The organism is Pseudomonas sp. TE3895, from assembly GCF_056278855.1.
The window spans coordinates 4,107,180-4,164,850 of the sequence record NZ_JBWBQE010000001.1; the positions used below are offsets into that span (position 1 = coordinate 4,107,180).

49 protein-coding genes and 8 pseudogenes (2 of these 57 cut by a window edge) are annotated in these 57,671 nt (G+C 58.5%); 6 read left to right on the forward strand and 51 right to left on the reverse strand.

Annotation, left to right across the window (positions count from 1 at the left end):
* Both ACZ889_RS18435 and galE read left to right on the forward strand, forming a co-directional pair.
* Positions 1–824: the 3' portion of a glycoside hydrolase 5 family protein gene (locus ACZ889_RS18435; protein ID WP_180690022.1), read on the forward strand. It extends 1,777 nt beyond the left edge of the window; the window shows 824 of its 2,601 coding nt (coding positions 1,778–2,601); the start codon falls outside the window, past its left edge; it ends in the stop codon at positions 822–824.
* Positions 825–929: 105 nt separating this feature from the next.
* On the forward strand, positions 930–1,895 hold the full coding sequence (galE, locus tag ACZ889_RS18440; RefSeq protein ID WP_180690021.1) for a UDP-glucose 4-epimerase GalE: 966 nt from the start codon (positions 930–932) through the stop codon (positions 1,893–1,895).
* Between the two features lie 62 nt (positions 1,896–1,957).
* Here galE and ACZ889_RS18445 read toward each other — a convergent pair whose 3' ends face one another.
* The 9 genes and pseudogenes from ACZ889_RS18445 to ACZ889_RS18485 form a co-directional block, all read right to left on the reverse strand.
* Entirely contained in the window at positions 1,958–2,764 is an 807-nt protein-coding gene (locus ACZ889_RS18445) for a CpsD/CapB family tyrosine-protein kinase (protein ID WP_004576287.1), read from the reverse strand.
* A gap of 11 nt (positions 2,765–2,775) precedes the next feature.
* Positions 2,776–4,338, reverse strand: coding sequence for a GumC family protein (locus tag ACZ889_RS18450; RefSeq protein WP_476257663.1), 1,563 nt, complete (start codon positions 4,336–4,338; stop codon positions 2,776–2,778).
* A gap of 19 nt (positions 4,339–4,357) precedes the next feature.
* Entirely contained in the window at positions 4,358–5,473 is a 1,116-nt protein-coding gene (locus ACZ889_RS18455) for a hypothetical protein (RefSeq protein WP_064492806.1), read from the reverse strand.
* A gap of 24 nt (positions 5,474–5,497) precedes the next feature.
* The gene (locus ACZ889_RS18460) at positions 5,498–6,055 is read right to left on the reverse strand and encodes a polysaccharide biosynthesis/export family protein (protein WP_004374240.1); all 558 of its coding nucleotides are present in this window, start codon (positions 6,053–6,055) and stop codon (positions 5,498–5,500) included.
* A gap of 261 nt (positions 6,056–6,316) precedes the next feature.
* Positions 6,317–6,493, reverse strand: coding sequence for an EPS-associated small membrane protein EppA (gene eppA / locus ACZ889_RS18465; RefSeq protein ID WP_004374238.1), 177 nt, complete (start codon positions 6,491–6,493; stop codon positions 6,317–6,319).
* A 248-nt stretch (positions 6,494–6,741) separates the two neighbouring features.
* A complete protein-coding gene (locus ACZ889_RS18470) occupies positions 6,742–7,284 on the reverse strand; it encodes a helix-turn-helix domain-containing protein (RefSeq protein ID WP_012052388.1) in 543 nt (180 codons plus the stop codon).
* Positions 7,285–7,360: 76 nt separating this feature from the next.
* A pseudogene (locus ACZ889_RS18475) lies at positions 7,361–8,780 on the reverse strand (short-chain fatty acid transporter).
* A 154-nt stretch (positions 8,781–8,934) separates the two neighbouring features.
* The gene (locus tag ACZ889_RS18480; protein ID WP_004576290.1) at positions 8,935–9,591 is read right to left on the reverse strand and encodes a CoA transferase subunit B; all 657 of its coding nucleotides are present in this window, start codon (positions 9,589–9,591) and stop codon (positions 8,935–8,937) included.
* Positions 9,592–9,626: 35 nt separating this feature from the next.
* On the reverse strand, positions 9,627–10,325 hold the full coding sequence (locus ACZ889_RS18485) for a CoA transferase subunit A (protein ID WP_004374230.1): 699 nt from the start codon (positions 10,323–10,325) through the stop codon (positions 9,627–9,629).
* A gap of 140 nt (positions 10,326–10,465) precedes the next feature.
* Between ACZ889_RS18485 and ACZ889_RS18490 the strand changes: the two genes are divergently transcribed.
* On the forward strand, positions 10,466–11,371 hold the full coding sequence (locus ACZ889_RS18490) for a LysR family transcriptional regulator (RefSeq protein ID WP_004374224.1): 906 nt from the start codon (positions 10,466–10,468) through the stop codon (positions 11,369–11,371).
* A complete protein-coding gene (locus tag ACZ889_RS18495; protein ID WP_476257664.1) occupies positions 11,359–12,180 on the forward strand; it encodes an aldo/keto reductase in 822 nt (273 codons plus the stop codon). The genes ACZ889_RS18490 and ACZ889_RS18495 overlap by 13 nt, the downstream gene beginning before the upstream one ends.
* Positions 12,181–12,582: 402 nt before the next feature.
* On the opposite strand, the gene ACZ889_RS18500 is transcribed toward ACZ889_RS18495, so the two are convergent.
* Genes ACZ889_RS18500 through lexA form a run of 4 tightly spaced genes read right to left on the reverse strand, consistent with a single transcriptional unit; the run spans position 12,583 to position 18,322 of the window.
* A complete protein-coding gene (locus ACZ889_RS18500) occupies positions 12,583–15,663 on the reverse strand; it encodes an error-prone DNA polymerase (protein ID WP_180690019.1) in 3,081 nt (1,026 codons plus the stop codon).
* Positions 15,660–17,078: a Y-family DNA polymerase gene (locus ACZ889_RS18505; RefSeq protein WP_476257665.1), complete on the reverse strand. Its 1,419-nt coding sequence runs from the start codon at positions 17,076–17,078 to the stop codon at positions 15,660–15,662. The genes ACZ889_RS18500 and ACZ889_RS18505 overlap by 4 nt, the downstream gene beginning before the upstream one ends.
* Positions 17,079–17,084: 6 nt before the next feature.
* Positions 17,085–17,705, reverse strand: a complete 621-nt coding sequence (gene imuA / locus ACZ889_RS18510) for a translesion DNA synthesis-associated protein ImuA (protein ID WP_004374214.1) — start codon at positions 17,703–17,705, stop codon at positions 17,085–17,087.
* Positions 17,705–18,322 carry a transcriptional repressor LexA gene (gene lexA, locus ACZ889_RS18515; RefSeq protein ID WP_012052394.1) on the reverse strand — a complete coding sequence of 206 codons (618 nt, stop codon included), beginning with the start codon at positions 18,320–18,322 and terminating at the stop codon, positions 17,705–17,707. The genes imuA and lexA overlap by 1 nt, the downstream gene beginning before the upstream one ends.
* A gap of 91 nt (positions 18,323–18,413) precedes the next feature.
* On the opposite strand from lexA, the gene ACZ889_RS18520 reads away from it, so the two are divergent.
* Positions 18,414–19,097 (forward strand): HAD family hydrolase, encoded by a 684-nt coding sequence (locus ACZ889_RS18520; protein WP_476257666.1) that lies wholly within the window; start codon positions 18,414–18,416, stop codon positions 19,095–19,097.
* Here the strand turns inward: ACZ889_RS18520 and ACZ889_RS18525 are convergent.
* Genes ACZ889_RS18525 through ACZ889_RS18540 form a run of 4 tightly spaced genes read right to left on the reverse strand, consistent with a single transcriptional unit; the run spans position 19,094 to position 23,389 of the window.
* Positions 19,094–20,479, reverse strand: a complete 1,386-nt coding sequence (locus tag ACZ889_RS18525) for an MFS transporter (protein ID WP_004374205.1) — start codon at positions 20,477–20,479, stop codon at positions 19,094–19,096. The genes ACZ889_RS18520 and ACZ889_RS18525 overlap by 4 nt on opposite strands.
* A 44-nt stretch (positions 20,480–20,523) precedes the next feature.
* Positions 20,524–20,850: an NIPSNAP family protein gene (locus tag ACZ889_RS18530; protein WP_180690017.1), complete on the reverse strand. Its 327-nt coding sequence runs from the start codon at positions 20,848–20,850 to the stop codon at positions 20,524–20,526.
* Positions 20,850–22,565 carry an FAD-dependent oxidoreductase gene (locus tag ACZ889_RS18535; protein WP_019751676.1) on the reverse strand — a complete coding sequence of 572 codons (1,716 nt, stop codon included), beginning with the start codon at positions 22,563–22,565 and terminating at the stop codon, positions 20,850–20,852. Before ACZ889_RS18535 ends, ACZ889_RS18530 begins: the two co-directional genes overlap by 1 nt.
* Positions 22,562–23,389 (reverse strand): SDR family NAD(P)-dependent oxidoreductase, encoded by an 828-nt coding sequence (locus ACZ889_RS18540; protein ID WP_180690016.1) that lies wholly within the window; start codon positions 23,387–23,389, stop codon positions 22,562–22,564. The genes ACZ889_RS18535 and ACZ889_RS18540 overlap by 4 nt, the downstream gene beginning before the upstream one ends.
* Positions 23,390–23,565: 176 nt before the next feature.
* Here ACZ889_RS18540 and ACZ889_RS18545 point away from each other — a divergent pair, with 176 nt between their 5' ends.
* Positions 23,566–24,438 (forward strand): helix-turn-helix domain-containing protein, encoded by an 873-nt coding sequence (locus ACZ889_RS18545; RefSeq protein ID WP_026031933.1) that lies wholly within the window; start codon positions 23,566–23,568, stop codon positions 24,436–24,438.
* 77 nt (positions 24,439–24,515) lie between these two features.
* On the opposite strand, the gene ACZ889_RS18550 is transcribed toward ACZ889_RS18545, so the two are convergent.
* The 34 genes and pseudogenes from ACZ889_RS18550 to ACZ889_RS18715 form a co-directional block, all read right to left on the reverse strand.
* Positions 24,516–25,289, reverse strand: a complete 774-nt coding sequence (locus ACZ889_RS18550) for an IclR family transcriptional regulator (protein ID WP_004374195.1) — start codon at positions 25,287–25,289, stop codon at positions 24,516–24,518.
* A gap of 64 nt (positions 25,290–25,353) precedes the next feature.
* The gene (locus tag ACZ889_RS18555; protein WP_476257667.1) at positions 25,354–26,811 is read right to left on the reverse strand and encodes an amidase; all 1,458 of its coding nucleotides are present in this window, start codon (positions 26,809–26,811) and stop codon (positions 25,354–25,356) included.
* The gene (locus tag ACZ889_RS18560) at positions 26,808–28,118 is read right to left on the reverse strand and encodes a citrate-proton symporter (RefSeq protein ID WP_180690014.1); all 1,311 of its coding nucleotides are present in this window, start codon (positions 28,116–28,118) and stop codon (positions 26,808–26,810) included. The genes ACZ889_RS18555 and ACZ889_RS18560 overlap by 4 nt, the downstream gene beginning before the upstream one ends.
* Positions 28,119–28,201: 83 nt before the next feature.
* Positions 28,202–29,377 (reverse strand): M20 aminoacylase family protein, encoded by a 1,176-nt coding sequence (locus tag ACZ889_RS18565; protein ID WP_004374190.1) that lies wholly within the window; start codon positions 29,375–29,377, stop codon positions 28,202–28,204.
* A 172-nt stretch (positions 29,378–29,549) separates the two neighbouring features.
* Positions 29,550–29,657, reverse strand: a pseudogene (locus tag ACZ889_RS18570) (sugar-binding protein); the annotation flags it as partial.
* 55 nt (positions 29,658–29,712) lie between these two features.
* Positions 29,713–30,090, reverse strand: a complete 378-nt coding sequence (locus tag ACZ889_RS18575; protein ID WP_014756635.1) for a hypothetical protein — start codon at positions 30,088–30,090, stop codon at positions 29,713–29,715.
* A 348-nt stretch (positions 30,091–30,438) separates the two neighbouring features.
* Positions 30,439–30,849, reverse strand: a complete 411-nt coding sequence (locus ACZ889_RS18580; protein WP_180690013.1) for an immunity 22 family protein — start codon at positions 30,847–30,849, stop codon at positions 30,439–30,441.
* A 69-nt stretch (positions 30,850–30,918) separates the two neighbouring features.
* A complete protein-coding gene (locus tag ACZ889_RS18585; protein ID WP_014756631.1) occupies positions 30,919–31,704 on the reverse strand; it encodes a hypothetical protein in 786 nt (261 codons plus the stop codon).
* A 98-nt stretch (positions 31,705–31,802) separates the two neighbouring features.
* Positions 31,803–32,618, reverse strand: a pseudogene (locus ACZ889_RS18590) (HNH/ENDO VII family nuclease); the annotation flags it as partial.
* Positions 32,619–32,916: 298 nt separating this feature from the next.
* Positions 32,917–33,327: an NTF2 fold immunity protein gene (locus ACZ889_RS18595; protein WP_231138371.1), complete on the reverse strand. Its 411-nt coding sequence runs from the start codon at positions 33,325–33,327 to the stop codon at positions 32,917–32,919.
* A 162-nt stretch (positions 33,328–33,489) separates the two neighbouring features.
* The gene (locus tag ACZ889_RS18600; RefSeq protein ID WP_014756626.1) at positions 33,490–33,615 is read right to left on the reverse strand and encodes a hypothetical protein; all 126 of its coding nucleotides are present in this window, start codon (positions 33,613–33,615) and stop codon (positions 33,490–33,492) included.
* A gap of 115 nt (positions 33,616–33,730) precedes the next feature.
* On the reverse strand, positions 33,731–34,261 hold the full coding sequence (locus tag ACZ889_RS18605) for a DUF4303 domain-containing protein (RefSeq protein WP_231138372.1): 531 nt from the start codon (positions 34,259–34,261) through the stop codon (positions 33,731–33,733).
* A gap of 13 nt (positions 34,262–34,274) precedes the next feature.
* The gene (locus tag ACZ889_RS18610; RefSeq protein ID WP_476258025.1) at positions 34,275–36,326 is read right to left on the reverse strand and encodes an RHS repeat-associated core domain-containing protein; all 2,052 of its coding nucleotides are present in this window, start codon (positions 36,324–36,326) and stop codon (positions 34,275–34,277) included.
* Positions 36,327–36,849: 523 nt separating this feature from the next.
* The gene (locus ACZ889_RS18615; RefSeq protein ID WP_088512116.1) at positions 36,850–37,545 is read right to left on the reverse strand and encodes a hypothetical protein; all 696 of its coding nucleotides are present in this window, start codon (positions 37,543–37,545) and stop codon (positions 36,850–36,852) included.
* Positions 37,546–37,555: 10 nt separating this feature from the next.
* Positions 37,556–38,782: a PAAR domain-containing protein gene (locus ACZ889_RS18620; RefSeq protein ID WP_088512117.1), complete on the reverse strand. Its 1,227-nt coding sequence runs from the start codon at positions 38,780–38,782 to the stop codon at positions 37,556–37,558.
* Entirely contained in the window at positions 38,779–39,372 is a 594-nt protein-coding gene (locus ACZ889_RS18625) for a DcrB-related protein (protein WP_476257668.1), read from the reverse strand. Before ACZ889_RS18625 ends, ACZ889_RS18620 begins: the two co-directional genes overlap by 4 nt.
* A 21-nt stretch (positions 39,373–39,393) precedes the next feature.
* A pseudogene (tssI, locus tag ACZ889_RS18630) lies at positions 39,394–41,112 on the reverse strand (type VI secretion system tip protein TssI/VgrG); the annotation flags it as partial.
* Between the two features lie 268 nt (positions 41,113–41,380).
* Complete coding sequence (locus ACZ889_RS18635; protein WP_476257669.1) at positions 41,381–41,599, reverse strand: hypothetical protein; 219 nt, start codon at positions 41,597–41,599, stop codon at positions 41,381–41,383.
* A gap of 190 nt (positions 41,600–41,789) precedes the next feature.
* Positions 41,790–42,104 (reverse strand): annotated as a pseudogene (locus tag ACZ889_RS18640) (hypothetical protein); the annotation flags it as partial.
* A gap of 134 nt (positions 42,105–42,238) precedes the next feature.
* Positions 42,239–42,649, reverse strand: coding sequence for an NTF2 fold immunity protein (locus tag ACZ889_RS18645; protein WP_476257670.1), 411 nt, complete (start codon positions 42,647–42,649; stop codon positions 42,239–42,241).
* A 122-nt stretch (positions 42,650–42,771) separates the two neighbouring features.
* A complete protein-coding gene (locus ACZ889_RS18650) occupies positions 42,772–43,197 on the reverse strand; it encodes a tetratricopeptide repeat protein (protein WP_476257671.1) in 426 nt (141 codons plus the stop codon).
* A 3-nt stretch (positions 43,198–43,200) separates the two neighbouring features.
* Positions 43,201–43,629 carry a hypothetical protein gene (locus ACZ889_RS18655; RefSeq protein WP_476257672.1) on the reverse strand — a complete coding sequence of 143 codons (429 nt, stop codon included), beginning with the start codon at positions 43,627–43,629 and terminating at the stop codon, positions 43,201–43,203.
* 7 nt (positions 43,630–43,636) lie between these two features.
* Complete coding sequence (locus ACZ889_RS18660) at positions 43,637–43,900, reverse strand: hypothetical protein (protein ID WP_476258042.1); 264 nt, start codon at positions 43,898–43,900, stop codon at positions 43,637–43,639.
* A 96-nt stretch (positions 43,901–43,996) separates the two neighbouring features.
* Positions 43,997–45,561, reverse strand: a pseudogene (locus tag ACZ889_RS18665) (RHS repeat-associated core domain-containing protein); the annotation flags it as partial.
* Positions 45,562–45,777: 216 nt separating this feature from the next.
* Complete coding sequence (locus ACZ889_RS18670) at positions 45,778–46,248, reverse strand: SMI1/KNR4 family protein (protein WP_121783545.1); 471 nt, start codon at positions 46,246–46,248, stop codon at positions 45,778–45,780.
* A gap of 9 nt (positions 46,249–46,257) precedes the next feature.
* On the reverse strand, positions 46,258–46,533 hold the full coding sequence (locus ACZ889_RS18675) for an HNH/ENDO VII family nuclease (protein WP_240459597.1): 276 nt from the start codon (positions 46,531–46,533) through the stop codon (positions 46,258–46,260).
* A 99-nt stretch (positions 46,534–46,632) separates the two neighbouring features.
* Positions 46,633–47,789, reverse strand: a pseudogene (locus tag ACZ889_RS18680) (RHS repeat-associated core domain-containing protein); the annotation flags it as partial.
* 304 nt (positions 47,790–48,093) lie between these two features.
* On the reverse strand, positions 48,094–48,555 hold the full coding sequence (locus ACZ889_RS18685; RefSeq protein WP_476257673.1) for an Imm26 family immunity protein: 462 nt from the start codon (positions 48,553–48,555) through the stop codon (positions 48,094–48,096).
* 379 nt (positions 48,556–48,934) lie between these two features.
* A pseudogene (locus tag ACZ889_RS18690) lies at positions 48,935–50,591 on the reverse strand (RHS repeat-associated core domain-containing protein); the annotation flags it as partial.
* A 46-nt stretch (positions 50,592–50,637) separates the two neighbouring features.
* A complete protein-coding gene (locus tag ACZ889_RS18695) occupies positions 50,638–51,243 on the reverse strand; it encodes a hypothetical protein (protein WP_476257674.1) in 606 nt (201 codons plus the stop codon).
* A gap of 13 nt (positions 51,244–51,256) precedes the next feature.
* Positions 51,257–55,447 (reverse strand): RHS repeat-associated core domain-containing protein, encoded by a 4,191-nt coding sequence (locus ACZ889_RS18700; protein ID WP_476257675.1) that lies wholly within the window; start codon positions 55,445–55,447, stop codon positions 51,257–51,259.
* 6 nt (positions 55,448–55,453) lie between these two features.
* On the reverse strand, positions 55,454–55,921 hold the full coding sequence (locus ACZ889_RS18705; protein ID WP_476257676.1) for a DcrB-related protein: 468 nt from the start codon (positions 55,919–55,921) through the stop codon (positions 55,454–55,456).
* Positions 55,922–55,955: 34 nt separating this feature from the next.
* Positions 55,956–56,540, reverse strand: coding sequence for a hypothetical protein (locus tag ACZ889_RS18710; protein WP_108191089.1), 585 nt, complete (start codon positions 56,538–56,540; stop codon positions 55,956–55,958).
* A gap of 10 nt (positions 56,541–56,550) precedes the next feature.
* Positions 56,551–57,671: the 3' portion of a type VI secretion system Vgr family protein gene (locus ACZ889_RS18715; protein ID WP_476257677.1), read on the reverse strand. It continues 736 nt past the right edge of the window; only the last 1,121 of its 1,857 coding nucleotides appear in the window; its start codon lies off the right edge, out of view; it ends in the stop codon at positions 56,551–56,553.

The window sequence follows — 57,671 nt, forward strand, 5'->3', positions numbered from 1 at the left end:
GCACCGCCAGCCACCAAGGCTGGGACGCCATGCTGCAATACGCCTACAGCCAACAGGCGTTCAACCCGGGTTGGCGCACGGCGGACAACTGGCACGCGTACAACGACCCGGCGATGATCGCCACCCTGCCCGCCGCTGCCCTGCTCTATCGCCGTGCGGACGTGAAACCCGCCACCACTCGCTACGTGTTCGCACCGACACCTGCCACCCTGTACAACCAGGAAATCACCCCGCGTAACTCACCGCTGCTGCGCACAGCCATGGAAAAGGGCCAGTTGCAGATCGCCCTGCCACACACGCCGGAATTGCCTTGGCTGAAACCCGCGCCCATCCCGGCAGACGCGCAGGTGCTGCACGACCCGGGGCAATCGCTGCTGGCCGCCGATGCCACCGAGTCGGTGACCGACACAGGCGAACTCAGGCGCAACTGGCAACAAGGCATCTACACCATCGACACGCCACTGACCCAGGCCGCCAGCGGTTGGCTGGGCGGCCGCCCGATCAACCTGGGTGCCATTCAGATACAAACGAAAACGCCTTACGCCAGCGTCGTGGTCCAGAGCCTGGACGGCAAGCCACTGGGCCAGTCGCGCGAGCTTCTGCTGTCTCTTGGCACCCGTGCCATGCCCAAGGCCGATGACAAGACGCCGTTCAATGTCGAGCCCCTTGAAGGCAGCCTGGACATCAAGGCACCCGCCGGCCTGAAACTGTTCGCCCGCGATGCACGGGCGCAGCTGAAGCCGCTGCCGGTGGCTTACAAGGATGGGCAATACAGCATTACCTTCGACGGTACCTACATGTCCAATTGGCTATTCTTGAAATAGAGCATATGGCCATCTACGCTCAGGTCACCTGTAGCTGATCATCCCACCTGCACGTGTCAGGGAGTGTTCACTGCGTCTGTAAACAGCAGATTCCAGGAGGTAGGGATGAAATATCTGGTTGTGGGTGGTGCGGGCTACATTGGCTCGCACATGGTCAAGCACCTGCTCGCCGCCGGCCATGAAGTGCTGGTGGCGGACCTGGTCTCACCTGGCCCCGGTATCCAGTGGGCCAAGCTCGACATCGCCGACGAAGCCGCACTGGATGTGCTGTTTGGCGTGTGCCGCTTCGATGCGGTGTTCCACTTCGCCTCGTTCATTCAAGTGGGCGAGTCGGTCAGCGCGCCTGGCAAGTACTACCAGAACAACGTCGCAGCCACCCTTTCCCTGCTGCAGGCCATGGTCAATGCCGGCATCAGGCACTTGGTGTTTTCTTCGAGTGCCGCCGTTTACGGCAACCCGCAGTACGTGCCGATCGATGAAGCGCACACCAAGGGGCCGATCAACCCGTACGGGTTGAGCAAATGGATGGTCGAGCAGATTCTTGAGGACTTCGACCGGGCCTATGGTTTGAAGTCGGTAAGCCTGCGCTATTTCAATGCAGCGGGCGCTGACCCGGAAGGCCAGCTAGGCGAGCGTCACGAGCCGGAAACCCATCTGATCCCGTTGATCCTGCAGGCTGCATCTGGCCGGCGCGAGGAGGTGACAGTGTTTGGTCGCGACTACGACACGCCGGATGGCACCTGCATACGCGACTACGTGCATGTGGCAGACCTGGCGGCGGCCCATGCACTGGCTGTGGATTATCTACTGGACGGTGGCGAGCGTGCCGCGTTCAACCTGGGCAATGGCCTGGGCTTTTCGGTGCAACAGGTGATCGATACGGCCCGGGCCGTGACCGGGCGACAGATCACCGCCCTTGACGCACCGCGTCGTGCCGGCGACCCGCCACGGCTGGTGGCGGATGCGAGCAAGGCCATGCAGGTGCTGGGCTGGCGTCCGGCATTCGCCTCGCTGGAGCAGATTGTTCGGCATGCGTGGCAGTGGGAGTTGCAGTATCCCTGGAGGCGCTGAGTTGATCTCATAGCTTTCAGGCGCAGCACAAGGCTGCGCCTGAAAGCGTATTGCCAGAAGGCTCAGTAATAGGTGCGTGGCTGTTCGTCAGCCTTGTTCAACACTGTCCCGATCAGGTTCACCGTGCCCAGGTGATGCAGGCAATCCTCGATTTCCTTCTTGTTGTTCATTCCGTTGGCCACCACCAGCAACACGCAGTCGAACTTGGGTAACACGGTGATCGCATCGTCCGAGCTGAGCAGCGGTGGCAAATCGAAAATGCAGATGCGCGATTCGTAGCGGTTGCGCAAATCGCCAATCAGGTTGTTCACCTTGGGCGAGGACAGCATCTCGGTCGACAGGGGCACGGGTACCCGCGTTGGCAGCACCACGAAGCGCGGCAAGGTGGGGTTGACCAGGCAGTCCTGCAACTCGGCCTTGTCCGTCAGAAACTCGTTCAGTGCCTGCTCCATGGGCAGGCCCAGGTAACTGCCGACCTTGGGCCGGCGCAGGTCGAAGTCCACCAGTAACGCAGTCTTGGTGGTGTGGTGGGCAATACTCATGGCCAGGTTGATCGCCAGCATGGTCTTGCCCGCTTCCGGCGTTGGCGAGGTGATGGCCAAGGTACGCCAGCCGTTCTCGTCCATGGCCCTGAGCACCTGCGTACGCAACAGGTCGATCGGCCCGTTCATGTTGGAGTTCTTGTTGTACGCCACGATGCGGTTACGCTCCAGGTGGTCTGCACGCAGCGGTACCACCTTGGTGTTCACGTAATCGAACTGACCCGGCACTTCGGCCAGCGCCGTACCGGGGGCGGGAGACAGTGCCTGGGGAGTACCCGGGGTAACCTGATGAATATTGTTGCCAACAGCCGGCTTGATCCTGTCCATCACTGCTTTCCCTATACAAACCGAGACATGACTTTGTACAACAGCACATCCAGTGGCATGTAGAACACGTGCACCAGCCCTATCATGATAGCTGCCAGCGCCAGTGCCGCCAGGATCAGGCGATTGCGCCAGCGCTTGCGTCGGGCCACGTCGGCCCGGGTATCGATATAAGGCAGTGCCACCAGCACCCGTTTGCCCAGCAGGCTTTCCAGGGCGCCAACGCCACGCACGCGTTGATTGAGCATTTCCAGCAGCATCACCAGCGCACCGCCACCGGCCGGTGCCAGCACCAGGCCCAGCGCAGCGATTTTCTTGCGGTTAGGCTTGATCGGCTTCTCAGGCAACAGAGGAGGCTCCAGCAGCACAAAGCGTTCAGCCTTGTTTTCCTGCTCGAGGCTTTCGGTAATCTTTGCGCCCATTTCCTTGGCACGAATCTCTTCGTATTTCTTGCGCGCGTTGTCGTGGTCACGCATCAAGGTCACCAGGCCACGCTCGACTTGCGGTGCCTCGAGGATCTCGGCTTCATAGCCTTCCATTTTCCGGGTCAGCTCACGCTTTTGCTCTGCCAGCGAGGCAATACGCACCTGCGCGGCACTCATCTTGGCGCGGACACGGGCCGCGTCGAGGCTGACCGTGGACGCTGCCGCAGTGCGACCACCACTGGCTTCGAGCGCCTGGATCTTGCGCTTGACCGCCACGACATCCGGGTGGGCGTCCTTGTAGCGGGTCAGCAGCTGCGCGTATTCGGCTTTCAGGCTTGGCAGGTCTTCGGGCAGGTCGGCACGGGTTGGCCGGGTGCCCTCGGCAACCTTGGTGGCAAGGCCGGCATTGGCCGCAGACAACTCCAGTTCCAGGTAGCGCAGCTCTTCCTGGGCAGCCTTGTAGTCACGGTCGACCTCACGGAATTCCAGCTCCGCCCGCGACAGCATGTTCATGCGCAGGGTCTGGTGCTCGGGCAAGGCATTGGCGTGGGCCTGCTTGAAATCGGCCAGCTGGTTTTCCAGGCTGGCCAGCTCGGCACCCAGCTTGTTGGCTTCCTGGGTGAGGAATTCGGTGGTTTCGTTGGCCCGCTCGGTGCGCTGCTTGAGGTTTTCGTTGAGGAACAGCGTCACCAGTTCATCGGCAACTTCCTTGGCCACTTGCGCCTGCTTGTGCTCGAACGACACATTGAACGCCACGGTCGCTTCACCACGGCCGCGCACGTAGGTGGTCAGGGTTTCAACCACGATCGCGTTGCGCATCTGGTCGATCTTGTCGCTTTCGCTGAAGCGCTTGTCGGCGAAGAGGTCGTACTTGCCGATGATGCGCAGCAGGTTGTCGCGGGTCATCACCCGTTGGCGGATCACCTCGATGCGCTCATCGGCAAAGCTGGTGTTGTTGGTCGACACCAGTTCAGGCGAAATCTGCTGCGACTCCACCAGAATGGTGCCGGTCGACTGGTAGATCGGCGGCACCATCAACGCGACGGCCACGGTCGCGGCGAGAATGACTGCGGCACTCACCCCTAACACCAGGGCCCTGTCCTTGATAATGGCGATGTAATCTCTGAGGGAGAGCTCGTAGTCAGACTTCATAGGGCCACCTGCCTGCAGTTCAGATGTCGGGGTACCTGTACGTCAACGTCAAACCAACGATCGTAGCGGTCGCATCCGGTACATGGTCCTGCTGCCGTTCCTTGTACATCAGCGACAGGCGCAGGTCCCAGTAAGGCGAAAACTGGCGGCTGGCCCATACGCTGTAAGTCTGCAACGTGTTGGGCGACTGCCCTTTGCTGTCCTGCCACGCGGCGTCGGCGCCCACACGGGACAACTCGGTCAGCGCATAGCTCCACACACCACGCACCTGGTCCAGTTCGGCGAAGCCGCCTTCGGCGCTCGCCACCGTGCTGCGCTCGGCGGTGAGGCTGGCATCGGCACGCGTGCCGGTGTACAGCAACGCAACCCCACCCTCCCCGCGCCGGCCGCCGTCGTCGCCTGACACTTGGTTGACGCCAACATGGGCATCGGCGCTCAAGCCTTCGGCAAGCTGGTATTTGATGCCGACTGCCGGGCTGTAGCTGTTGGAAGCAGTCGCGGTAAGGTCCTCTTCGGGCTCATAGCGCCGGGCACCAAAACGGGTATACAGGTCAGCCCGCTCACTCCAGGCGTAAGTCCAGGTAAAGACGTTCGCCAGTTCGTCGTAGCCCGTCAGCGTGCTGATGTCGTAACGGGCACGGCTGTAGGTGGTTTCGTTGCTCAAGGTACTGCGCTCGGTCACCGCCTGGCTCCAGTTGCCAGTCAAGGTGTAAAGCTTCTGCGTACCGTCGGTGGTAATCACGCCGGTATCCAGTACTGTGCCCGACAGCGTCGAGCTTTCGTTGTAGCGCCCCACCAGGCCGAACCGCCCCCGCTCGGTGGTGCGCTGCCAACCCAGGCTGATATCAGGGTCTTCACGGTCATCGACGATATCCGTATCGGACGAGCGCAGCACATGCATGCCAAGCCCCAACCTCAATTCGTCACGGTCAAAAGTACCGATCAGGGTGTAATCCGGCGCGATGATCGTGCGCGTTATGCCCTTTTCCCCCGAGGTCAGCAGCAATGGGTTGCTGTCGTATTCGACGGATGTCGGTACCACCACCGTAGACTGCCAATTTGCCGCCAGTACCGCGTCCGTGAACGGCAAGACCAAGATTGCCGTTGCAATGCGAGTTGTTCTAAGAAGAGGCATTAAATGTTCTTATTAAAGGCAAGATCAAGGAACGACCAGCGTATCGCCAGCCTGAAGTTGGATGTTGGTGGACATGTCCCGCCCAGACACCAGGTCCTTATATCGCACGGGCAGGATCTTTTGGGAAGCACCGGTGCCGCGGACCACCTTGATTTCGCTTTCATCTGCAAACTTGTCCAGGCCGCCCGACATGCTCAGCGCCTGCAATACCGCCGTGGGGCCTGCCATTTGCACAGGCCCAGGCTTGATCACTTTGCCCTGCACATAGACCATATTGCCGGCAATGCTCTTGACGACAACGCTGACGTTAGGGTCGGGGAGGAATTTTTCGAGTTTGGCAGCGACCTGCTTTTCGACTGCCGTCACGTCCAGCCCGGCAACATTGATGCGCCCGGCCAAGGGGAAGGTGATACTGCCATCGGGAAGTACGGTGGCTTCTTGACGCAGGCTGTCTTCCTGCCACACCGATACCATCACCACATCGCCGGGGCTGAGCAGGTAAGCAGCACTGCTCTGGTCGGCGTTACCGGCACCAGACCACACCGTCAGCATGCAGAAAGCGGCAAACATTGAACGCACCATGAGGGTCCCTCCGGCCAAATGGCCCGACAAAGAGCACTGAATGAGAACAACACACCAACTCTCGCTCCGCTTCACGGCGCACTGCTGCCGCGATGGCCTCGACCTTCCTGGAGGCCCTTGCCTTGACGCTGCAGACGTGGCTGCAACGCCTTGTAAACGTTGGTCCTACGGGCTACTGGGAATATAGCAACGGTTGGAGAATTCACAAGCCATGCCTGTGGCTTCGCAGCAATGGGTCACTTTAGGTACCCGGTATACGGCTCAGATCTTTCTGCGGTTGGCAACGGCAACAAAACCGACCACAGCAAAGGCAAAGAACCAGCCTGCAGTTGAAACAGGAATGATACTGTTCTGATTTATATACGAATCCGCTGCGCGGGCAGCACCACTTAGCATCACCAGCAAGAACATCGATTTGATTATCAGAGTCGTGCGCATACTCCCCTCCTAAAAACAGGAAAATCAATTAGTTATTGGCGCTGTGCTGCGGGAGTTGTTTCGTTGTTGACTTGAGCTTATGGGCACAATGACACTACGTCAATGATCCGACACCATAATAAAATTCAATGAGCGATGGGCGCATTCGTCAAAAAAACGGCATGCAGATTATGCAAGGGAGTGATGATGCGATGAACATGGCGTTTCACAGCTGAGAACACGTGGGGGCATGATTGCCCCCTGCGGTTTCATTCGTCTGCGTGGTGAACCACAACCAGTAACTGCGCCGGTGTCGCACCTACCGAGCGCAGGCGGTGCGGCGTCTGGGCATTGAAATGCAGGGCGTCGCCCTGCTCCAGCAACACCCGCTCACTCATGAAATCCACTTCCACCTGGCCTGCGTGAACAAACAGGAACTCTTCGCCCTGGTGTTCCTTGAACGTGGGGTCGCTGAACTCGGACGGCGGCTGAATCAGAAACGGCAGCAGGCTGCGCTGGCCAACCTGACTGGTGAGGGCCGCGTACCCCGGCCCTTGCCCATCGCCTACCAAGGCCTGGCGCTCGGTACGGCGCACCAGGCTGTAGCGGCTCTGCCCGGTCTGTTCTTCGGCGAACAGCTCTTCGACATTGACATTCAGTGCCCTCGCCAGTTTCAGCGCCGCAGCGATCGAGGGCGTGTTGAGGCCGCGCTCGACCTTGGACAGGTAGCTTTTGGTCATGCCAGTCTTTTCGGCCAGCATTTCCAGGGTCATCCCCAGTTTCTTACGCAGCAGTTTCAATCGGATAGACATGTGACGCGGGTTTCCCAGGCTGAGGCAGCCATGATACGCGTCTGAAAGCTGGCGCCAAGTCTCCAGGGGCCTTGAATCAAGGCATCACGGGCGGCACGTACTGCAGCGTTGTACCCAGCGCCCACAGCAACACCAGCACCAACGGCACATGCACCAGCAATTGCACGAACGAGAAACCGATCAGGTCGCGCGCCTTGAGCCCCAGCACGCCCAGCAGCGGCAGCATGTAGAACGGGTTGATCAGGTTCGGCAAGGCTTCGGCCGCGTTGTAGATCTGCACGGCCCACCCCAGGTGGTACTGCAGGTCGTTGGCCACCAGCATCACGTAAGGGGCCTCGATGATCCACTTGCCGCCACCTGAAGGGATGAAGAAGCCCAGCACCGCCGAATACACGCCCATCAGCACGGCATACGTGTCATGGGTGGCAATCTGGGTGAAGAACAGTGAAATATGGTGGGCCAGCGTCTGTTCATCGACGCCCTTCACCTGGGTGAGAATAGCGGCGATCGAACCATACAGCGGGAACTGGATGAGCACACCGGTGGTGGTCGGTACCGCGCGTGCCACCGCGTCAAGGAAGCTGCGTGGGCGCCAGTGCAGCAAAGCACCGAGCATGATGAACAACAGGTTGTAGGTGTTGAGCCCCGAGATGGCGGTAATCGCAGGTTTTGTCGCAAACTCCTGATACAGCCAGCCAGCAGCCAAGGCCACCAACAGCAGGATCAGGATCGGGCTGTGTTCCAGCCACTCCCCCGGGCGCGTGCGTTGCGGCGCGGGTGGCGCTGTGAAGCTGGGGTCGACACCGCAGTCTTCTGCGCTACGTGCGCTGTTCGGGCCCGGAGCGGTGGCATAGGCGATCACCAGCGAGACCACCACCAGTGCCGCCAACATCACGCCGGACTGCCAGAGAAAGATGGTTTCGGTAAACGGGATCACCCCGGTTATCGACAGGATTGAAGGTGGCAGGCTGGCCGGGTTGGCCTGCAGCTGCGCCGCCGAGGATGACAGGCCCAACGCCCACCACCGCACCCAGGCCCAGGTAAGCGGCCGCACCCGCAGCGCGGTAGTCCATCTTCAGGTCGGTGCGCCTTGCCAGGGCGCGCACCAACAAACCTCCAAACACCAGCGACAGCCCCCAGTTGAGCAAGGAGGCCAGCATCGAGATCAGTGCTACCCAGCACACTGCCGAGCGCCCATTGCCGGGGATGCGCGCCAGGCGATCGATCAGCCTCGCGGCGGGCGGCGAGCTGGCCACCACATAACCGCCGATGACCACGAAGGCCATCTGCATGGTGAACGGTATCAGGCTCCAGAAGCCGTCGCCAAACGCCTTGGCGGTGTCGGTCGGTTTGGCGCCCATGGCCAGTGCGCCGATACACACCAGCAGCACCGCCAGCGCGGCGAACACCCAGGAGTCGGGGAACCAGCGTTCAGCCCAGTTGGAGCAGCGCAAGGCAAAGCGCGCGGAGCGGCTGTCTTGAATTTCAGCGGCCACGGTTGAATTCCTTTTATTGGTTTTATGGGATGAAGCGGTATTGCCAGGCAACGCAAAAAACCTGTAGGAACAGGCTTACCCGCGAATGCGGCGGTCAATGTACCGACGCATTCGCGGGTAAACCCGCGCCTACAGGGTGAGATCACGTCATGCCTTAGAAGGTCATTTCCTTCACATCATCCGGCACGATCAGTTTGCCGGCGGTTTTCTCGATGATTTCCTCGACGCTTACCCCAGGCGCGGTCTCGCGCAGAATGAAGGCGCCGTCTTCGATTTCCAGGTAGGCCAGGTCGGTCAGCACCTTGCGGATGCAGCCCGCACCGGTCAACGGCAGGCTGCACTGTGGCAGCAACTTGGACTCGCCGTCCTTGGAGGCGTGGGTCATGGTGACGATGATGTTGTCGGCGCCGGCCACCAGGTCCATGGCCCCGCCCATGCCCTTGACCAGCTTGCCCGGAATCATCCACGAGGCGATGTTGCCCTGCACGTCCACCTCGAAAGCCCCCAGTACGGTCAGGTCGACGTGGCCGCCACGGATCATGGCGAACGATTGTGCCGAATCGAAAATCGAGGCGCCGCGGCGGGCGGTGACAGTTTGCTTGCCGGCGTTGATCATGTCGGCATCGAGGGTGCTTTCGGTGGGGAATTCGCCCATGCCGAGCAGGCCGTTTTCCGATTGCAGCATCACATCCATGTCGGCGGGTACATAGTTGGCCACCAAGGTGGGGATGCCGATGCCCAGATTGACGTAGTAACCGTCCTTCAGTTCACGGGCAACGCGTTGCGCCATCTGTTCGCGGGTCAGTGCCATGGTCAGGATCTCTTTATTGTTCGGGTGGATGGCGCTCAGGCCTTGACGGTGCGCTTTTCGATACGTTTTTCGAAGGTGCCGACGATGACACGGTCCACGTAGATGCCCGGGGTGTGGATTTCGCTTGGCAGCAGCACGCCGGGTTCGACGATTTCTTCCACTTCGACCACGGTGATCTTGCCGGCGGTGGCCGCCAGCGGGTTGAAGTTTTGCGCAGTGTTGCGGTACACCACGTTGCCGTAGTGGTCGGCCTTCCAGCCCTTGACGATGGCGAAGTCACCGGTGATGGACTCTTCCAGGATGTACTTGCGGCCCTTGAACTCGCGGACTTCCTTGCCGTCGGCAACCGGGGTGCCATAGCCGGTGGCGGTGTAGAACGCCGGAATGCCGGCACCACCTGCGCGCATTTTTTCGGCGAGGGTGCCCTGTGGGGTCAGTTCCACTTCCAGCTCGCCACTGAGCAACTGGCGTTCGAACTCGGCGTTTTCGCCCACGTAGGAGGCGATCATCTTGCGAATCTGCCGGTCTTCCAGCAGCACGCCCAGACCAAAACCGTCAACGCCGCAGTTGTTGGAAACCACGGTCAGGCCCTTGACGCCACGCCGCTTGATTTCGCTGATAAGGTTTTCCGGGATGCCGCACAGGCCGAAACCACCGGCCAGTACCGTCATGTTGTCGGTCAGGCCTTCGAGGGCCTGTTCATAGGTTGCAACGCGCTTGTCCAGTCCGGCCATGCTGATCCGCCTTTTGTAGTTGTTTAACCGACGAGGCTGTCGGTGAGCGTGTGCAGACATCTTCACCGCAAGCGACTGATTTGTTAATTTTGTTTTCGTCATCGATTGATAATTTTTACAAAACAAACGATAGGCCCGACATGAACGTCAAACAATTGCGCGCCTTTGTCGCCGTGGCCAAGTACCAGAGCTTCGCCCAGGCCGGTGAACACCTGCACGTTTCGCAACCGGCACTGAGCCTGACCATCAAGGCGCTGGAAGAAAACCTCGGCGGCGCCCTGCTCAGCCGCACCACGCGCAGCGTCAGCCTGACTGCCGAAGGCGAAGTGCTGCTGCCACTGGCACGCCGCCTGCTGGCCGACTGGGACGATACCGAAGAGATGCTGCGCCAGCGCTTTACCCTGCAATTGGGCCGTGTGTCAGTGGCGGCCATGCCGGCTTTTGCCGGCAACCTGTTGCCCCACGCGCTCAAGGTGTTTCGCCAGCGCTACCCCAAGGTCAACGTCACGGTGCACGACGTGATCAACGAACAGGTACAGGAACTGGTACGCCATCGCCGCGTCGAACTGGGCATCGGCTTCGAGCCGGATAACATCGATGGGCTGGACTTCCACCCGTTGTACATGGACCGCTTCGTTGCGGTAGTGGCCGCCGACTCGCCCTTGGCGCTGCTGCCCCAGGTCAGCTGGGCACAGCTGATGGCCGAAGATTTCGTGGCCCTGCAGCGCCCTTCGGCGGTGCGCCTGCTGATGGAGCAGAATGTGGCGGCCCGCCACGGCAAGCTGGCAGTCGCGTTCGAAAGCCACCAGCTGACGACCATCGGCCGCATGGTGGCCAGCGGCCTGGGGGTCAGTGCTGTGCCGGCGCTGTGCATCAACCAGATGCAGGAGCTGGGTGCCCGCTGCGTCACCTTGGTCGAGCCCACTGTCGAGCGGCGCATCGGCGTGATTGCCCTCAGCGAGCACAAGCTTTCCACCGCAGCGCAAGCACTGCTTGAGGTGCTTCTTTCCAATACCCGGATCCCGGAGGTGACATGCGTTACGTAAATCTGGCAGGCACGAGTGTTCCAGCCATCGGCCAAGGCACCTGGTACATGGGCGAAGACCCAGGTCGCAAGGCTGCCGAAGTCGCGGCGCTGCAACAGGGCATCGAGCTGGGCCTGAACCTGATCGACACCGCCGAGATGTATGCCGAAGGGGGGGCAGAAGAGGTCGTTGGCCAAGCCATTGCCGGGCGCCGCGACCGGGTATTTCTGGTCAGCAAGGTCTACCCGCACAATGCCAGCCTGCGCGGCATGGCGGCAGCCTGCGAGCGCAGCCTCACCCGGCTGGGCACCGATTGCATCGACCTGTACCTGCTGCACTGGCGTGGTCAGCACCCGCTGGAGGAAACCGTCGAAGGCTTCGAGCGCTTGCGCGAGCAAGGCAAGATCAAGCGTTGGGGCGTGTCCAACTTCGACGTCGACGACCTGCGCGAACTGCACAACCCTGATTGTGCCACCAACCAGGTGTTGTATAACCCGGCCCAGCGTGGCATCGAATTCGACTTGCTACCGTGGTGCGAAAAACGTGGCTTGCCGACCATGGCCTACTGCCCGCTGGCTCAGGCCGGGCGCTTGTTGCAGCACCCGGTACTGGCGGAAATTGCCGAGCGCCATGGCGCCACACCGGCCCAGGTCTGCCTGGCCTGGGTGACCCGCGATGACGGCGTGATCGCCATCCCCAAGGCGGTGGCGCCCGAGCACGTGCGGCTCAATGCGGCGGCGGGAACGCTGACCTTGACCGGTGAAGACCTGCGGGCGATCGACCGGGCGTTCCCTGCACCGACGCGCAAGCAGCGGTTGGCGATGGTGTAGGCGAGCACAAGCGGGACCAGGACGCGACCTTTGGGAGCAACTGTCTTGCTCAATTTCTAAAAGCTGGCGCGATCCCTGTGGGAGCGGCCTTGTGTCGCGATAGGGCCGCGCAGCGGCCCCAGGATCTCGGCATCATGCATAGATTGCTGGGGCCGCTTTGCGGCCCTATCGCGACACAAGGCCGCTCCCACAGGGGGGGCTCAGGCCTAGTGGCAAACGTGGCCGTCGACCAAGGAATAACGCACCGTGGCCAATGAATGGTTGGGGCGGGCTCAAGGTTGCAGGCGGTCAATGTGGGGCATGCCCGCGAACACCGGCAAGGCCGGTGCCCTGCAACGCGGTGGCTGCTTCGCGGGCTCGCCCGCACCCACAGGGAACCACGCAAGTACCGAGCGTTGGGGGTCAGTGAAAATCCCGGCTGCGCACATCCAGCCCTTGCAGCAGCGGACTCACATCCTCCAACCGCCGCGCAATCAGGTGCCGCACCCCATTCTCCTGCTCCAACCGCCCACTGACCTTGAGCAACTGCGAACCCACCAGCGCCCGTCGCTGCCGTTCGGCCAGCGCACGCCACACCACCACGTTGACCATGCCATGTTCGTCTTCCAGAGTAACGAAGGTCACACCGCTGGCGGTTTGAGGCCGTTGCCGGCCCACCACCAGCCCGGCCACGGCAATGTTGTCGCCATGCTCCACACCCTGCAATTCACTGGAGCTGCGACACCCCAGCGCCCTCAGGCGAGCGCGCAACAGGGCCAGCGGATGTGGGCCAAGCGTAGTGCCGAGGGTTTGATAATCGGCCATCAGGTCCTCGCCCACGGTTGGCACGGGCAATTGCACCGGTTCTTCAGGCAAGGCCTGCACATCGGCGAACAACGGCAGCTGCGGCTGCACCGCCGCCACCTGCCAGCGCGCCTGATGCCGATCGCTGGCCAAGGCGCGCAGCGCCCCGCCATCAGCCAGGCGGGCACGGGCCCGTGCGTCCAGGCCGGCGCGCAGGCACAGGTCTTCGACGTTGCGCCACGGCCGCTGCGCCCTCGCCTGCTGCACGCGCCTGGCATCGGCTTCGGCCAGGCCACGTACCAGTCGCAGGCCCATGCGAATGGCCAGGGTGCCTTCAGCATCAGGCTCCAGGGTGCAGTCCCAGTCGCTGTGGCAGACATCAACCGGCCGTACCTCGATACCTTGGCGGCGAGCCTCTTGCAGCAGCTGATCAGGGCTGTAGAAGCCCATCGGCCAACTGTTGACCAACGCACAGGTGAAGATCGCCGGCTCATGGCACTTCAGCCAACTGCTGGCATAGCACAGCAAGGCAAAGCTGGCCGCATGCGACTCAGGGAAGCCATAGCTGCCAAACCCCTTGATCTGCTCGAAGATGCGCTCGGCAAACGCCAGCGTGTAACCATTGCGCAACATGCCCTGCACCAGCCGTTCGCGGTGCGGTTCCAGGCCGCCGTGGCGCTTCCAGGCTGCCATGCTGCGGCGCAACTGGTCGGCCTCGCCCGGGGTATAGTCGGCCGCGACCATCGCCAGCTCCATCACCTGCTCCTGGAACAGCGGCACGCCCAAGGTACGTTCGAACACTTCCTTCAGTTGCGGCGACGGATACGTCACCGGTTCCTGCTTCAGGCGCCGGCGCAGGTACGGGTGCACCATGTCGCCCTGAATCGGCCCGGGGCGGACGATGGCGACCTCGATGACCAGGTCGTAGAACTTCTGGGGCCGCAGCCGCGGCAACATGGCCATTTGCGCGCGTGACTCGATCTGGAACACGCCCATGGTCTCGGCACGGCTGATCATGGCGTAGGTGGCCGGGTCTTCGCTGGGGATGGTCGCCAGGGTCAGGTGCCGGCCACGGTGGTGCTGCAGCAGGTCGAAGCAGCGGCGCAAGGCGCTGAGCATGCCCAACGCCAGTACGTCGACCTTGAGCAGGCCAACCATGTCCAGGTCATCCTTGTCCCACTGGATCACCGTGCGCTCCGGCATCGCGGCATTCTCCACCGGCACCAGCTGGTCGAGCGGTTGCTGGGAGATGACAAAACCGCCCGGGTGCTGTGACAGGTGCCGGGGGAAGCCGATCAGTTCGCCGGCCAGCACCAGCACCCGCCGCAGCGAAGGGCTGCCCGCTTCGAAACCGGCTTCGGCCAGGCGCTGGTCATCGGGTATGCGATCGCTCCAGCGGCCACAGCATTTGGCCAGGGCATCCACCTGGTCGGCAGGTAGCCCCAGCACCCGCGCCACATCCCGCACCGCACCGGCGGCATGGTAGGTGTTGACTACCGCAGTGAGCGCCGCCCGGTGCCGGCCATAGCGACGGAACACATACTGGATCACCTCCTCGCGCCGGTCGTGTTCGAAGTCCACGTCGATGTCCGGCGGCTCGTTGCGCTCGCGCGACAGGAAGCGCTCGAACAGCAGGTGGTGTTTCATGGGGTCAAGCTCGGTGATGCCCAGTACGAAGCACACCACCGAGTTGGCTGCCGACCCCCGGCCCTGGCATAGGATGCGCTGGCTGCGGGCGAAGGCGACAATGTCGTGCACCGTCAGGAAGTAGCTTTCGTAACCCAGCTCTTCGATCAGCCCCAGTTCCTTGGCAAGCACATCCCGCACTTTGCCACTCGGCCCGCCTGGCCAGCGCAGCGGCAGGCCTTGCTCGCACAATTCGCGCAGCCAGCTTGCCGGGGTATGCCCCTCGGGCACCAGTTCGCGTGGGTACTGGTAGTTCAGTTCGCTCAGGTCAAACTGGCAGCGCCGGGCAATGACCAGGGTCTCGGCCAGCAGGTCGAGCGGATACAACTCGGCCAGTTGCGCCTGGCTGCGCAGGTGCCGTTCGCCATTGGCAAACAGAAAGCGCCCGGCCTCGCTCACCTGGCAATGCTGGCGGATGGCAGTCATGCAGTCCTGCAAGGCACGGCGACCACGCACGTGCATGTGCACGTCGCCACAGGCCACGGCGCGGATACCCACATCAGCCGCCAGTGCCCGCAACCGTTGCAGGCGCATGGCATCGTCACTGCCCCGGTGCAGGTGCACGGCCAGCCACAGGCGCTCAGCGAACACACTGCGCAGCCACGCGCCGGTAGCGGTATCGCCACTGTCAGCGGCCACCCACAAGGCCAGCAGGCCTTGGTGGTGCAGCAGCAAGTCATCACGAAACAGCTGGTACGCACCCTTCTCTGCCCGCCGCCGGGCACGGGTGATCAGCGCGCACAGGTTCTGGTAGCCGGTCAGGTTCTCGACCAGCAGCACCAGCTTGGGCCCGTCGCACAATTGCACCTCGCTGCCAACGATCAGCCGCAGCTGGTGCACCTTGGCTGCCTGCCAGGCGCGCACGATACCGGCCAGCGTGCATTCGTCAGTGATTGCCAAGGCCTGGTAGCCCTGCTCGCGCGCACGCCGGAACAGCTCGTCGGCGCTCGATGCACCGCGCTGGAAGCTGAAGTTGGAAAGGCAATGCAGCTCGGCATAACCCGGGGTGTTCATGCGAACCAACCCTGCAGCCAAAGCGGGCCGGCCTGGCTCAGGTCGCGGTAGGCCCAGCCGCGCAAGCCGTCACGGGTTTCGATGCGGTAGTAGTCGCGACGCACATCGCCGCCATCCCACCAACCTGATTCGATGCGTTCGGCATAGCCCTGCACCTGGTAGGCGGCGTCATCCAGCGCGATCGGTGCCGGCAACAGCCACCCCGGGCGGCTGCCCGGTGCAACCGGCATGTTGCCTTGGGCACCCTGTTCCGCCAAATGCCAGGCGCATTCGGGGCGGTGATCGGCGGCTGCGCCAAGCCCCTTGACGGCCTCATCCCCCAGGCGGGCGCGCAACCGCTCACGCAATTGCGCCCAGGGTTGCGCCTGTTGCGCCCGCGGGTCGAACAACGCCTGATGCTGTGGCACGAAGGGTGGCAAGTCTTCGGCAACCAGCCGCAGGTTGCGCACCGGTGCGGGTATGCGCAGCGGCTCAAGGCGCCCACGGGCTAGCTCGAACAGCATCGCAGCATCGCGTTCGGCCGCCAGCAGGCCCACCTTGAGCAGGGTATCCGGCCCCTCGGCGTGCTCCAGATGCAGACAGAAGCGCTGCACGCCACAGTCTCGCCCGGCCAGAAATGCAGCAAGGTCGTTGAGCATGCGCCGCAGCGGGAACAACAGCGCCTGGTGCGATTCGACGTCGAAATTGAGTTCCAGCCGGGTTTCGAAACGGTCCGGTGGCTGGTAGAAGTCCAGCCCCAGGTTGCGCAGGCCGAGCAACTGGTCGAGATGCAGCTGCACCTGGGCCGCAAAGCGCCTGGCCAAGGTATCGCGCGGCAAGGCCAATACCTGGCCCAGCTGGTGCAAGCCCATGCGGGCAAACGCTTCGGCCGCCTCTGCCGGCAGGCCGACGCGCGTGATGGGCATGCCAAGCAGCGCCGCTCGGGTGGCGTCGACATCGCCCACGGCCAGGCCATCGTGGCCATTGGCGAGCATGCGAGCTGCCACCGGGTTGCTGGCCAGGACAATGCGTTGACGCAGGCCCAGTTCTGCCAGTTCCTGACGCAGACGTGCCTCGAACAAGGGCCAGGGCCCGAACAGTTGCAGGCTGGAGCCCACTTCCAGCAGCAGCGCCCGAGGGTAATGCAGGCTGACCTGGGCACTGAAGCGGTAGGCCCAGGCCGCCAGCAACTGTTGCACCTGATCGATGCGTTTGGGGTCAGCTTCGACGCAGGTGAAGCCATCGGCCAGGGCACGCGCTGCGGTCAGGGTTTGCCCGGCGCGCAGGCCCAGTGCAGCGGCCGCCGGGTTGACTGCCTGCAACACGCGACGCTGGGTCGGCCCGCCAATCAGCACCAAGGGTGTGTCAGGATCGTCACGCTCACGCAGGAGGGTGTCCAGCGCAAGCTGCGGGAGCAGGATGCAGGCCCAGAGCATGGTGCATCAGCCCCGCCCCGGGCAGGGAATAGGCAGCGCTGGAGGCATGCCACCCCGGCTTTTCAGCACGCGCCATTGCGCCGGGCGCGTGTCGACTGCAATGCGCAGCGCTGCGGGTGAAGGGTTGTGCGACGCCTGCTGCGGCCTGCAGGCGAACGCCAGTGCCTGCCCGGTTTCGGCCGCTACCTGCAAGCGCCGCAGGGCGCGGTCATCGGCACGTTCCGGCCAGCACAGCACCGCCGCGCAACTGCCCGAGCGCAGGCACTGTTCGGCAGCCCACAGGGCATCGGCAGGCTCGGCATCCACCTGTACCAGCCAGCGCAGGTCCACCCCCGCTGCCTGCCAGGCCGGTGCAAAAGGGATGAAGGGTGGAGCCACCAGCACCACTCTGCTGGCTTCTGCACTCAGCCGGGCCAGGGTTGGCCACAGCAACTGCAATTCGCCACAGCCGGGGTTGGCCAGCAACAGCTCGCTCAGTGCTGCCGCCGGCCAGCCACCTTCCGGCAAACGTTCGTCGAGGGCCGCATGGCCGGTGGGCTGCAGCCCGAGTGGCCGCGCCTGGGCCTGCCGGCCGCGCCATACCCGGCGCTGTTCCAGCAGCCTGTCGAGGTCGACCACGGCGCCCATCAGTCACGCCTCAGCAAGCCGCAGAACACGCCTTCGATGAAAAAGTCCTGTTCGGGCTGCACATCGATCGGCGCATAGGCCGGGTTGCGTGGCAACAGCCGGTAAGTGCCGCCTTGGCGTTGCAGGCGTTTGATGGTCACTTCGCCGTCCAGGCGCGCAACCACGATTTGCCCGTCGCGGGCGTCAGCCTGTTGCAGGATGCCGACCAGGTCACCGTCAAAGATGCCGTCGTCGATCATCGAGTCGCCCCGCACCTTCAGCAGGTAGTCGGGGGTACGGCGGAACAGGCTGGGGTCGAGCAGCAACTGCTCGTGGATGTCCAGGTCCGGGCCGATGGGGGCACCCGCCGCCACCTGGCCCAGCACGGGTATTTCGAGGATTTCTGGCCGGCGCAGCGGTTCGGCCAGGCGTATGCCCCGGGCCTGGTTTGGCGTGACATCGATATAACCGGCCTGGCACAGGGCGGTGATGTGCTTGCGCGCAACGCTGCGCGAGGCAAAACCGAAGCGCGTGGCGATATCGGCCAGGCTCGGCGGCTGACCATGCTCGGCAATGCGCTCACGGATGAATTCGAAAATGGCGCGGCGTTTGGGGGTAAGAGTGTCCATGGAGCACATTTGTACTCTTTTCGGAGCACGCTGAACAGCCCCCTTCGTCGTCAGCTTTGGTTATGATCCCCTGGCTTGTGTATTTTCATCTGGATATCCCATGCTGACCGCCCTGCTGTTCGACCTTGACGGTACCCTCACCGACACTGACACCCTGCACCTGCAGGCCTTTCGCCAACTGCTGCGTGAACACGACGGCCGCGAGCTGAGCCAGGCGCAGTTCGACGCCCAGGTCAGCGGCCGCGCCAACGGCGAGCTGTTCGCCGAGCTGTTCAGCGGCGCCAGCGTCGAACAGTGCCAGGCGTTGGCCGACCGCAAGGAAGCGCTGTTTCGCGCGATGTCGCCGTCGCTTGAGCCAATGCCAGGCCTGTTGCGCCTGCTGGAGCATGCCCAGGCCCATGACATCGGCATGTGCGTGGTGACCAACGCACCGCGGCTGAACGCCGAGCACATGCTGAACGCCATGGGCCTGGGCCAGCACTTTGAACATGTGCTGGTGGCCGAAGAACTGGCACGGCCCAAACCGGACCCGCTGCCCTACCTCACCGGCCTGCAGCGGCTGGGTGCCGAGGCCGGGCAAGCGCTGGCCTTCGAGGACTCATTGCCGGGGACGGCCGCGGCCAGTGGCGCGGGGATCTTTACCGTGGGCGTGGCCACGACGCAGACCCCGGAGCGGTTGCTGGCGGCGGGCGCCAGGTTGGTTGTCGACGACTTCAATGATGCGACGTTGTGGGCGTTGATCGAGCGTATGGCTTCAGACAGGGGCTGTGTTCCCGAAGGCTAGGGAGTGGGAGCCGAACCTGCTGGCGCTGCAGCCGGTGTGCCGGATGTACAACCGGGAACGCTAAGCCGTGACGCCGCATTTCGCCCTTGCAGCCATACCGCCAAAGCCGCCAACCCTGCGGGTAGCAACAACGAAGCGAATACCTGGGCAAAGCTCCAGCCCAGTGCCAGCATCTGTGCCCCGGCAAAGGCACTGAGAATCGCACCCAGGCGCCCGATGCCACTCATCCAGCTGGCGCCGGTCGCCCGTGCTTCAGTCGGGTAAAAAGCCGCCGCCAGTGCATTCATCCCAACACTTGCCCCATTAAGGCCAAAGCCTACAGCGCTCGCAACCGCGCACAACCAGGCGAAGTCCGCAGCGACCTGACCAATTGCAAAAATCACCGCACCACTGAACAGGAAGGTCAGTACCAGCACGCGCTGCGCCGGGTAACGATCCATGGCCCAACCCACCGAAATTGCGCCCAACGGGCCGCCAATCTGGAAACAGGCGGTGACGATGGCCGCTTCGGCCACCGAAAACCCGCCCCCCTCCTTTACCAGCGTCGGCAACCAGCCGCTGAACAGATAGACCAGGAACAGCGCCAGCACGTACCCGCCCCAGAGCATGCAGGTACCAAAGCGATACCGCGCAGAGAGGATGGTGCCGATTGCACCGCCTGCAGCCTGGGCTTTACCGGGCAAGACAAAGGTCGTGTCGGCGTTGACATGCTCAGGTGCCAGGCGACGGACAATGGCCAGAATGCGCTTGCGGTCCGCCCCTTTGCTGACCAGGAACGTCACCGATTCCGGCAGGCGCCAATACAGCAACGGCAGGACCATCAGCGGCAACACCCCACCCAATGCCAGGACACTGCGCCAGCCCAGGTTCGGAATCATCCAGGCGCTGACGAAACCACCTGCCGCCGCGCCCAGGGAGAACCCGCAGAATGCCAAGGTAATGAGCAGCGAGCGGCTGCGTGCCGGGGCATACTCGCTGACCAGGGTGCTGGCATTGGGCATGGCTGCGCCCAGGCCCAGGCCGGTCAGAAAGCGCAACGCGACCAGGGCTTCCAGGTTGGGTGAAAAGGCCGAGGCCAGTGTCCAGAGGCCGAACAGCAGCACGCTGCACAGCAATACCGCCTTGCGCCCGTAACGGTCCGCCAAGGGGCCGGCAATCAAGGCGCCGAGTGCCAGGCCGATCAACGCGGCGCTCAATACCGGGCCCAGACTTTGCGCATCCAGGCCCCAGTCGCTTTTCAATTGCGGGGCAATGAAGCCGATGATGGCGACGTCCAGGCCGTCCAGGGCGATGATGAGAAAGCCAAGGAACACCACCCATTTCTGGTAGCGGCCGATGGGTTGCTGGTCGATCAGTTGGCGCACGTCGAGCGTGTTGTTCATAGGTGTCACCTGTTGTTGTTGTTATGACGGTGTTTGTCGCAGCCCTAGTGGAAAAGGCTGGGTAAGCGCACAGGCCTTATGATGCGTGTTTCCTGAGCCACTACCAGGTCGCGGGTAGCATGCAGGTACGCGGCAAAGTCCGGGTCGGCATCCCGCGCTGCGCTGCGCTTCTCGAAGTCATCGAGGCTGTCATAGCCCCACAAGTGCACCACCTGGTTCAACGGCCCGATGCTGCTGGTGTAAAACGCCAGGGGTGCACCGAGGTGGCGCAGCAGGATCGGCATCGCCAGCTGGTCGAACGCCTCGAGAAAGGCCGCCATGCCGCGCGGGCGAATGGTGTAGATGCGGTGGTCGACCACAAGCTTGTCCATCACGCCACCTCCCGTGCGTTGCCCGCCGCCAGCCCCTGCTCGACACCCGCCAGGTGGCGCCCGGTGATGTAGGCAAAGGTCATGATCGGCCCCAGGGTGATGCCCGCCCCGGGGTAGTTGCCACCCATGATGCTGGCGCGGTCGTTACCCACCGCATACAGGCCGTCGATGACTTGCCCGTCGGCCGCCAACACTTCACCGGTCACACGGGTGCGCAGCCCGTCGAAAGTGCCCAGATCGCCCATGATGACTTTCACGGCAAAGTACGGTCCCTCGCCAACCGGCGCTACGCACGGGTTGGGTTGTTGCTGCGGGTCGGCCAGGTAGCGATTGAAGCTGGTGCTGCCGCGGCCGAACTGACGGTCTTCACCGTGGACAGCGCCAAGGTTGTACTCGCGCACAGTCTGCTCCAGCCCTTGCGCATCGATACCGGCCTTGCCGGCCAACTCCGCCAGGGTCTGGCCCTTGAGCAGGTAACCGTTGCGCAGCAATGGCCCCAGCGGCATCGGCGCAGGCTTGGCAAAGCCCAGCCCGTATTTGGCCAGTGTGCGGCGGTCGCACACCAGCCACATGGCGGTTTCTGCCTGGTCGGAACACGCCTCAATCAGCGCTGCGCCTACGTCGTGGTAGGCATTCGACTCGTTGGTGAATCGCTGCCCCGAACGCAGCACGCCGATCACACCCGGCTTGTAGCGGTCGAGCAAATGCGGAAAGGCAATATGCCGCCCACCACCCACCGGCACCTTCGACACCGGCATCCAGGCTGCAGGTGCCTGCAGGCAGATATCGACCTTTGCTCCCAGCGCCTCGGCCATGCGCGCACCATCGCCGGTGTTGCCCGCTGGCACCGGTGAAAAATGCTCGCCGCCACGCCGTACATGCGGGTAGGCCTGGCGCAGCCGTTGCAGGTCATGGGAGAAACCGCCACAGGCCAGCACCACCCCGCGCCGGGCCTCGATGCGCTGCTCGCTGCCGGCCTGCCCGGTCACCGCCCCCACTACCCGCGCCCCTTCGCGCAGCAACTGCCGCGCCGGGGTGCCTGTGAGAATCGGAATGCCCAGGTCCAGTGCCGAGCGTACCAGCCTTGCCGCCAGGGCATTGCCACTGGTGACCTGGGTGCCGCGTCGGTACAAGGCCAGCTCCTTCAAATGGGTCAGCAGGCGTTTGGCCACGTAGGCGAACGAGGTCAACGAACGGGTGACATTGAAGAAGTGCTTGAGGTCGGCATTCGACGAGTTGAACATCATGCCGATGAAGGTGATGGTCTTCAGCGGCGGGCGCAGCCGCGCCATGTCGGGCCCCAGACCACGGATGTCGTAAGGTGCGGCCAGTATCGAGCGGCCCACATCGACGCCGCCTTCCACCTGCGGGTGATAATCGGGGTACAGCGTGGGCACGAATTTGACTGCCGTCTCGCGCTCGAAAAACTCAACCATCTGCGGCGCGTAGCGCAAGAATGCCTCCACCCCGGCCGCATCGAAGCAGGCACCGGTTTCGTTGCGCAGGTAGGTCATGGCCGCTGCTTGGCTGTCATTGCCCCCGTGCCGGGTGCCCGGCACCCACAATACGCCGCCGGAAAACGCCGTGGTGCCGCCGAAGCACGCCTCCTTTTCGATGACGATCACATCCAGGCCAAGCTTTTTCGCCGTGATGGCTGTCGCCAGGCCACCAGCACCCGCACCGATGACCAGTACATCGCAGCTACGCGTATTCATTGGCCTGCCCCCTCGAAGCCAGGGCGCGGGATCAATGCCATGGGCATGCTTTCCAGTCCGCCATCCACGGTCAGTTCGGCGCCGTTGATATAGTCGGCGCGGCGGCTGGCCAGAAACAGCACAGCTTCGGCGATGTCTTGCGGCTCACCGATGCGCTGGTTGGCGGTCATGGCGCTACGCCGGCGCTCCACCTGTGGGTCGGCATAGAACGCCGCGGACAATGGCGTGCGGATCAAACCCGGGCATACGGCGTTGCTGCGCACACCGCGTGGCCCCCATTCCACGGCAATCTGCCGCGACAACATGCTGACGCCTGCCTTCGCCGCGCTGTAGGCACCACTGTTGGGTTGCGGGTAATGTGCTGCAATCGAGGCCACATGCACGATACGGCCCTGGCCGCAGTCCAGCATGGAACGGCCAAAGGCCTGGGCACACAAGAGGTAGCCACTGAGGTTGACCGCCAGCACCTGGTTCCATTGTTCCAGGCTTAGCGTGTCCAGCGCACCGGGGCGCAGCACGCTGGCATTGTTGACCAGTACATCGCAGCACCCATGCAGCGCCTGTACCTGGGCCGCAGCCTGCTCCACGCTGGCCGGGTCGGCAATGTCGCAGGCCAGGGCACTGACTTCGCCTGCACTGTGTTCCCCCAGGGTGGCCGCCAGTTCGCGGCATTTGTCCAGGTCGCGGTCAAGCAGCACCACGTGGGCCTGCTGCTCCACCAAGGCTGCGGCCAACGCTGCGCCAATGCCGCCGGCCGCGCCGGTCACCACGCATACGGCCGACTCCAGGCCTAGCCACTGAGAAAGGATCTTGTTGTTGTGCATGCTGCTCTCCAGAGCGTTGCTTGTTCTGGGCAACAGGCTATGGCCGGCAGGCCCACCGGCAGAATGGACAAAACCTGCAACCAGCCCCACATTCCCGTCAATTTGCCCACTGCGCCCTGAAGCCTGCGGGCAGCTATGGCACAGTAGCGGGTACTGAACAGAACAATTACAACACCATGAACAAGATCCCCAATTACGCCCTGTACGGTGAAACCGCGCAGCCGGTGTGGCACGAAGCCTTGCATGTGGAGCAGATATCCCAGCGCTCTGGCGCGCACAACTGGGAGATTGCCGCACACCGTCACGAAGGCTTGCTGCAGCTGTTGTACCTGCAAAGCGGTGGCGGCGAGGTGCTGTTCGACAGTGACCGGTTTCAGGTTCATGCACCCTGCGTGGTGTACGTCCCGGCGCAGGTGGTGCATGGATTTCATTGGGCCAGCCAGGTAGAAGGCCAGGTAATCACGGCTGCGCAGCACCCGCTGGATAGCATCGCCCAGGTGCTGGCACCCAACGTGCGGGTGCAACTGCGCAAACCACAGGTGATTGCCCTGCCCCACTGGGCCGCCGATGAAGACCCGTTGTTGCCCCTGTTTCGGGCCCTGCGCGAGGAATACCACAACCGCGCCCGCGAGCATGTGGCCAGCAGCATGGCGCTATTGCTGGCACTGATGATCCATGTCCTGCGCCATGAGCCGTACATGCCCGCAGGTGAGCAGCGCCCAGTATCAAGACGCAGCCAGCAACTGACGGCTTTTCGCGAGCTGGTAGACATGCACTACCGCGCGCACTGGCCACTGGCGGAATACGCCGCCGAATTGGGCATGACCCTGGTGACGTTGGGGCGGTTGTGCCAGGAACACCTGGGCATGACGCCGATGAATGTGATCAATGCCCGACTGGTGCTGGAGGCCAAGCGCATGCTCGGGCATTCGAGCCTGAGCGTGAAAGAGATCGCCCATGAGCTGGGGTTTGCCGATGTGGGGTATTTCAGCCGGTTCTTTCGCAAGCAGGCGGGGGTGAGCCCCAGCGGATTTCGGGAGGGCCAGTAACGCCCGCAGGTTCTGTGGGCGGTACTGGCAATGCACGCGTCTGTGGCTTACCCGCGAAGAAACCCGTGCAGGAAACATCAAACAGCCAAGGCCCGCTGCACTTCCCCCACCGTGGTCGCCAAACTGCTCAGGTGCAGGCTCGACACCCGCTCCACCGGCGCCTGATCCAGCGGCCATTGCAAGGCAATGCTGCCGACCAGGCGCCCTTCGGCATGTACCGGCAAGGCAATGGCGCGGATCAGGAACGGCAGGCGCACCGGGTATTCCCAGTAGCCTTCGGTGCGCTGACCAAAGCCCTTGTGCGCTTGTTCTTCGATATCGCGCAACAACCCGTCGTCACCCAGCCGCTCATGGGCCGCCAGGCGCTGCACTTCGTCCACCGCCAGCTCCCCCAGGCACGCCCGCCCCATCGCCGAATGAAACAGGCTGGCATGCTGCCCAACAATCTGACTGGTGTGCGGATAGCGCTTGCGCAGCACCTGGGGAATGGCGCTTTCCATCACCTCCAGCCGCTGGCCGTCGAAACACGACAGGTCAGCGACCAGCCCGGTGCGCTCACTCAGCTCCAGCAGCATGGGCGCTGCGCTTTCCACCAGGCGCCGCTTGAAACGCAACTGGCGGTCACCGAACAGGCGTCGCGCGCACAGCCGGTAGCGCCGGTCGGCAAGGCCGCGGTACACCCAGCCTTGCGCCTGCAAGGTGGCGATCATGCGCGACACCGTGGCCTTGGGCAGCGCCGTCAGGTAGTGCAGTTCTTCGAGGCCCAACGCCTGGTGTTCGCCCAGCAGGTCGACAATGGCCAGCGCCCGCTCCACCGAACGCACGCCGCCGCTGTCTGCCGTGATGCCCATGGGTATGACCTCCTTGTAGCGGGATGGTCAGGATAGCCAGCAAGATCCGCGCCTGCCCGTGCTTTCATGGCGCAAGCAGGCGTTGTGGCGGGCAGCGCACCACCCAGCGGGTGAGCTGTTCATGGGCATACGCCAGCTGCAGCACGGCATGGTCGGCCTGCGCCGGGCCTATGATTTGCAGGCCCATGGGCAACCCGGCAGCATTGAACCCCACCGGCACGCTGATGCTCGGCAAACCGGCCAGGGTCGGCCCGATCACCACTTCCATCCAGCGGTGGTAGGTGTCCATTGGCCGCCCCCCGACCACCGTTGGCCATGGCTGGCGTGCATCGAAAGGGAACACCTGGGCCGAGGGCAACAGCAGGAAGTCGTAACGCTCGAACAGCTTGCCCATGGCGCGGTACCAGTCACTGCGGTCCAACGAAGCCTGGTACAGCGCCGCCGCACTCAGCTGCAAGCCACCTTCCACCTCCCACTGTGCTTCGGGCTTGAGCAATGCGCGCTTGCCGGGGTCGGCATAGGCTGCGCCGAGGTTGCCATGCACCAGGAAGTGGCGGTGGGTCAGCCAGCATTGCCACAAGCGCGCCAGGTCGAATGCCGGCTGGCAGGCCTCGACCTGGCAGCCCAGCTTGGCAAAGTCGGCCAGCGCCGACTCGCACAGGCTCATTACCCCGTCATCCATCGGCAGATAGCCGTTGTAGTTGCCCAGCCAGCCCACCCGTACACCGCGAAAATCGCGCGGCAAGCCAACGGTAAAATCGCGCCGGCCTTCGCTCAGCGACAGCGGCGCCCGGGCATCAACACCCGCCTGTATCGACAGCAGCCGCGCCACGTCGACCACACTGCGGCCCATCGGCCCTTCTGTGGCCAGCTGCTGCACGAACAGCTCGGGCGCAGGCCCATACGGCACGCGGCCCTGCGATGGGCGCAGGCCGAACAGGTTATTGAACGCCGCCGGGTTGCGCAGCGAGCCCATCATGTCGCTGCCGTCGGCCACCGGCAGCAAGCGCATGGCCAGCGCCGCTGCAGCCCCACCGCTGCTGCCACCCGCCACCCGCGACGGGTCGTAGGCGTTGGTGGTGGTGCCAAACAAGGGGTTGTAGCTTTGCGAGCCCAGGCCAAACTCGGGCACATTGCTCTTGCCCATGATCAATGCCCCGCTCGCCCGCACCCGCGCCACGCTGATCGCATCCTGCTCGGGTACCTGCTCGACAAACAGCGGCGAGCCGAGCGTGGTACGCAGCCCGGCCGTGGCGGCGAGGTCCTTGATTGCCTGCGGCATGCCATGCATCCAGCCGCGCGAATGACCACAGGCCAGTTCGCGGTCACGCGTCTCGGCCTCGGCCAGCAGCACTTCGGCCGGGCGCAGCGAGACCAGTGCATTGACCTGCCGATTGAAGCGCTCGACATGCCCCAGGTAAGCCTGCATCACCTCCCGGCATGACAACTGGCGGGCATGGATGGCCTGGGACAGTGCCTCGGCATCAAGGGCAACAATGGGGTCGATGGCTAGCGGCTTCACGGTTTTACTCCAAGGTTGAAGGCGGCAGGCTTGACTGCCCGCGGTGCTTCTTTCAGGCAATAGGTGCCCAGCAATGTCAGCAGGCAGGCAAACAGCACGTAGAACGCCGGCGCCACTGGGGTGCCGAGCACCTGGGTGAGCCAGGTCACGATCAACGGGGCAAAGCCACCGAACACCATCACCGCCACGTTGTAGGCCACCGACACGCCGGTGGAACGCACCTGGACCGGGAACTGTTCGGCCAGGGCAGTAGGTGCCGGGCCGAAGAAGCCACCGATGGCCGTGCACAACAGCAGTTGCATGACCAACAGGCGCTCCAGGGAAGGCGCAGCGGCCACCCACACATACAGTGGGTAAACCATCACGAAGAACGCCAGGGTGAAGGCCATCAGCACCGGGCGCCGCCCCAGCCGGTCAGACAGCGCCCCGGACAACGGAATCACGAGGGTCATCAGCCCCACGGCGAGCATCTGCACCAGCAGCACCTGGTCCAGCGGCAGGCCTAGGCTTTTGTGGGCGAAGGTCGGCATGTTCACCAGCACCACGTAGAACGATACCGTCGCGCCGCAGGCCAACCCCATCGACACCAGCAGGCTGCGCCGGTGTTCACGCAGCACCTGCCACAGGCCGGGCGACTGGCCATTGGCATGGCGACGCGCCTCGACAAACGCCTCAGGCTCCTCCATATGCTTGCGAATCCACAGCCCGACCGGCCCGATCAGCAGGCCCAGCACGAACGGGATGCGCCAGCCCCAGCTGTCCAGCGCCTCAGGCGAGCACAGGTGGGTAACCAACGCCACCATTGCCGCCCCGGAAAACACCGCCAGGCACTGCCCTACCAATTGCCACGAACCATACAGGCCCTTGCGGTGGGCAGGCGCGCTTTCCACCAGAAACGCCGTGGCGCTGGCGTATTCACCACCGGTGGCAAAGCCCTGCAGCATGCGCGCCACCACGATCAGCAGCGGCGCAGCCATGCCGATGGCCAGGTAGTCGGGCGCGAAGGCGATCATGGCGATGGACACGGTCATCAGGCGGATGATCATCTGCATGGCCGCCTTGCGGCCCTTGCGGTCGGAATACATGCCCAGCAGCACGCCGCCCACAGGGCGCATGAAAAACCCGACGCCGAAGGTGGCAAGGGCCATCAGCAGCGAGGCGTACGCGTCGTCGGACGGGAAGAACTGCCGGGCGATGATGCTGGCCAGAAAGCCATACACGATAAAGTCATACCATTCCAGGGCGTTGCCGATAACGGCGGCCACCACTTGCCGGGTACGCGACACGCCGGTGCTCGAAGTCTGCATAGGGAACACTCCACACAATGATTGGGTGATCGCCCAGACGCAGTCGCGCCCGGGTTCCAGCGGCAGTGGTCAAAAAGGGACAATCAGGCAGGTGCCAGCCAGCGCTCTGCCAGCGCGCCCCAGTAGGCGGCGCCGGTCAGCAGGATGTCGTCGTTGAAGTCGTAGGCCGGGTTGTGCACCATCGGCCGGGATACACCATTGCCGATGAACAGGTAGGCCCCCGGGCAGCGCTGCAGCATCCAGGCGAAGTCTTCGCTGCCCATCAGCTTGCGGGTGTTGCCATCCACCGCCTGGGCGCCCAGCAACTCGACCCCTACCTGGGTGGCAAAGGCGTTTTCAGCGGCATGGTTGACCAGCACCGGGTAGGCCGGGCGGTGCTCGATGCTGGCGCGGCAGCCAAAGCTCTCGGCCTGACTGACGATGATTGCCCGCACCCGCTCAAGGGCCTGCGCCCGCACCTCGGCGTTCAGTGCGCGCAGGCTAAGGCGCAACAGCGCCTGTTGCGGAATCACGTTGGCCGCTTCGCCGGCCTGTAACGCGCCGACGGTGACCACTGCCGCCTCCTGCGCATCGATATTGCGCGCCACCACGGTTTGCAGCGCCATCACCACACTGGCGGCCGCCACCAGCGGGTCGACGGTCAGGTGCGGCATCGAGCCATGGCCACCCACCCCGTCCAGGGTCACCGTCAGCAGGTCTTGCGAAGCCATCATCGGCCCTTCACGAAACCCCAGGTGCCCGGCCGGCAGCCCTGGCATGTTGTGCATGCCGAATAGCGCATCACATGGGAAGCGCTCCAACAGGCCGTCGGCCAGCATCGCCTCGGCACCGCCCTGGCCCTCCTCGGCCGGCTGGAAGATCAGTGTCAGCGTGCCGTCGAACTGCCGGGTGGCCGCCAGGTAGCGTGCGGCGCCAAGCAGCATGGTGGTGTGCCCGTCATGACCACAGGCGTGCATGCAGCCTGGGTGCTGGCTGCTGTATGCCGCACCCGTTGCTTCGTGGATGGGCAGCGCGTCCATGTCGGCGCGCAGGCCCAGCCGGCGGGGGCTGCTGCCATTGCGCAGCACGCCGACCACGCCGGTCTTGCCGATACCGGTGTGCACTTCATAGCCCCATGCCTCCAGCAGTCGGGCGACCAATGCCGAGGTGCGGCTTTCTTCAAAGCCCAGTTCCGGGTGAGCGTGGATATCGTGACGAATCGCGTGCAGGTCGCTGGCCACGTCGGCGAGCCAGGCCTGGATATGCTGATGTCGGGACATGTGGAGTCTCCTCGCGCGGGTGGTTTCCCGTTCTTGTTGTTCGCCTTCAGGTCACGACAGGTGAGGCAGGTCGTGCTTGGCTCACAGATAAGCGCGAGTGACGCGGGATCACAAACGAATGTGGTTCCGCCCAGCGGAACCAGTCGGGGGGGAGAAGCGGAATGGGTGTGGAGCTGGAGTCGTAGGCAAAGCTGTACGTGGCGTTGTTTTCGTTGAATAGTGCGGTCAGGCGCTGCGCTTTGTCATACTCGTAACGAACTCGCTGGCCCTTGGCGTCCTGGCCCCTGTTCACACGAACTACACTGCAACCGTGAGGTCTGGGCCTTGCATTTACATCAAGGCAATCGCTGTTCTTCATAACCATTAGGGAAGACATTTATTATGCTCACCAACTCGCCGGACTCACATTTAAAACTAACTTCGAAGTCACTAAATGCAGATCCAATATGCTCTTTTTGCCGAACATGTATTTTTTCTAGGCGATTATCAGCGCAGACATAATTTGACTCACTGCATCCGTACTGCCCCCAGTTCATATCTTTCACCACCGCTCCCTCTTCAAGCAATGAAATCAAAATATTCCTAAGTTTTCCGGCGCTGGCAAAATGGACCCGCTCAATACATCCGCCGCCATAGAGATAGAACTTCTTATTTATGATATTTTCAGATTGCCCATAAATCTCCAAAAAAACAACTTTATCATTCTCATCCAAATGATACAGATGAGTATTCTTTACATGAGCTGGAATTTTTTCAACGCTTTCCCTTTTTTAAATTCGGCCCGCTCGATTTCATATGGACTGACGTCATATAGCGACCCCTTGCTTATTACTATTCGATCTGTATAAAGCCTCAGACAAACAAGAAGACAGGAACTCCTCAGTTCGCGATTCAATTTCCAGATATTTTTTCAAGATCTTTTAAGTCATTCATACTTTTATCCAGCCTAGAATATTCCGCGGGCAATTTCAGAGTTGATCTTATTTAACTCACAGATCTGATCACTAAAAAGCAGACACAGAACGCCAATCCCAGGCGCCTCGAGATCCATATCGAGCTTATCACTCACCTTCATATAACCCTGCATACTTCAAGCCATTATAGTTAGCCTTTAGAGGCTTGGAAATATCCGTACCACCATCGGAGTACCAAAAAATTGCATTAGCCTTAGTAATGTTAAGCCTCAAACACTCTGCCTTTAAGCCCTCAATAGATCTGGAGTCAACCGCAGATTCAACCAAGATTTCATCTAAACTAACCTCCTCCGCTTTCCTTTGTATAATTCCTATGAAATCCTCGTCATACCATCTCACACCAATATCTCTGCAAAACCCACAAACCTTGTATGTTGGATCATCCGACCCCACAGAATAGTCCAATTCAAAATACTTTAGGTAGTCATCCTCCGAAGAGAAGTTTGTCCCTACCCAAACATGAATTTTTTCATACCGCTCAATACCATAAGAATCCATTTATGCTCCTAGCTCAAGTGCTTGCTGTGACAAGCGAAATAGCAGCCACCAACATTTACCCCATACAACTCAAAAACGCTTTTTGACTTCCAGCCTCTTCCACGAAATTAGAATTCCCGCCTCACCCAAAGACTTATTTACGTCTTCAAGCTGATCGACCTGTACATACCACAACCATGTAGAAGAGGTTAAAGCTTCGAGTGATCCTCGCCCCGCACCATCACCAATCCAGTCTTTCAGCAACATCCCGCCAACGTCAACCTCTAAATGCTTATTACTTATTATGTTAACGGGGTAAACCATTCTCAAGAGAGATTCTTTATAGCGCTCTCGCCCCTGAAACCTGCCGGAAACTTTCTTCTTGAACGCAGATGAATTTTCACAAGGATACATCGTCACCATGTTATTGCCAGCCGCATAACTAAATGCTTTACTTATCCTGTCGCACTTATAGATCATCCCATACTGCACTGTAATATCAGCACAAACGTCCTTAATAAATTTTATCATGCGCTCTAGCTCAATAACATCGCCAGAGCACTGACCATCAAAATGATAGAAGCCGCCAAAATCATTCGTAGTATAACCGAAGGATGCAGACCATGGGATAGCACCTACCGCCTCGTTGTATACTCTAAAAGCAGTAGCAAGACCGTTGTTTATTTTTTCTTCGAGCTCGGTCATATCTACCATTACCAAATCATGATCACCGACATGACCCCCATTGCTCAGATATTTAAAATAAGCCGCACCTGTAATCGACAAATTCAGACAAGAAAAATAATGCTTGGCAAACTTCATAGCCAATCTAGGGGTGACGCCTTCAATGCCGTATAAAGCTAACGCAATGGACATAAAATCACCTATATTCCAGAAATCAAATCATCAAGTATAGACTTCGTATCATAGGCACTATATGGATGCTCAAACATCAAAATTTCGCCTTGCTTGCTGTAACGGCGGTGGATCGGGTTGTAGGCGTGCTCGACCAGCAACGAGGTATTGATGCCGGTGTTGTGCACCTGCGAAAGCTTGTCGGCCGGCAAGGTCGAGGCAAACTGCCAGGCCTTGCGCCCCATGGCGTCATAACCGAAGCAGCTGGTGAGCTTGCCCTGGGTCCGGTACACCTCACGGTGCAGGTCATCGCGCTCCATGTCGCTGATCACCAGCCCGTCCAGGTTCAGCTGGTGCAGGTGGCCACTGCCGTAATACAGGTGATTGACCTTACGCCCATCCGGCAGGGTCAGCGTGGTCAGGTTGCTGAGCGGGTCGTACTCGTAGCCGAGCGTGCCGTCAGGGCTGATTTCTTTGCTCAGCCGGCCGAGCAGATCGTAGGTGTATTCCAGCTTTTCTTCCGTGATCCCAAGCTGCTTGCCGATCCCGCTCGGTTGCCGCTCGATGCTCAGCAACCGGTCACCGTCGTCGTATACGAATGTCTGGCTCGCATCACGGTTGATCTTGGCGACCAAACGGCCAATAGCATCACGCTCGAACAGCGTATGGCGCTCGGGCCGCTCGGCATTTTCGCCATAGCCAATCTCATCCAGTCGTGTGAGATGGCCACCGACGTTGTAGCTGAAACGCCGGGGCAGGTTATCCACCCGCACTTCCTCGCTTAGCCGGTCCGACGCGTCATAGGCAAAGCGGTAAACCGCGCTGTTCTCGTTGACCAGTGCGGTCAGGCGCAGGGCCTTGTCGTACTCATAGCGGATCCACTCACCCTTGGCGTCCTGGCGACTGCTTGGCAGCCCGCGCGAGGTGCGCTGCAAACGGGTGGTCTGGCCTTTGCCGTCGGTGTGGCTCAGTACCTGACCAAGGGTGTTGTAGGTGAAGGTTTCCGCAGTGCCGTCCGGGTGGTTGATGCGCAGTACTTCGCCGTCGGGTTTGCGCTCCAGCGACGTGGTTTGGTTCAGCGCATTAGTTACGGCAGTCTGATCACATACAAAATAAGAATTTGCAAGAAGATGATAGCTCTCTCCAAGCGACTACATAATATTAATTGTTAAAAAACAAAAGCTTGCAGCAAAAAACCAATTAACCTTCTTACCAAACCAAAAGCACGAAACTTTACAGTGGCGAGCGGCGCCATTTATCATCAAAACTTAAAACTTCTTTTTTCTTTATTCTCCAGACACCATCTTTAGACACTAAATACATCTTGGAGCATGTTTCAGCACCTTTAGTTTGCCGCACTTGAATTGTCAGCGTTTTTCCACCCCCATCCAAAACCTCTAACTCATCAGTGGCAGGATCATAAGCGGCAGGTTTAGTGCACCCAAGATCTACAAGCCGCCCATAGTTAGACTTATCCTTAACGACATATTTATCAAGTATCTCTTCAAGTTGTTTTGCATACTTTTCTTTTAGCTGAGAATCTTCTATCCCATGAGCCATGTTTTTTTTACGCTGGTCAAAGAACTCAGTCTCCCAGCAGTTCATTTCCCTCATGAAGGCTACTAGTTCACTAGGAGGATTCATAACTACATTTTCCCTTAGTCATTTTAATTCGCAAAAATACCTTCAAGGATTTTCTCACCTTGACGATACACGTCATAGGTTATGGAAGTCGGTCGCGCCCCCCAGCTCGATGGCGTAAAGTTCGCCACCGTAGTCGCGGCAGGCGACCACGCGGTGGTGGGCTCACGGCTTGCCGCCCTGGGTTTGACAACGGTAGTGGCAGCCCAGCCCCAGCGCGTCGCTGTGGGTCACCGTCAAGCCGTCGGCGTAGCTGAAGCTGCGCACGGTGTCGCCGTTGCAGTTGATCACCGCGCTCAGCTGGCCGTGAGCGCTCTCACTAAATTCAAAGCCGAATGTTAATGCTCGATACTATGTTCCCGATTTTGTGAAGCCCGCCCGCCATTATGCGCCCCAGCAACAGCGCTCAACCATCAAACCTTCTGATAAAATAGTTATATTTTTCTGAAGAATTGAGAAGTTCAGCTGTTTTATTTTCAAGCTCTTCTGCATTATCATCATCCGTAACGGTGACAAAGAGAATTGGCTCCTGAATCTTGAAGGAGGTGAAGAAACCTTCCCTCCGCAGAGAACTTAAAATATTGACCATGAGGGAGTGCAGCTTTTCTTTAAAACGTGAGATATCGCTTCGATCACTTGCCTCTCTCAGGTCCTTACAAACATCTTTGAAATACTCCCCCTTCCACCCCTCGTATTTCCATTCCGAAGAAGCCCACTTATAGTAGGGCATCAGCTCTTCACGCTCCTCTTCACCTTCCCCCTCAAGTTTCTCCTCGAGTGCCTCAACGGAATTAACCGCGACCGCCATGGTCATAGCGCTACTATCCGTATAAAGCGCGCAAGCGTAGAACTGCTCATCCGGATGTTCCGCACTCAAATCTTGCAGAGCTTTCGTAACTAAGGTTAAAGCTGTGCTCTCTAATGCATGCCAATTCATTGCGCTCTCCTGTTCATCCACCAAAAACTTCTACACCAATTTTTTGCAACTCGCCTTTCATGGCAGCAACAGCTTTACTAAAAGACATATCTTGCGCCATGATTACTTTATCTGCAGCCTCCAGCTTACTAGCTACCATTCTTGCATTTGCAATGGTGTGGCCTTGGTTTTCAGCCCACATCATCGCAGATGTATCATGTACGGGATCAATCTTATACTTCGAGAGAACAGCCCTACTACGCTCAAGCGCCTTCTGCATTGCAGGAGAGCGGGCGAACTCACCTTTGAATACTATGTGGTGAGCATGAGGTCTCTCCATGGTAACTGGTGGGCGAGTACCCGTCCTGCTCGAGTAATAAGCGCCCCAGTCCTTGTCAGCACAAAGCCCCCATGGATCTACCCAACTGACGGGGTTGCTAGCGTAGCCGTAAAAATTGCAACCACCTAATATACCGATGGGATCTTGGCTATTGAAACGGCCTATTTCAGGGTCGTAGTACCTGAAAGTATTATATTGCAGTCCAGTTTCATTATCTGAGTACTGCCCCTGGAAGCGTAAATTTTGTTCGACATCATCGACAACCAATTGCTCTATCGAACCCCAAGACCGATACGTCGCCTGCCAAACAATCTTGCCCTCACTGTCCGTCAACTCCAACGGCGTACCAATCTGATCCGTATGGAAGTAATAGACCTTCTGCTCTTCCCCTTCAACTTGATCGACCCGCGCTAACGGCGCATAGCTACCCGGCTCGTACAGGTACAAGATGCTCTTCGCAGGCGTTTCCTCCCGCAGCATCCTCAGCCCCTGCCAGAGGAAGCGCTTCTGTTCGACCTCGCCCTTGATTTCAGCCTGCTTGGCCACCCGCCGCCCAAGGCTGTCGTACCGGTACTCGCCTCGGCTTTCCAGCTTGCCATTGACCAACGTCTCCGCCCGCACCAGCCGGTTCTCGCAGTCATAGCTGAAGTGCTGCAGCTTGCTATGCCCCGAGCGCTTCTCGATCAGGTTGCCCCACGGATCGTAGCGGTACTCCTGGTCCCGCCACTGTTTGATCCGGTTGTCCTTGACCTTGTCGAATTGCCGCGCATTGAAGTCCAGGCGGTTGGCTGCCGGGTCGTAGCGGAACTCCTCGCTGCCGATCAACGAGCCGGTATCGCGACTGCGCAACTGGCCGTTGGCTTCATATTCGTACTTGATCTCGCCACGCAGCTTGTCGAGGGTGCGCACCAGTTCACCGGCCGGGTCGTACTGGTAACGGCGGTGGATCGGGTTGTAGGCGTGCTCGACCAGCAACGAGGTATTGATGCCGGTGTTGTGCACCTGCGAAAGCTTGTCGGCCGGCAAGGTCGAGGCAAACTGCCAGGCCTTGCGCCCCATGGCGTCATAACCGAAGCAACTGGTGAGCTTGCCCTGGGTCCGGTACACCTCGCGGTGCAGGTCATCGCGCTCCATGTCGCTGATCACCTGACCATCCAGGTTCAGCTGGTGCAGGTGGCCGCTGCCGTAGTACAGGTGATTGACCTTGCGGCCATCCGGCAGGGTCAGCGTGGTCAGGTCGCTGAGCGGGTCGTACTCGTAGCTGAGCGTGCCGTCAGGGGTGATTTCTTTCGTCAGCCGACCGAGCAGATCGTAGGTGTACTCCAGCTTTTCTTCCGTGATCCCAAGCTGCTTGCCGATCCCGGTCGGTTGCCGCTCGATGCTCAGCAACCGGTCACCGTCGTCGTATGCGAATGTCTGGCTCGCATCACGGTTGATCTTGGCGACCAAACGGCCAATGGCATCACGCTCGAACAGCGTATGGCGCTCGGGCCGCTCGGCACTTTCGCCATAGCCAATCTCATCCAGTCGTGTGAGATGGCCACCGACGTCGTAGCTGAAACGCCGGGTCAGGTTATCCACCCGCACTTCTTCGCTCAGCCGGTCCGAAGCGTCGTAGGCAAAGCGGTACGTGGCGTTGTTTTCGTTGACCAGCGCGGTCAGGCGCATGGCCTTGTCGTACTCGTAGCGAACCCGCTGGCCCTTGGCATCCTGGCGGCTGCTCGGCAGGCCGCGGGCCGTGCGCATCAGGCGGGTGGTCTGGCCCTTGCCGTCGGTGTGGCTGAGCACCTGACCGTAGACGTTGTAGGTGAAGCTTTCCGTGGTGCCGTCCGGGTGGCTGATGCGCAGCACTTCGCCGTCGGGCTTGCGCTCCAGCGTGGTGGTCTTGTTCAGTGCATTAGTTAAGTTAGTCAAATGACGTAAAAACTAAGAATTTGCAAGAAAATGATAGCTCTCCCCAAGCGATAACACACTAACAATTTTTAAAAAACAAAACCACACAGCATACGAACCAATTAAACCTTATGTCAAAACAACAGCACGAAGCCATCGTCGCAGGTGAATTGCTAATGGGTTTCCAGATTGAGCTTGATAATAAAACGACCAATGGTGGCGCGCGCGAACAGACTGCGGCCTTACGGCACTCTCTGTTCGAGCCGTAGCCAATGTCACCCCTGGCTTCGGCAAGCAAGAAAAATCACGGCACATTGAAAACGGAGCGAAGCCAGTAGTTTAATAAACATCTCAGCATCGCCATAATTAACAATAATCAATGAAATTTAACTATCAACTCATTGCGAGACTTAGTATCCTCTAGGAATATTGCCATCCATGCATCCATAACTTCAAAAATATCAATCCCCATTTCTGGAGTCACAGGATCTTCATGCCACCATATCAAGCCTTCCGTATCATCTTGCTTATCGGCCTCTACCGCGACATAGTCTCCGGCGCCATTCGAGAATACCGTAATCCACTTATCAGCAAAAGAGTCGTCCTCCTCATCAACTAAGTCGGAAACACGTGACTGGTCACTAAGGCATTGCGGCCCCATTGAGCGCGCCGGAAAGAAAGTGTACCCATCATGCACTTCACGATAAAAATCTTGAAGCCTACTGGGAAGGTGCTTGAATTCCCCAGCCTCAGTCCTTTCCACAGGCCTCCCCCCTACATAATAGTAGAAACTGGCGCCATCATGAAAGACATACACCATTTCAATCTCAGCATCTATCAATAATACGGTGCCCAGCAAGCAGTCCTTGAATAGCGCGAGCGTTGTTGGAAACTCATTTAAAAATGAATCCCAACCTTCAGGATATACAGGCGCAAGATCAAGACCAAGCCCAAAACCCTCCCAACTTGCGGGCAAGACGACATCTTGAGGGATGTCTTTGAGATCGAAGCACAACTTACGGCCAGAAAATTCAACACTGAGATCTTGCAAAATATCATCAAGAGTAATCATCTAATTTTTCCTACAAGACACCAGATATCATTTCTTGCAACTCAACTTCCAATTTCATCGCTCGCTCCATCATACTACTTCTGAAACCAGCGTCAACATCTACTCCACCTTTTTTATACCGAGTCCATTCTGAGTAGGTTTTAGCGCCGCGCGAGGTATTAGCAGTTTCACTCAACCCATGAAAATTAGGCTTGTAATTCAATATCTCGACTTGCTGTTCAAATGTCAATTTATCAAATCCTTTCATTTCTGTAATCGTCTTCATCGGGACGATATGATCAGCATGCAACGGCTTTGTAACTTCCAGCCCCGGCAGCGCTGGATCCTTCATGGGTAATACAACATCCTTATTCACCATCGCCTGGATTTCTCTGCTGGGCGTCTTCGCTCGCAACTTCTGGTAAAGCTGTGGAGATATTCCTTTCTTAGGTGTAAGTGGAGGTGCAGCCCGTCTAACAACTTTAACATTCCCGAGGTTAGAACCGAAACCATGAGACCGGATCTCATATCGGGCGTCAAATGCTCTTCCGCCTTTCGCGCCGATGCCCCCCCCAAGCAGAGCACCACCAAACGCCATCAGCTTCTGGCCATCAGAGCCCTCACCAAAAAGCTCGCCGCCAGCCCAATGTCCAGCCATTCCGCCAGCAATACCACCTGCCAACCCCGCCATCACCAACACTGGACTTGCCAGTACAAAAGCACTAGCCAGCCCCAACGCCATCACCGAACGCTCAAGCCAAACAGGAACTTCCGGGTCAATTGCATCAGTCGTCGCTGTCCCCCCTCCTATACACACATTAGGGGAGCCAGCACTTATTTTTGCATCACAAACTGTCCGGTCACCGACTCGAGCCGCAGGCTGACCATTGATATAAACCGAGTCACTGCCCTGGGCCAATATCTTAGGCCCCCCTGGATGATCCGAACACTCGGCATTATCCAGATGAGCCCTCGCAGCAGGCTTCCCATTTATATAAACGTTACTTGAGCCTGATCGTATTTGCCCTGTTTCACTACAAGCGAAAGATAGGCTACCAATCAGTTGACCGATTCCAGCGCCAGTAGCTGCTCCCGCGCCAACCATCGCGGCTAGCGCTACAGCCCCAAGCCCGCCGGTCCCGATAACGGCAATACCTATGAGTACCGCGCCTGCACCAATTGCTAAGCCAGCAAGCAATCCACCTAAAGCGCTGGAGTGCTCGATTGGATCATCTAATCTCGCAGCAGCCGCAGTCATGCTGATTCGGCCTGTTCAGCATCCCCCTCGTTCGCGGGCAGATAGCGCCGTTGAAGACTTTCAACCAACGTATCGAAAGCACTACGCTCCTCCGCCGTCATGCCTTTGGGACTGTTGCTCGTACCAGTAATTTGCATGAGCAAAGGCCGCTTGTACTCATCCTGATGCAGAAAAATCAGCTGTACTTGATGAACCGGTTGGCCTTGTTGTCGCCAACGAAACTCGACACGTCGGGCCTCCAATCCAGCTACCTCTACCGGGGAAACCGGCTCGATCCACTGAACATGGGACAACGTCTTTTTCAACTCACCAAGCAGTTGTTGCGCAAGCGTCTCCAAGTCCGTACCCGGTTCCACTGGCGAACGCCCCACGACGAACGAGAACGGGCTAGGTCCGATGTCCGTCAGCGTGAAGACGTGAAACGTCTTGTCTTTTAAATTTTCTGGACGAACGAAACTCAATTCATTTGTAAGAAAACGCTCTGGTGGAGGGGGCTCCGCATTGCGAGCCTCCTCTTCTAGACGCTCACGCTCAAGGCATTCTTCGCGTTCGCGCCGTTCAGATAATCGGTCGTAGATGTTTCTACGCATGGGACTTTTCCTTGTCGCTAATCAAGACTTGTTCAAATTGATTATTTTGCTGCCTGCAACGTCCACGGAGATGCCTGACAGGGTAATCGTGCCATCCGATTTCATTTCCAGCTTGCTGCTTCCGACCTCCAACGTGATGGACGTTGCAGCCTTAATTTTCACTGCCCCTTGATCCACCGTCACAAAATACGAACCCTCCTCCACCGCAATACTGGTTTCCAGCTTGATCGTTTCGGAATGTTTGCCTTCGACGTTGATCGTTCGATTCCCGCCCACCTTGAGACTGTCATCTGCCTCAACCTCTGTATCCAGATTGCGCTCGGCGTGCATGATGATCTGCTCAGCACCAGCCTTGTCTTCGAAGCGGAAGAAGTTGGCATTCGACCCTTTGCCCTTCATCGACCGTGTCAGGAAACCACTCTGGGTCTTGTTCGCCGGCAGCGACCATGGCGGGGTGTTGGTGCTGTTGTACAGGCTGCCCATGATCAGCGGCCGGTCCGGGTTGCCGTCCAGGAACACCACCACCACTTCGTCGCCTACGCGTGGGATCTGAATGCTGCCGAAGCCGCCGCTGGCGCCGGACTGGGCGACACGTACCCAGCAAGAGCTGTGATCGTTGTATTTGCCATTGCGGTCCCAGTGGAACTGGATCTTCACCCGGCCCAGTTCGTCGGTGAAGATCTCCTCACCCGGTGGGCCGACGATGATCGCGGTCTGCGGGCCGGCAATGTTCGGCTTGGGCGTACTCAGCTGCGGGCGGAACGGGATCTTCTTGCGCACGCAACTGAAGGTGTTGAAGTAGCTGGCCTGCTGGCCGGTAAGGTAGTTGTTGTGGCCTTCGCTTTCCACGCTCATCAGCAGGAACTGACGGTCTTCTACCGGCCCCTGGTCGTGGATGTAGTGCTGCAGCAGTTCGAAGGTGTAGCCCGGCTTCATGGCCCGGCAGTTGCTGGCGCCTTCAAACTTTTTGCCGCGCAATTCCAGCGCTTCGATACGTAGCCGCAGCAGGGTTTCGCCTTCGTCATAGGTACCGTGGGTGTACTGGCCGGGGAAGTCGTAGATCTCGAAGTTCTCGACATCGCCCTGCTTGTTCACGCTGTTCAGCGCCACCGGCAGGCGGTGGTTCGGTTGGCGGTAGTCAAAGGTTTGCGTGGCCATCTTGCCGGATTGCAGTTGACGGTTGCCGCTCCACTGGGTGATGGAGTCGGCGGTCTCGGTGACGGAGGCGCTGTGGAAGCGGATTTGCGGTTGCTCGGGGATGGCCACCAGCGTGCTGGAGTCATCGCAGATGATCATGGTGTGGCCTTCGGCGGTGTGCTCGAAGTAGTAGAACATCCCCTCTTCCTCCAGCAGGCGCTGGACGAAGTTGAAGTCGGTTTCGCGGTACTGGGTGATGTACGTGTAGCGCTTCTGTGGCCGGGTCAGGCGAAACTCGTGGCGGGAAAACGCCGGGCACAGGGCGAACACTTCGGTAACCACTTCCTCGACCGTGTTGCCCTGGAAGATCCGCGTGTCGAAGCGGTTCTTCAGCATCGAGAACCATGGGTTGAGGGTGGCGGTATAGCGCGCCATGCCGCCGTCGCTGCCGATGCTGGCAAAGCGTGTGAGGTAGCCGGTTATGTACCGCGGGCCGCCTTCGGCCAGTTCGATCTCGATGCTGACGTGCTGGCCCATCATGGATTTGAGCGGCACGCCGGAGTCTTCGCAGACCAGCAGCAGTTCGTAGTTGAACGCCCGCGACGCGGTGATAGCCGCTTGTCATTTCCCTTGGCATCAAAGGCCAGGTTCTCACGTTCCGTATCAAAGCCTGTATTGAGCTCATGCCACCTATACACCGGCTGCCATCTGGACAGTAGACAGGTATCTTCCAGACGGATCCCAAGGCTACTGGGCGACCTCGGTTTTGACAGCTTTTGAATACTTAACGGTGCGTCATCGGACGGTTTGCTTTCGCTCATCTTCTCAATACGCACCTGACGTCATCATTGGTGCCTTTTCCAACGGTCGCTCACCACCAAGCCTTTTGGACGCAGCAGCACCGGGCGGTTTGAAGCCAACTCCTGCAAGCAGACTTCGGGAGACCTACTCCCATCTTTGATGCAGCATCGCTGGCTGACGCCTGCGTTCGTGACACACCCCAATAAAGGATTTTCACGCGATTGCGTGGCTTGTTGAGGAAGACGAAAAGTACCGGGTCGAACACGGCCACCTTAATATCAAGCTCCACCAGAGCGGTCAGTCCATCGATGGATTTCGGAAGTCGACGGGCTTGGGATAGAGGTAAACCTTTTCGACTTTAGCGCCGGGTCGCATCATGGTGAACGGCTCCTGAGAAAATCGGAGCACAGCATCGGGCATCAACAAGCGGCTTTGAATGTGGGGTTCATGGAGCGGGTACGGTCCATGGAGCGCTTACGCCGGTCCGACACGTAATAGGCAAAGCAGTAGGCCGCGCTGTTCTCGTTGACCAGTGCGGTCAGGTGCAGGGCCTTGTCGTACTCGTAGCGGATCCACTCGCCCTTGGCGTCCTGGCGGCTGCTTGGCAGCCCGCGCGAGGTACGCTGCAAACGGGTGGTCTAGCCTTTGCCGTTGGTGTGGCTCAGTACCTGACCAAGGGTGTTGTAGGTGAAGGTTTCTGCAGTGCCGTCCGGGTGCTTGATGCGCAGCACTTCGCCGTTGGGTTTGCGCTCCAGCGAAGTGGTCTGATTCAGCGCATTAGTGACGGTTGTCAGATCAATTAAAAAATAAGAACTTGAAGAAAATGATTGCTCTCTCCAAGTGACCACATGCTACTAATTGTTAAAAAACAAAATCACACAGCAAATGAACCAATTCGATTTTCTTGCCCAACCGAAAACACTAAACCTTACAGCGGCGAACGACGCCATTTATCATAAAAATTCAAAACTTCCTTTTTCTTTATTTTCCAGACACCATCTTTAGAAACCAAATACATCTTGGAGCATGTCTCAGCACCTTTAGTTTGCTGCACTTGAATCGTCAGCGTTTTCTCATCCCCATCCAAAACCTCTAACTCATCAGTCGCAGGATCATAAGTGGCAGGCTTAGTGCACCCAAGATCTATGAGACGCCCATAGTTATACTTGTCCTCAACCGCATACTTATCAAGTATTTCTTCAAGCTTTCTTGCATATTTTTCTTTTAGCTGAGGAAATTCCACCCCCTCCGCCAGGCTTTTTTTACGCTGGTCAAAGAACTCAGTCTCCCAGCAGTTCATTTCCCTCATGAAGGCTACTAGTTCACTAGGAGGATTCATAACTACATTTTCCCTTAGTCATATTAATTCGCAAAAATCTTCGTGAATTTTCTCGCCTTGACGATACACGTCACAGGTTTGACAATGATAAAATCTAGCCCCCAAAAAAACAGACGTCACGTTCATGCCATTCCTAATACAGATTCAACGGCACTAAAGTATTTTTTATCTTCGCCTCTGAAAATATCTACCCCTTCCAAAAAATATGCTTTGCATAAATAATCCAACGCATCTGGATTTTCTTGTTCGTATAGACACTCGCCTAGACGTAGATTTACGAACGCATTCTGTGCGCCGTCCGGGCCGTTGGCGGCTTCAAAAAACTCGCTCAAGGCCCGACTATAGTCCTGCATAAAAAATAGAGCGTCCCCAATACTGGCCTTCAACCAAACGAACGCCTCCCACTGCTCGATGGGTTCAGGCAGTTTGACCAAGGCAGCCGTGAACGCTTCGACAGCATCAGTATATCGACCTTTTTCCATCAGCAGATTACCCTGTTCACTAAGAACCAGTATCTCCTCATGAACCTGATCTGGTAAAAATCCCATTCTTTAACCTTTGAAACCAGCAAAGAAGGCGAGATATTTTTTATCAAATCCCTTGAATGCTCTCTCGCCGCCCATATCGAAAGCTTTTTTCATTTCGTCAAATGCATATCCCTCCTCACCCAACCCGAGAAAACATGCACCAAGAATAATAAAACTGGACGTTTCTCGAGGTGGTTTCGACTCAACCGCCTTGAGCGCCCATATCTTCGCACTTTCATAATCTTGCTGCTTCAAATAGACCTCGGAATTGCATTTTTCGATCCAGTGGGAAAGATCCCACTGCTCTTTTGGGTCGGGAAGCATACTCCACGATTCTTTGTACTTTTCTAAAGCAGCCTGATAAGCCCCTTTCTCTTGCAGTTCATTTCCAGACTCCATAGCCGCTACTATTCTTTGATTCAGCTGCAAGTTCACTTCCGACAAATCTTTCATAAACACCTCAATATTGAAAACTTTCGTGCGGACCAACAATATTATCTGGCGACCGGTAGAACTGATTCAATTTTGCACCTGCCGACCTGTTGTACGAATAATGCTCCAGCTCATAGCTCTTCGGATCAAGCATCCACTTTCTAACCTCCTTAGACTTAGCTCCAAAGAACCCACCTCTATCATTCCAATATGTTACCGCATCATACTTATGTGCCATATCGGCCTCTCGAACCGGATACCACTGCTTATCGGTCGAGCTTTTAAATTCCATCGAGTCACCTTTACCTCTAATTCGACCCTCGCCTCTCATATTTTCAATTACTTTTCGGCCGGTCCTGCTAGATTTGCCAGGAGTTCTGCCCAGATACTCTGTTCGACAGCTTAGCCCCCAAGGATCAATCCATCCAGTGGTACTAGGTGCAAAAATTTATAAATTATCACCACCGAGCAAGCTTATAGGGTCATGAGAAATAAATCGTCCAATTTCAGGATCATAATATCGGAACGTATTGTAATGAAGCGCCGTTTCAACATCAAAGTACTGGCCCTGGAACCGTAGATTCTGCTCGACTTCATTGACCGTCAGTTGCTCAATCGCCCCCCAAGACCGATACGTCGCCTACCAGACGATCCCACCCTCGCTATCCGTCAACTCCAACGGCGTACCAATCTGGTCAGTATGGAAGTAATAAAGCTTCTGCACTTTCCATTCCATCTGATCGACTCGCGCCAATGGCGCATAACTACCCGGCTCATACAGGTACAGAATGCTCTGCCCAGGCGTCTCCTCGCGCAGCATCCTTAGCCCTTGCCAGAGGAAGCGCTTCTGCTCGGTGGTGCCGTTATTTTCCGCCTGCTTGGCCACCCGCCGCCCAAGTCTGTCGTACCGGTACTCGCCTCGGCTTTCCAGCTTGCCATTGACCAACGTCTCCGCCCGCACCAGCCGGCTCTCGCAGTCATAGTTAAAACTCTGCAGCTTGCTATGCCCCGAGCGCTTCTCGATCAGGTTGCCCCACGGGTCGTAGCGGTATTCCTGGTCCCGCAAATGCGTTATCCGGTTGTCCTTGAACTTTGCAAACTGCCACGCATTGAAATCCAGGCGGTTCTCCGCTGTCGTAGCGAAACTCTTCGCTGCCTATCAGCGAGCCGGTATCGCGGCTGCGCAACTGACCATTGGCCTCGTACTCGTATTTGGTCTCTCCACGCAGCTTGTCGAGCGTTCGCACCAGTTCTCCCGCCGGGTCGTACTGATAACGGCGATGAATCGGGTTATAGGCATGCTCCACCAGCAGCGAGGTATTGATACCGGTGTTATGCACCTGCGAGAGTTTGTCGGACGGCAGGGTCGACGCAAACTGCCAGGCCTTGCCCCCCATCGCGTCGTAGCCAAAGCAACTGGTGAGCTTGCCTTGGGTGCGGTACACCTCGCGGTGCAGGTCTCGTAGGTGTATTCCAGCTTTTCTTCCGCGATCCCAAGCTGCTTGCCGATCCCGGTCGGTTGCCGCTCGATGCTCAGCAAACGGTCACCGTCGTCGTATGCGAATGTCTGGCTCGCATCACGGTTGATCTTGGCAACCAAACGACCAATGGCATCACGCTCGAACAGCGTATAGCGCTCGGGCCGCTCTGCATTTTCGCCATAGCCAATCTCATCCAGTCGTGTGAGATGGCCACCGACGTTGTAGCTGAAACGCCGGGTCAGGTTATCCACCCGCACTTCCTCGCTTAGCCGGTCCGACGCGTCATAGGCAAAGCAGTTGGCCGCGCTGTTCTCGTTGACCAGTGCGGTCAGGCGCAAGGCCTTGTCGTACTCATAGCGGAGCCACTCGCTCGTGGCGTCCTGGCGGCTCTTAGCAGCCCCCGCGAGATACGCTACAATCGAGTAGCCTGGCCTTTGCCATCGCGGGGACCCAGTACTTGGCTGAGGTTATTATTGGGATAGGAAACCAATATTCAGATCCATGCCTACTTCACTTATAAATGACACCTAAGACAAGACATTAATCATCTTCACCTAAGCCCTAAAGATAGCAAACCTTGCCCCAACTCATAAAAATTGCGCAACGATACAACTACAAACCACTTATTCGACAACTTTCAACCAACATACACCTACATAGAAGCCAGCCAAAATAAATTCACTACAACTCAAAGCTCCCTAATCGCTTGCCTAATCGAGTCAACAAAAAACTCCTCAAAACTTTGATAAATTACATTTTTTTCTTTGGTTCGCTTGAACGAAAGCTGAGTTTCAACTATGACCGGCTCGCCAGTAGCTCCGAGAGTCGAGACATCTATGGAATAAATCGGACCATAGCCAGAAGCTTTCACTACAATCATCGACTCATTTGCATCGCCATCAGCTCTAGCACTTTTTGTGGCAAAAACCACGTTAGGAACAGACGTTGCACCAATACCGCTCTTGGTTATACCATAGTAAGTATCACCCGCAAACGACAGCGCACCATATTTCTTCAAAAACAGTTTATATGATAATGGAAAATTAACACCAAGAGCTTTCTCAAAGTCTGCTATCGCTTCATCCGATGCCCCCCCTGCGTATGCGGGGTCTTCCCCGCTGGCGTTGATTTCAGATTCTATAATATCTATATAGCTCATTTTATATCCTCAAAAATCCAAGGCTCTGGCTTTCCAATAAGATTTCTTCCAAGTATTGAATGGACCGCGATTCATGCTTGGCGGCGCGCTGTTATAAACACGTCTTAATCCATCACTTCCCACCCAACTTTTATCCCACTGGTTAGAATATATATGCACCACCCTGTCGTGCTTAGAATGGAAACTGCTTAGAACCTCAGCCATCGGACCAGGTTCATCTTGGGTAAGATGATGAAGATTTACTTCTTTCCCATCCTTACCGATAGGCGCGTCCCCCTTCTTCATTCTCTGTATGTTAGTACGCCCCAGCTCATCCACACGATGCGGATCAAATATATCATTACGCTGATAAACTTTCCGGCCCGCTACACTTTTCGGTGTCCAGCATGCCCACCCAAGCGGGTCAACCCAAGAAATAGGATTAGGGGCAAATCCATAAAAATTAATCCCCCCACTTAAACCAATTGGGTCTTGGGTCGTAAATCTTCCTACTTCGGAGTCATAATATCGGAAAGTATTGTAGTGCAAATAGCTTTCACAATCAAAGTACTGCCCTTGAGATCTAAGGTTCTGCTCAACCTCACTAACAGCTAGCTGGTCTACAGCCCCCCAAGAACGGTAAGTAGCCTGCCAAACAATCTCACCCTCGCTATCGGTCAGCTCCAACGGGGTACCAATCTGGTCCGTATGGAAGTAATAGACCTTCTGCTCTTCCCCTTCAACTTGATCGACCCGCGCTAACGGCGCATAGCTACCCGGCTCGTACAGGTACAAGATGCTCTTCGCAGGCGTTTCCTCCCGCAGCATCCTCAGCCCCTGCCAGAGGAAGCGCTTCTGTTCGACCTCGCCATTGATTTCAGCCTGCTTGGCTATTCGCCTCCCCAAGCTGTCGTAACGATACTCGCCTTGGCTTTCCAGCTTGCCATTGACCAACGTCTCCGCCCGCACCAGCCGATTCTCACAGTCATAGGCGAAGTGCTGCAGCTTGCTGTGCCCAGAGCGTTTCTCGATCAGGTTGCCCCACGGATCGTAGCGGTATTCCTGGTCCCGCCACTGTTTGATCCGGTTGTCCTTGACCTTGGTAAACTGCTGCGCATTGAGATCCAAGCGGTTGGCTGCCGCGTCGTAGCGGAATTCTTCGCTACCGACCAGCGAGCCGGTATCTCGGCTGCGCAATTGGCCATTGGCTTCGTACTCGTACTTGATCTCGCCACGTAGCTTGTCGAGGGTACGCACCAGTTCACCGGCCGGGTCGTACTGGTAACGGCGGTGGATCGGGTTGTAGGCGTGCTCGACCAGCAACGAGGTATTGATGCCGGTGTTGTGCACCTGCGAAAGCTTGTCGGCCGGCAAGGTCGAGGCAAACTGCCAGGCCTTGCGCCCCATGGCGTCATAACCGAAGCAACTGGTGAGCTTGCCCTGGGTGCGGTACACCTCACGATGCAGGTCATTGCGCTCCATGTCGCTGATCACCTGGCCGTCCAGGTTCGCTGGTGCAGGTGTCCGCTGCCGTATTACAAGTAGTTGGACTTTCGATCATCCGTCGGGGCGTACTGGTGACGGCGATGGATCGAATTGTAAGCGTAGTCTACCAGCAGCGACGTTAACGCCGAGGCGGTTGGAGATCTTATCGCTGTTCAATTCAAGCGAACAACCGGGATGACTCCGGTTGCTTAGTATAATTCATTCGAAATACCATTAGGAAAATCCTGAATAATCTCTTTTGGCACAGAGCGTAGAACGGGCGCTCTCAATAGACTTCATTAAATGTTTTGCTGGCCCCACTTAAAGGCAGCAGGACCAGAAGAACACACTTGCTGTTAAAGATTAAACTTGGATTTCGGTCTAAATATTGAAATGCTCTTTCACGTCTTTGTCGCCCATAGGGGAATAGGATGGATAATCACACTTACTTCCTACCAAAGAGCTCTCATTATCAAAAATATCAACAAGCTTGACATTATCGGCTACACCGTACACATACCTCACCGACTCTTGTTTTGACGGCCTATAATCTAAATCGTGAGCAACAATTCTCCAGTCACCCTCAGCTTTACGATCAAAAAGCGAATAAGAATCTAATATGACAGGGTCACCTAAGCGCTTGAAAGAAAGTGAATCAACCGCTGGGACATTAAGAACCTTGTCAAAAATCTCCACTACATGGCCAAGGCTATTTTGGGTTATAATGCGACCAACCCCATATTTTTTGGAGTCTAAAGCAAAGCAAAATATATCCCCGCTTTTTATTTTTTTATAACTTGTTTTGATCTTTTTGTCCCACTCATAAACCTCAAGTGACGTCATCCGCAACCTCCTTTCAATGCAGCAGTTTTCTTGGCGAAATTACTTTCGAAATTAGCTTGGCGAGCTGGAGCTCTCGTAGTATTTGCATGATCATATGAGTTGATCTTGTTTCCGCGATTTTTATGTGAGATCTCTTCGCCTACTATGCCAGTTTTTGTCTCATAGTGTTCAATATAGGCCTGTTCAAAACCTCGTGCTTCCCCATAGGTAATACTTTTGTCAAGAGGCTCCATCCTCGCCCCAGGGCTTAGTCTGTTACTGCCAGCATGCTCTGCTCTACGTCGTGATAGATCATCAGTGATTCCCACATAATAGGGTTTATCACTCCCCTTATCAAACAAGCCATAAACATTATACCCCGGCGCTTGTTCGTGGACCCAGCCAAGAGGGTCGATCCAAGTGACCGGATTAGGTGCGTACCTATAAAGATTATCACTACCATCCAACCCAATTGGATCTTGCGAGATAAATCTCCCTACTCCCGGATCATAATAACGAAAAGTATTGTAATGGAGATTAATCTCTTTATCGAAATATTGCCCTTGCAGCCGCAAATTTTGCTCAGTGATATCCACCACAAGTTCATCGATTTCGGCCCATGAGCGATACGTCGCCTGCCAAACGATCTGCCCGTCACTGTCCGTCAGTTCCAGCGGCGTACCAATCTGGTCAGTATGGAAGTAATAGACCTTCTGTCCTTCCCCTTCAACCTGATCAACCCGCGCCAACGGCGCATAGCTACCCGGCTCGTACAGGTACAGAATGTTCTGCCCAGGCGTTTCCTCCCGCAGCATCCTTAGCCCTTGCCAGAGGAAGCGCTTCTGCTCGACCTCGCCATTGATTTCAGCCTGCTTGGCTATTCGCCTCCCCAAGCTGTCGTAACGATACTCGCCTTGGCTTTCCAGCTTGCCATTGACCAACGTCTCCGCCCGCACCAGCCGGTTCTCGCAGTCATAGCTGAAGTGCTGCAGCTTGCTGTGCCCCGAGCGCTTCTCGATCTGGTTGCCCCACGGGTCGTAGCGGTACTCCTGATCCCGCCACTGCTTGATCCGGTTGTCCTTGACCTTGTCGAACTGCCGCGCATTGAAGTCCAGGCAGTTGGCTGCCGGGTCGTAGCGGAACTCCTCGCTGCCGATCAACGAGCCAGTATCACGACTGCGCAACTGGCCGTTGGCTTCGTATTCGTACTTGATCTCGCCGCGTAGCTTGTCCAGCGTACGCACCAGTTCACCCGCCGGGTCGTACTGATAACGGCGGTGGATCGGGTTGTAGGCGTGCTCCACCAGCAACGAGGTATTCACACCGGTATTGTGCACTTGCGAGAGCTTGTCGGCCGGCAAGGTCGAGGCAAACTGCCAGGCCTTGCGCCCCATGGCGTCATAACCGAAGCAACTGGTGAGCTTGCCCTGGGTCCGGTACACCTCGCGGTGCAGGTCATCGCGCTCCATGTCGCTGATCACCTGACCATCCAGGTTCAGCTGGTGCAGGTGGCCACTGCCGTAATACAGGTGATTGACCTTACGCCCATCCGGCAGGGTCAGCGTGGTCAGGTTGCTGAGCGGGTCGTACTCGTAGGCTAGCGTCCCTTCGGGGGTGATTTCTTGGGTCAGCCGGCCGAGCAGATCGTAGGTGTATTCCAGCTTTTCTTCCGTGATCCCAAGCTGCTTGCCGATCCCGCTCGGTTGCCGCTCGATGCTCAGCAACCGGTCACCGTCGTCATATGCGAATGTCTGGCTCGCATCACGGTTGATCTTGGCAACCAAACGGCCAATGGCATCACGCTCGAACAGCGTATGGCGCTCGGGCCGCTCGGCATTTTCGCCATAGCCAATCTCATCCAGTCGTGTGAGATGGCCGCCGACGTCGTAGCTGAAACGCCGGGTCAGGTTATCCACCCGCACTTCTTCGCTCAGCCGGTCCGAAGCGTCGTAGGCAAAGCTGCACGTGGCGTTGTTTTCGTTGACCAGTGCGGTCAGGCGCTGCGCTTTGTCATGCTAGTAGCGAATCCACTGGCTCTTGGCGTGCTGGCGGCTGTTCACGCGAACTACACTGCAACCGTGAGGTCTGGACCTTGCATTTACGTCAAGGAAATCGCTGTTCTTCATAACCATTAGGGAAGACATTTATTATACTCACCAACTCGCCGGACTCATATTTAAAGCTCACTTCAAAGTCACTAAATGCAGATTCAATATGCTCTTTTTGCCGAACATGTATTTTTTCTAGGCGATTATCAGCGTAGACATAATTTGACTCACTGCATCCGTACTGACCCCAATTCATATCTTTCACCACCGCTCCCTCTTCAAGCAATGAAATCGAGATATTCCTAAGTTTTCCGGTGCTGGTAAAATGGACCCGCTCAATACCTCCGCCGCTATAGCGGTAGAATTCCTTATTGATAATTTTTTCAGACTGCCCATAAATCTCCACAAAAACCACTTTGTCATACTCATCCAAATGATACAGATGAGTATTTTTTATATGAGCTGGAATTTTCTTCAAGGCTTTTCCTTTTTTAAATCCGGCCCGCTCGATTTCATATGGGCTGACGTTATATAGCGGCCCCTTGCTTATTACTATTCTTCTCGATTTGTATAAAGCCTCAGACAAACAAGAAGACAGGACCTCCTCAGCTCGCGATTCAATTTCTAGATATTTTCTTTCAAGATCTTTTAAGTTATTCATGCTTTTATCCAGCCTAGAATATTCCGCGGGCAATTTCAGAGTTGATCTTGTTCAACTCACTCAAGAAGTCACCACTGTTATTTATATCGCCCAAGCGATCAAAGACCTTCTGCTTATAAGCATTGGTGTGAATGCTTGCATGATTGGGCAAGGTGCTGCCAGGAGGAAGCTTAACTTTACTATTCGAGGGTAGGAAAATGCCATTTTCCGCAGCATTGATATCTATCCTCAAGCGCTCCATTTTAGTTTGAAGCGCCACCATTCTCACATCACTCGAGTTAGACATGACAATATGGTGCGCCGAGTTCTTAAACGCAGGCTCGGACTTACCCGCTGCCACCATATTAGCCCTAAGTGCTTTAGCATCAGTCGAGCATGTCAACCCCCAAGGATCAATCCATATCATAGGATTCACTGCGTACTGATATAGATTCAAACTACCCGTTAGCCCGATCGGGTCTTGAGTAATAAAGCGACCTGATTCAGAATCATAAAATCGGTAGATGTTGTAGTTAAGCCCCGTTTCGCCATCGAAGTACTGACCCTGAAAGCGTAAGTTCTGCTCAATCTTACTAGCAGACAGTTGCTCTACCGCCCCCCAAGAGCGGTACGTCGCCTGCCAAACAACCTCACCCAGGCTGTCCGTCAGCTCCAGCGGCGTACCAATCTGGTCCGTATGGAAGTAATAGACCTTCTGCCCTTCCCCTTCAACCTGATCAACCCGCGCCAACGGCGCATAGCTACCCGGCTCGTACAGGTACAGAATGTTCTGCCCAGGCGTTTCCTCCCGCAGCATCCTTAGCCCTTGCCAGAGGAAGCGCTTCTGCTCGACCTCGCCATTGATTTCAGCCTGCTTGGCTATTCGCCTCCCCAAGCTGTCGTAACGATACTCGCCTTGGCTTTCCAGCTTGCCATTGACCAACGTCTCCGCCCGCACCAGCCGGTTCTCGCAGTCATAGCTGAAGTGCTGCAGCTTGCTGTGCCCCGAGCGCTTCTCGATCTGGTTGCCCCACGGGTCGTAGCGGTACTCCTGATCCCGCCACTGCTTGATCCGGTTGTCCTTGACCTTGTCGAACTGCCGCGCATTGAAGTCCAGGCGGTTGGCTGCCGGGTCGTAGCGGAACTCCTCGCTGCCGATCAACGAGCCAGTATCACGACTGCGCAACTGGCCGTTGGCTTCGTATTCGTACTTGATCTCGCCGCGTAGCTTGTCCAGCGTACGCACCAGTTCACCCGCCGGGTCGTACTGATAACGGCGGTGGATCGGGTTGTAGGCGTGCTCCACCAGCAACGAGGTATTCACACCGGTATTGTGCACTTGCGAGAGCTTGTCGGCCGGCAAGGTCGAGGCAAACTGCCAGGCCTTGCGCCCCATGGCGTCATAACCGAAGCAACTGGTGAGCTTGCCCTGGGTCCGGTACACCTCGCGGTGCAGGTCATCGCGCTCCATGTCGCTGATCACCTGACCATCCAGGTTCAGCTGGTGCAGGTGGCCACTGCCGTAATACAGGTGATTGACCTTACGCCCATCCGGCAGGGTCAGCGTGGTCAGGTTGCTGAGCGGGTCGTACTCGTAGCCAAGCGTGCCGTCAGGGGTGATTTCTTTGGTCAGACGGCCGAGCAGATCGTAGGTGTATTCCAGCTTTTCTTCTGTGATCCCAAGCTGCTTGCCGATCCCGGTCGGTTGCCGCTCGATGCTCAGCAGCCGGTCGCCGTCGTCGTAGACGAAGTCTTGCCGCGCATCGCTATTGAGCTTGGCAATCAAACGGCCAATGGCATCACGCTCAAAGAGCGTATGGCGCTCGGGCCGCTCGGCATTTTCGCCATAGCCAATCTCATCCAGTCGTGTGAGATGGCCACCGACGTTGTAGCTGAAACGCCGGGTCAGGTTATCCACCCGCACTTCTTCGCTCAGCCGGTCCGAAGCGTCGTAGGCAAAGCTGTACGTGGCGTTGTTCTCGTTGACCAGCGCGGTCAGGCGAATGGCCTTGTCGTACTCGTAGCGAACCCGCTGGCCCTTGGCATCCTGGCGGCTGCTCGGCAGGCCACGGGCCGTGCGCATCAGGCGGGTGGTCTGGCCCTTGCCGTCGGTGTGGCTGAGCACCTGACCGTAGACGTTGTAGGTGAAGCTTTCCGTGGTGCCGTCCGGGTGGCTGATGCGCAGCACTTCGCCGTCGGGCTTGCGCTCCAGCGTGGTGGTCTGGTTCAGCGCATCGGTCACCGCCACCAGGTGCTGGCGTTCGTCATAGCGGTAGTACGTACTCTTGCCCGAGCAGTCCTGGTAGCGCTCGACCTGGGCCAGGGTGTTCCACCACAGGTACTTGGACTTGTAGGTCGCATCAATGATCGTGTGCGGCAGGCCGTCATCGCTGTTCAGGTACTCGGTCATCTGGCCGAGGGCATCGAATTCGGCGAGCAGGTTGCCCTTGTCGTCGTAACGCGCTCGCCAGGTGCTGCCATCCGGGTAGCTGACCTTAGTCACCAGCGTGGTCAGGTGGTGATACTCGTAAACGGTCTTGCGCCCCAGCGGGTCGGTCTCTTCGAGCAGTCGGGAGAATTCGTCGTACTTGAATTGCAGGCGGTTACCGTCCGGCAAGGTCAGGCCAACCATGTTGCCCTGCTCGTCCAGTTCGATGGCATAGCGTTCGCCACCGTAGTCGCGGCTGGCGACCACGCGGTGGTCGGCGTTGTACTGCACTTCCAGCTCGCGGCCGAGCACGTCGGTGGCCCAGCTGGTGCGGCTATCGAGATCGTAGCGGAAGTGGTAGTGCTCGCCGTCGCTGGTCCAGTGTTCGACCACGCGCGGCTTGTCGCCCAGGGTTTGCCAACGGTAGTGGCAGCCCAGCCCCAGCGCGTTGCTGTGGGTCACCATCAGGCCGTCGGCGTAGCTGAAGCTGCGCACGGTGTCGCCGTTGCGGTTGATCACCGCGCTCAGCTGGCCGTGTTCGTCGTAGCGGTACTGGGTAAGCGTTTCCACCGCTTCGTTGTTCACCACGCGCTTGATGTCGGTCAGGCGACCCAGCGGGTTGTCGTAGTGCAAGTGCACGCGGGTGCCGCCGGTGGCGCTGATGTCGGTCAGTGTGCCGTCGGGCGTGCGAGTGAAGTGCAGGAAGTGGCCGAGGACGTTCTCGATACGCTGCAGCGGCACTTCGGTGTTGGTGTCTGGCACTTCGCCGAAGTAGAAGAACAGGTTATCCAGGGTCTGCAGGATGTAGTGGCCGCCCTCGGTGCACACCAGGTACACCTGCTCGTGCGGGTTGTAGATGCGCTGCCCCGGTTGCAGGGTCACGAACGGGACTTCGCGGCCCTGGTTGTCGGTGAGGTAGATGAATGCCCCCTGGCGGCGCAGGCTCTGCTCCCAGGGCAGCACCCAGCCGCGGCCGAGTACGCTATCGACCGTCAGGTCGCTGGCGTAGAAGCGCGACCACTCGATCGGCATCAGGCCCGGCAGGCTGAAGTCGATTTCATCGGGGATCAGCTTGCGGCCCGTCGTGAGGTCGACGGGGTTGCCGACCAGGCCGCCGATAGCCTTGCGGGCCACGGGCTCGACCACGTAACGGCTGGCCACCTCACCGGCGACGAAGCCGGCCGTGAACTTCAGCGCGCAAGGCATGACGGCTTTCATGCCGGCCTGGGTACCCGCCTTGATCAGCTGGGCGATACCGCCTGCGGCACCGGCGATGGCCATCAGCACATCCACGGTGGTGCGCAGCCACTCCGGGACTTCATCGTCCACGGGCAGGTAACGGTAGGTGCCGCCGCCGATGATGACGTTGTCCGAACCACCGGAAATGGTGGCGCCACAGGTCAGCTTGTCGCCCTTGCGCGCGGCGGCGACGCTGTTGATGAAGACGTTGGTCGAGCCTTCGGCAATCTGCACCGGCCCCGGGTGCTTGTCGCAGGCACCGATGCTTTTTTCGACGCGTGCGGCCTTGCGGCTGTTGATGAACACGTTGGGTGAGGCAGTGGTTATCGTCCCTGAGGGGGACGAGAACATACTGCCTATCGCCTCTCCGGCGGCAGTCAGCAAGCTGCCCCCGATGCCGGCTGCGAGGCCGGCCAGCAAGGCCACGCCGAACCCGCAGGTGAACGTGGCGATGGCCACCGTGGCCACCAGCGCAATCCCCAGGGCGGCCCCGATCAGGAAGCCCCCCAGCGCGCTGGTGTGCGATATCTCGTCGCCGAACCTGGCCGCTTCGAACATGAGGGGTTACTCCTGTTCGCCGGACTCGGCGCTGGTTTCGGACGGGGCACGCGGGGTGAAGCTGGCCAGCAGGTTGTCCCAGTCCTGGTTCTGCTGGGCACTGAAGTCGGCCTGTGCAGTGGTGGAGAAGATCAGGGCACGCCCGGGGCTGATGATGAAGGCGGCCTGGCGCTGGTACAGCGGGCGGCCCTGGTTCATGTAATAGGCGTCGATCTGGATGCCGGCAATGGGTGCGGTAGCCGAGAGCGTGACGGCCTTGTTGCCCATGCGGGTGTAGCCGCGCAGCTTGGAGGTGAGCAGCTTGACCTGGCGATCGACATAGGCCTGCAGCGCTTCGTCCGGCAGCAAGGCGTCACGCGAGATGGTGATGCTCAAGGGTGCGGGGACACTGGCACCCAGGACGAACATGTTGACCGTACGGTCCTCGAAACCTGCCGGCAGCGCAATGCCGCCTTCCTGTAACTCGTAATCCATGCGATGAAAATTCCTGATAGCGAAAAAATCGGGGTCAGCCCTGCGCGAAGCCATCGAGCATGCGGTCGAACTCGGCCAGCCACTGGCTCAGGCCGGGCTTGCTGGGGTCGATCACGCTGGAGATATCCAGCCATTGCAGCGAATCGCTGCCGGCGATGGGCACCAGCGCGCCGACCAGGCGACCGTGCCGAGGCTCGTGGCCGGCATTGAAGTGAAAGTCCACGACCTTGGCCGGGTTCCCAGCCAGGAGGCAATCACGTTGGCGAATCACGCGCAGTTGCGGGTTCAATTCGCGCAAAGCCTCGACTGCGCTCTGGAACAGTTGCTCCAGCGGCTGCCTGGCGCGTACATCACGGCGGCGGATGCTGAGGCTGACCGGCTCGCCTTCATGCTCGAGGGTGGTCTGGATGTCGCGAAAACGAAAGCCGAGCGGAAACTGCAAGGAGAACCCTGCGAAGGTGAAAGCGCTGGCTACATCCTGCAACACGGCTGGCACCGGTTCCGGCTCGGGCACAGGCTCGGGCACATGAGCAGCTTCCGCCAGACTGGCCAGCCGCACAGCCTCCTCTTGCGCTTCGCGCCTGGCGGAGATGCGGTCGTAGATCGAGGGCTTGTACATGAACCTTGCCTCAGTCGTTGATCCGCACTGCGGCGCCGGTGATCTGGGTGGTGTCGGTACTGGTGGTCACGATGACCTTGCCTTTGATCTCGATGCCTTCCGGGGTCAGCGTGATGCTGCTGTCGCCCACCTGCAGGATGATGTGCTGCTTGGCGGCCACCTGGATGAACTGGTTGTCGACCTGCAGGGTGTAAGAACCTTCGGTCACTTGCACCACAGTGTCTTTCTTGACCGTTTCGGTGTGCGTACCGCCAACAGTAATCGAGCGGTTGTTCCCTACATCATGGGTCTCATCCAGCTCGATCTCGGTATCCATGTTGCGCTCGGCATGCATGATGATCTGCTCGGCGCCGGCCTTGTCCTCGAAGCGGAAGAAGTTGGCGGTACCGCCATCGCCCTTCATCGACCGCGTCAGGAACCCACTCTGGGTCTTGTTCGCCGGCAGCGACCATGGCGGGGTGTTGGTGCTGTTGTACAGGCTGCCCATGATCAGCGGCCGGTCCGGGTTGCCGTCCAGGAACACCACCACCACTTCGTCGCCTACGCGTGGGATCTGAATGCTGCCGAAGCCGCCGCTGGCGCCGGACTGGGCGACACGTACCCAGCAAGAGCTGTGATCGTTGTATTTGCCATTGCGGTCCCAGTGGAACTGGATCTTCACCCGGCCCAGTTCGTCGGTGAAGATCTCCTCACCCGGTGGGCCGACGATGATCGCGGTCTGCGGGCCGGCAATGTTCGGCTTGGGCGTACTCAGCTGCGGGCGGAACGGGATCTTCTTGCGCACGCAACTGAAGGTGTTGAAGTAGCTGGCCTGCTGGCCGGTAAGGTAGTTGTTGTGGCCTTCGCTTTCCACGCTCATCAGCAGGAACTGACGGTCTTCTACCGGCCCCTGGTCGTGGATGTAGTGCTGCAGCAGTTCGAAGGTGTAGCCCGGCTTCATGGCCCGGCAGTTGCTGGCGCCTTCAAACTTTTTGCCGCGCAATTCCAGCGCTTCGATACGTAGCCGCAGCAGGGTTTCGCCTTCGTCATAGGTACCGTGGGTGTACTGGCCGGGGAAGTCGTAGATCTCGAAGTTCTCGACATCGCCCTGCTTGTTCACGCTGTTCAGCGCCACCGGCAGGCGGTTGTTCG

Excerpts from the sequence above, each read along its gene's own strand:
- ACZ889_RS18460 (WP_004374240.1), bottom strand. The coding sequence starts at position 6,055 with ATGGTGCGTTCAATGTTTGCCGCTTTCTGCATGCTGACGGTGTGGTCT.
- ACZ889_RS18535 (WP_019751676.1), bottom strand. The coding sequence starts at position 22,565 with ATGAATACGCGTAGCTGCGATGTACTGGTCATCGGTGCGGGTGCTGGT.
- ACZ889_RS18700 (WP_476257675.1), bottom strand. The coding sequence starts at position 55,447 with ATGTTCGAAGCGGCCAGGTTCGGCGACGAGATATCGCACACCAGCGCG.
- ACZ889_RS18650 (WP_476257671.1), bottom strand. The coding sequence starts at position 43,197 with ATGGGATTTTTACCAGATCAGGTTCATGAGGAGATACTGGTTCTTAGT.
- ACZ889_RS18505 (WP_476257665.1), bottom strand. The coding sequence starts at position 17,078 with ATGCTCTGGGCCTGCATCCTGCTCCCGCAGCTTGCGCTGGACACCCTC.
- ACZ889_RS18525 (WP_004374205.1), bottom strand. The coding sequence starts at position 20,479 with ATGAACAACACGCTCGACGTGCGCCAACTGATCGACCAGCAACCCATC.
- ACZ889_RS18500 (WP_180690019.1), bottom strand. The coding sequence starts at position 15,663 with ATGAACACCCCGGGTTATGCCGAGCTGCATTGCCTTTCCAACTTCAGC.
- ACZ889_RS18605 (WP_231138372.1), bottom strand. The coding sequence starts at position 34,261 with ATGAATTGGCATGCATTAGAGAGCACAGCTTTAACCTTAGTTACGAAA.
- ACZ889_RS18705 (WP_476257676.1), bottom strand. The coding sequence starts at position 55,921 with ATGGATTACGAGTTACAGGAAGGCGGCATTGCGCTGCCGGCAGGTTTC.
- ACZ889_RS18550 (WP_004374195.1), bottom strand. The coding sequence starts at position 25,289 with ATGGGCATCACGGCAGACAGCGGCGGCGTGCGTTCGGTGGAGCGGGCG.
- ACZ889_RS18480 (WP_004576290.1), bottom strand. The coding sequence starts at position 9,591 with ATGGCACTGACCCGCGAACAGATGGCGCAACGCGTTGCCCGTGAACTG.
- ACZ889_RS18675 (WP_240459597.1), bottom strand. The coding sequence starts at position 46,533 with ATGAAGAAGGGGGACGCGCCTATCGGTAAGGATGGGAAAGAAGTAAAT.
- ACZ889_RS18585 (WP_014756631.1), bottom strand. The coding sequence starts at position 31,704 with ATGTCCATTGCGTTAGCTTTATACGGCATTGAAGGCGTCACCCCTAGA.
- ACZ889_RS18485 (WP_004374230.1), bottom strand. The coding sequence starts at position 10,325 with ATGGCCGGACTGGACAAGCGCGTTGCAACCTATGAACAGGCCCTCGAA.
- lexA (WP_012052394.1), bottom strand. The coding sequence starts at position 18,322 with ATGTGCTCCATGGACACTCTTACCCCCAAACGCCGCGCCATTTTCGAA.
- ACZ889_RS18710 (WP_108191089.1), bottom strand. The coding sequence starts at position 56,540 with ATGTACAAGCCCTCGATCTACGACCGCATCTCCGCCAGGCGCGAAGCG.
- ACZ889_RS18560 (WP_180690014.1), bottom strand. The coding sequence starts at position 28,118 with ATGCAGACTTCGAGCACCGGCGTGTCGCGTACCCGGCAAGTGGTGGCC.
- ACZ889_RS18695 (WP_476257674.1), bottom strand. The coding sequence starts at position 51,243 with ATGAATAACTTAAAAGATCTTGAAAGAAAATATCTAGAAATTGAATCG.
- ACZ889_RS18450 (WP_476257663.1), bottom strand. The coding sequence starts at position 4,338 with ATGAAGTCTGACTACGAGCTCTCCCTCAGAGATTACATCGCCATTATC.
- ACZ889_RS18685 (WP_476257673.1), bottom strand. The coding sequence starts at position 48,555 with ATGACGTCACTTGAGGTTTATGAGTGGGACAAAAAGATCAAAACAAGT.
- eppA (WP_004374238.1), bottom strand. The coding sequence starts at position 6,493 with ATGCGCACGACTCTGATAATCAAATCGATGTTCTTGCTGGTGATGCTA.
- ACZ889_RS18490 (WP_004374224.1), top strand. The coding sequence starts at position 10,466 with ATGAACGTCAAACAATTGCGCGCCTTTGTCGCCGTGGCCAAGTACCAG.
- ACZ889_RS18445 (WP_004576287.1), bottom strand. The coding sequence starts at position 2,764 with ATGGACAGGATCAAGCCGGCTGTTGGCAACAATATTCATCAGGTTACC.
- galE (WP_180690021.1), top strand. The coding sequence starts at position 930 with ATGAAATATCTGGTTGTGGGTGGTGCGGGCTACATTGGCTCGCACATG.
- ACZ889_RS18455 (WP_064492806.1), bottom strand. The coding sequence starts at position 5,473 with ATGCCTCTTCTTAGAACAACTCGCATTGCAACGGCAATCTTGGTCTTG.
- imuA (WP_004374214.1), bottom strand. The coding sequence starts at position 17,705 with ATGGGCGCCGTGGTCGACCTCGACAGGCTGCTGGAACAGCGCCGGGTA.
- ACZ889_RS18655 (WP_476257672.1), bottom strand. The coding sequence starts at position 43,629 with ATGAAAGATTTGTCGGAAGTGAACTTGCAGCTGAATCAAAGAATAGTA.
- ACZ889_RS18565 (WP_004374190.1), bottom strand. The coding sequence starts at position 29,377 with ATGTCCCGACATCAGCATATCCAGGCCTGGCTCGCCGACGTGGCCAGC.
- ACZ889_RS18610 (WP_476258025.1), bottom strand. The coding sequence starts at position 36,326 with ATGCGCACGGCCCGCGGCCTGCCGAGCAGCCGCCAGGATGCCAAGGGC.
- ACZ889_RS18625 (WP_476257668.1), bottom strand. The coding sequence starts at position 39,372 with ATGCGTAGAAACATCTACGACCGATTATCTGAACGGCGCGAACGCGAA.
- ACZ889_RS18660 (WP_476258042.1), bottom strand. The coding sequence starts at position 43,900 with ATGGAATTTAAAAGCTCGACCGATAAGCAGTGGTATCCGGTTCGAGAG.
- ACZ889_RS18530 (WP_180690017.1), bottom strand. The coding sequence starts at position 20,850 with ATGGACAAGCTTGTGGTCGACCACCGCATCTACACCATTCGCCCGCGC.
- ACZ889_RS18620 (WP_088512117.1), bottom strand. The coding sequence starts at position 38,782 with ATGACTGCGGCTGCTGCGAGATTAGATGATCCAATCGAGCACTCCAGC.
- ACZ889_RS18540 (WP_180690016.1), bottom strand. The coding sequence starts at position 23,389 with ATGCACAACAACAAGATCCTTTCTCAGTGGCTAGGCCTGGAGTCGGCC.
- ACZ889_RS18495 (WP_476257664.1), top strand. The coding sequence starts at position 11,359 with ATGCGTTACGTAAATCTGGCAGGCACGAGTGTTCCAGCCATCGGCCAA.
- ACZ889_RS18615 (WP_088512116.1), bottom strand. The coding sequence starts at position 37,545 with ATGATTACTCTTGATGATATTTTGCAAGATCTCAGTGTTGAATTTTCT.
- ACZ889_RS18580 (WP_180690013.1), bottom strand. The coding sequence starts at position 30,849 with ATGGATTCTTATGGTATTGAGCGGTATGAAAAAATTCATGTTTGGGTA.
- ACZ889_RS18545 (WP_026031933.1), top strand. The coding sequence starts at position 23,566 with ATGAACAAGATCCCCAATTACGCCCTGTACGGTGAAACCGCGCAGCCG.
- ACZ889_RS18670 (WP_121783545.1), bottom strand. The coding sequence starts at position 46,248 with ATGAGCTATATAGATATTATAGAATCTGAAATCAACGCCAGCGGGGAA.
- ACZ889_RS18520 (WP_476257666.1), top strand. The coding sequence starts at position 18,414 with ATGCTGACCGCCCTGCTGTTCGACCTTGACGGTACCCTCACCGACACT.
- ACZ889_RS18470 (WP_012052388.1), bottom strand. The coding sequence starts at position 7,284 with ATGTCTATCCGATTGAAACTGCTGCGTAAGAAACTGGGGATGACCCTG.
- ACZ889_RS18595 (WP_231138371.1), bottom strand. The coding sequence starts at position 33,327 with ATGAATCCTCCTAGTGAACTAGTAGCCTTCATGAGGGAAATGAACTGC.
- ACZ889_RS18645 (WP_476257670.1), bottom strand. The coding sequence starts at position 42,649 with ATGAATCCTCCTAGTGAACTAGTAGCCTTCATGAGGGAAATGAACTGC.